Annotated in this window: 60 protein-coding genes, 1 tRNA gene and 2 pseudogenes (1 of these 63 running past the window's edge); 39 read left to right on the plus strand and 24 right to left on the minus strand. The window is 72.5% G+C overall.

The window, feature by feature from the left end:
* Positions 1-111: 111 nt before the first annotated feature.
* Positions 112-897, minus strand: coding sequence for an alpha/beta fold hydrolase (locus AB0F82_RS31340; protein ID WP_362633586.1), 786 nt, complete (start codon positions 895-897; stop codon positions 112-114).
* Positions 898-1,019: 122 nt separating this feature from the next.
* On the opposite strand from AB0F82_RS31340, the gene AB0F82_RS31345 reads away from it, so the two are divergent.
* Together AB0F82_RS31345 and AB0F82_RS31350 are read left to right on the plus strand one after the other, a co-directional pair.
* The gene (locus AB0F82_RS31345) at positions 1,020-1,589 is read left to right on the plus strand and encodes a TetR/AcrR family transcriptional regulator (protein ID WP_356813739.1); all 570 of its coding nucleotides are present in this window, start codon (positions 1,020-1,022) and stop codon (positions 1,587-1,589) included.
* Positions 1,590-1,664: 75 nt separating this feature from the next.
* Positions 1,665-2,561, plus strand: a complete 897-nt coding sequence (locus tag AB0F82_RS31350; RefSeq protein WP_362633588.1) for a phosphatidylinositol-specific phospholipase C — start codon at positions 1,665-1,667, stop codon at positions 2,559-2,561.
* On the opposite strand, the gene AB0F82_RS31355 is transcribed toward AB0F82_RS31350, so the two are convergent.
* From AB0F82_RS31355 to AB0F82_RS31365, 3 genes are all read right to left on the minus strand, one after another.
* Complete coding sequence (locus AB0F82_RS31355; protein WP_356813737.1) at positions 2,541-3,986, minus strand: sensor histidine kinase; 1,446 nt, start codon at positions 3,984-3,986, stop codon at positions 2,541-2,543. The genes AB0F82_RS31350 and AB0F82_RS31355 overlap by 21 nt on opposite strands.
* Positions 3,983-4,714, minus strand: coding sequence for a response regulator transcription factor (locus AB0F82_RS31360; protein WP_362633592.1), 732 nt, complete (start codon positions 4,712-4,714; stop codon positions 3,983-3,985). The genes AB0F82_RS31355 and AB0F82_RS31360 overlap by 4 nt, the downstream gene beginning before the upstream one ends.
* A 78-nt stretch (positions 4,715-4,792) precedes the next feature.
* The gene (locus AB0F82_RS31365) at positions 4,793-6,043 is read right to left on the minus strand and encodes a S1C family serine protease (protein ID WP_362633594.1); all 1,251 of its coding nucleotides are present in this window, start codon (positions 6,041-6,043) and stop codon (positions 4,793-4,795) included.
* Between the two features lie 196 nt (positions 6,044-6,239).
* Here AB0F82_RS31365 and AB0F82_RS31370 point away from each other — a divergent pair, with 196 nt between their 5' ends.
* A complete protein-coding gene (locus AB0F82_RS31370) occupies positions 6,240-6,611 on the plus strand; it encodes a hypothetical protein (RefSeq protein ID WP_362633596.1) in 372 nt (123 codons plus the stop codon).
* An 11-nt stretch (positions 6,612-6,622) separates the two neighbouring features.
* Here AB0F82_RS31370 and AB0F82_RS31375 read toward each other — a convergent pair whose 3' ends face one another.
* Positions 6,623-7,645 (minus strand): LacI family DNA-binding transcriptional regulator, encoded by a 1,023-nt coding sequence (locus tag AB0F82_RS31375; protein ID WP_030659049.1) that lies wholly within the window; start codon positions 7,643-7,645, stop codon positions 6,623-6,625.
* Between the two features lie 70 nt (positions 7,646-7,715).
* A complete protein-coding gene (locus AB0F82_RS31380; RefSeq protein WP_362633598.1) occupies positions 7,716-8,498 on the minus strand; it encodes a response regulator transcription factor in 783 nt (260 codons plus the stop codon).
* A 471-nt stretch (positions 8,499-8,969) separates the two neighbouring features.
* Between AB0F82_RS31380 and AB0F82_RS31385 the strand changes: the two genes are divergently transcribed.
* The 13 genes from AB0F82_RS31385 to ygfZ all read left to right on the plus strand — a co-directional run bounded on the left by AB0F82_RS31385 (position 8,970) and on the right by ygfZ (position 18,828).
* Positions 8,970-9,224 (plus strand): MoaD/ThiS family protein, encoded by a 255-nt coding sequence (locus AB0F82_RS31385; protein WP_356813731.1) that lies wholly within the window; start codon positions 8,970-8,972, stop codon positions 9,222-9,224.
* 10 nt (positions 9,225-9,234) lie between these two features.
* Positions 9,235-10,914, plus strand: a complete 1,680-nt coding sequence (locus AB0F82_RS31390) for a hypothetical protein (protein ID WP_362633602.1) — start codon at positions 9,235-9,237, stop codon at positions 10,912-10,914.
* 63 nt (positions 10,915-10,977) lie between these two features.
* Positions 10,978-11,694 (plus strand): LmeA family phospholipid-binding protein, encoded by a 717-nt coding sequence (locus tag AB0F82_RS31395; RefSeq protein ID WP_356813730.1) that lies wholly within the window; start codon positions 10,978-10,980, stop codon positions 11,692-11,694.
* Between the two features lie 161 nt (positions 11,695-11,855).
* The gene (locus tag AB0F82_RS31400) at positions 11,856-11,939 is read left to right on the plus strand and encodes a putative leader peptide (RefSeq protein WP_350206375.1); all 84 of its coding nucleotides are present in this window, start codon (positions 11,856-11,858) and stop codon (positions 11,937-11,939) included.
* Between the two features lie 178 nt (positions 11,940-12,117).
* Entirely contained in the window at positions 12,118-12,963 is an 846-nt protein-coding gene (locus AB0F82_RS31405) for a sulfurtransferase (protein ID WP_362633605.1), read from the plus strand.
* Between the two features lie 55 nt (positions 12,964-13,018).
* The gene (locus AB0F82_RS31410) at positions 13,019-13,309 is read left to right on the plus strand and encodes a DUF1416 domain-containing protein (RefSeq protein WP_030030422.1); all 291 of its coding nucleotides are present in this window, start codon (positions 13,019-13,021) and stop codon (positions 13,307-13,309) included.
* Between the two features lie 127 nt (positions 13,310-13,436).
* Positions 13,437-13,700: a DUF3099 domain-containing protein gene (locus tag AB0F82_RS31415; RefSeq protein ID WP_356813728.1), complete on the plus strand. Its 264-nt coding sequence runs from the start codon at positions 13,437-13,439 to the stop codon at positions 13,698-13,700.
* Positions 13,701-13,814: 114 nt separating this feature from the next.
* Complete coding sequence (locus AB0F82_RS31420; RefSeq protein WP_362633609.1) at positions 13,815-14,603, plus strand: hypothetical protein; 789 nt, start codon at positions 13,815-13,817, stop codon at positions 14,601-14,603.
* Positions 14,600-15,472, plus strand: coding sequence for a hypothetical protein (locus AB0F82_RS31425; protein WP_362633611.1), 873 nt, complete (start codon positions 14,600-14,602; stop codon positions 15,470-15,472). The genes AB0F82_RS31420 and AB0F82_RS31425 overlap by 4 nt, the downstream gene beginning before the upstream one ends.
* Entirely contained in the window at positions 15,469-16,452 is a 984-nt protein-coding gene (locus tag AB0F82_RS31430) for a hypothetical protein (RefSeq protein ID WP_362633613.1), read from the plus strand. Before AB0F82_RS31425 ends, AB0F82_RS31430 begins: the two co-directional genes overlap by 4 nt.
* A gap of 269 nt (positions 16,453-16,721) precedes the next feature.
* Entirely contained in the window at positions 16,722-17,294 is a 573-nt protein-coding gene (locus AB0F82_RS31435) for an FABP family protein (protein WP_356813724.1), read from the plus strand.
* Positions 17,295-17,373: 79 nt separating this feature from the next.
* Positions 17,374-17,838, plus strand: coding sequence for a Fur family transcriptional regulator (locus tag AB0F82_RS31440; RefSeq protein ID WP_356813723.1), 465 nt, complete (start codon positions 17,374-17,376; stop codon positions 17,836-17,838).
* Between the two features lie 21 nt (positions 17,839-17,859).
* Complete coding sequence (gene ygfZ / locus AB0F82_RS31445; RefSeq protein WP_356813722.1) at positions 17,860-18,828, plus strand: CAF17-like 4Fe-4S cluster assembly/insertion protein YgfZ; 969 nt, start codon at positions 17,860-17,862, stop codon at positions 18,826-18,828.
* A gap of 10 nt (positions 18,829-18,838) precedes the next feature.
* Here the strand turns inward: ygfZ and dtd are convergent, their stop codons facing one another.
* Positions 18,839-19,264, minus strand: a complete 426-nt coding sequence (gene dtd, locus AB0F82_RS31450) for a D-aminoacyl-tRNA deacylase (RefSeq protein ID WP_356813721.1) — start codon at positions 19,262-19,264, stop codon at positions 18,839-18,841.
* A gap of 136 nt (positions 19,265-19,400) precedes the next feature.
* Between dtd and AB0F82_RS31455 the strand changes: the two genes are divergently transcribed.
* Genes AB0F82_RS31455 through AB0F82_RS31465 form a run of 3 tightly spaced genes read left to right on the plus strand, consistent with a single transcriptional unit; the run spans position 19,401 to position 22,088 of the window.
* Positions 19,401-19,982 carry an RsiG family protein gene (locus tag AB0F82_RS31455; RefSeq protein WP_356813720.1) on the plus strand — a complete coding sequence of 194 codons (582 nt, stop codon included), beginning with the start codon at positions 19,401-19,403 and terminating at the stop codon, positions 19,980-19,982.
* A gap of 47 nt (positions 19,983-20,029) precedes the next feature.
* Positions 20,030-21,274 carry a GNAT family N-acetyltransferase gene (locus AB0F82_RS31460; RefSeq protein WP_362633618.1) on the plus strand — a complete coding sequence of 415 codons (1,245 nt, stop codon included), beginning with the start codon at positions 20,030-20,032 and terminating at the stop codon, positions 21,272-21,274.
* Between the two features lie 52 nt (positions 21,275-21,326).
* Positions 21,327-22,088: a putative protein N(5)-glutamine methyltransferase gene (locus tag AB0F82_RS31465; RefSeq protein ID WP_362633620.1), complete on the plus strand. Its 762-nt coding sequence runs from the start codon at positions 21,327-21,329 to the stop codon at positions 22,086-22,088.
* Positions 22,089-22,121: 33 nt separating this feature from the next.
* Here the strand turns inward: AB0F82_RS31465 and AB0F82_RS31470 are convergent, their stop codons facing one another.
* Entirely contained in the window at positions 22,122-22,436 is a 315-nt protein-coding gene (locus AB0F82_RS31470; RefSeq protein WP_362633623.1) for a deoxyxylulose-5-phosphate synthase, read from the minus strand.
* Between the two features lie 168 nt (positions 22,437-22,604).
* Here AB0F82_RS31470 and AB0F82_RS31475 point away from each other — a divergent pair, with 168 nt between their 5' ends.
* From AB0F82_RS31475 to AB0F82_RS31485, 3 genes are all read left to right on the plus strand, one after another.
* Positions 22,605-23,006, plus strand: a complete 402-nt coding sequence (locus AB0F82_RS31475; protein WP_356813716.1) for a helix-turn-helix domain-containing protein — start codon at positions 22,605-22,607, stop codon at positions 23,004-23,006.
* 23 nt (positions 23,007-23,029) lie between these two features.
* A complete protein-coding gene (locus AB0F82_RS31480) occupies positions 23,030-23,584 on the plus strand; it encodes a hypothetical protein (protein WP_362633627.1) in 555 nt (184 codons plus the stop codon).
* A 144-nt stretch (positions 23,585-23,728) separates the two neighbouring features.
* Positions 23,729-24,067, plus strand: coding sequence for a DUF2516 family protein (locus AB0F82_RS31485; RefSeq protein ID WP_356813714.1), 339 nt, complete (start codon positions 23,729-23,731; stop codon positions 24,065-24,067).
* Between the two features lie 79 nt (positions 24,068-24,146).
* Here AB0F82_RS31485 and AB0F82_RS31490 read toward each other — a convergent pair whose 3' ends face one another.
* The 3 genes from AB0F82_RS31490 to AB0F82_RS31500 form a co-directional block, all read right to left on the minus strand.
* On the minus strand, positions 24,147-25,637 hold the full coding sequence (locus tag AB0F82_RS31490; protein WP_436842206.1) for a PP2C family protein-serine/threonine phosphatase: 1,491 nt from the start codon (positions 25,635-25,637) through the stop codon (positions 24,147-24,149).
* Positions 25,638-26,001: 364 nt separating this feature from the next.
* Positions 26,002-27,087, minus strand: coding sequence for a C40 family peptidase (locus AB0F82_RS31495; RefSeq protein ID WP_362633634.1), 1,086 nt, complete (start codon positions 27,085-27,087; stop codon positions 26,002-26,004).
* A gap of 210 nt (positions 27,088-27,297) precedes the next feature.
* On the minus strand, positions 27,298-28,119 hold the full coding sequence (locus AB0F82_RS31500; RefSeq protein WP_362633637.1) for a class I SAM-dependent methyltransferase: 822 nt from the start codon (positions 28,117-28,119) through the stop codon (positions 27,298-27,300).
* Between the two features lie 239 nt (positions 28,120-28,358).
* Between AB0F82_RS31500 and mshA the strand changes: the two genes are divergently transcribed.
* Both mshA and AB0F82_RS31510 read left to right on the plus strand, forming a co-directional pair.
* Positions 28,359-29,744 carry a D-inositol-3-phosphate glycosyltransferase gene (mshA, locus tag AB0F82_RS31505; RefSeq protein WP_436842207.1) on the plus strand — a complete coding sequence of 462 codons (1,386 nt, stop codon included), beginning with the start codon at positions 28,359-28,361 and terminating at the stop codon, positions 29,742-29,744.
* A complete protein-coding gene (locus AB0F82_RS31510; RefSeq protein ID WP_356813710.1) occupies positions 29,737-30,258 on the plus strand; it encodes a YbjN domain-containing protein in 522 nt (173 codons plus the stop codon). The genes mshA and AB0F82_RS31510 overlap by 8 nt, the downstream gene beginning before the upstream one ends.
* Positions 30,259-30,310: 52 nt before the next feature.
* Here AB0F82_RS31510 and AB0F82_RS31515 read toward each other — a convergent pair whose 3' ends face one another.
* Positions 30,311-31,711, minus strand: coding sequence for an MDR family MFS transporter (locus tag AB0F82_RS31515; RefSeq protein ID WP_362633640.1), 1,401 nt, complete (start codon positions 31,709-31,711; stop codon positions 30,311-30,313).
* Between the two features lie 129 nt (positions 31,712-31,840).
* Between AB0F82_RS31515 and AB0F82_RS31520 the strand changes: the two genes are divergently transcribed.
* The gene (locus AB0F82_RS31520; RefSeq protein WP_030855401.1) at positions 31,841-32,599 is read left to right on the plus strand and encodes a phosphoglyceromutase; all 759 of its coding nucleotides are present in this window, start codon (positions 31,841-31,843) and stop codon (positions 32,597-32,599) included.
* A 79-nt stretch (positions 32,600-32,678) separates the two neighbouring features.
* Here AB0F82_RS31520 and AB0F82_RS31525 read toward each other — a convergent pair whose 3' ends face one another.
* Positions 32,679-33,272: a DUF2867 domain-containing protein gene (locus AB0F82_RS31525; RefSeq protein ID WP_356813708.1), complete on the minus strand. Its 594-nt coding sequence runs from the start codon at positions 33,270-33,272 to the stop codon at positions 32,679-32,681.
* Between the two features lie 96 nt (positions 33,273-33,368).
* Here AB0F82_RS31525 and AB0F82_RS31530 point away from each other — a divergent pair, with 96 nt between their 5' ends.
* The gene (locus tag AB0F82_RS31530) at positions 33,369-33,929 is read left to right on the plus strand and encodes a TetR/AcrR family transcriptional regulator (protein ID WP_362633644.1); all 561 of its coding nucleotides are present in this window, start codon (positions 33,369-33,371) and stop codon (positions 33,927-33,929) included.
* 98 nt (positions 33,930-34,027) lie between these two features.
* On the opposite strand, the gene AB0F82_RS31535 is transcribed toward AB0F82_RS31530, so the two are convergent.
* Together AB0F82_RS31535 and phoU are read right to left on the minus strand one after the other, a co-directional pair.
* Complete coding sequence (locus tag AB0F82_RS31535) at positions 34,028-34,177, minus strand: hypothetical protein (RefSeq protein ID WP_356813706.1); 150 nt, start codon at positions 34,175-34,177, stop codon at positions 34,028-34,030.
* Positions 34,178-34,425: 248 nt separating this feature from the next.
* Positions 34,426-35,103, minus strand: a complete 678-nt coding sequence (phoU, locus tag AB0F82_RS31540) for a phosphate signaling complex protein PhoU (protein ID WP_356813705.1) — start codon at positions 35,101-35,103, stop codon at positions 34,426-34,428.
* A gap of 216 nt (positions 35,104-35,319) precedes the next feature.
* On the opposite strand from phoU, the gene AB0F82_RS31545 reads away from it, so the two are divergent.
* Both AB0F82_RS31545 and AB0F82_RS31550 read left to right on the plus strand, forming a co-directional pair.
* Complete coding sequence (locus AB0F82_RS31545) at positions 35,320-36,519, plus strand: sensor histidine kinase (RefSeq protein WP_356813704.1); 1,200 nt, start codon at positions 35,320-35,322, stop codon at positions 36,517-36,519.
* A 41-nt stretch (positions 36,520-36,560) separates the two neighbouring features.
* On the plus strand, positions 36,561-37,241 hold the full coding sequence (locus tag AB0F82_RS31550) for a response regulator transcription factor (RefSeq protein ID WP_344026023.1): 681 nt from the start codon (positions 36,561-36,563) through the stop codon (positions 37,239-37,241).
* A gap of 228 nt (positions 37,242-37,469) precedes the next feature.
* Here AB0F82_RS31550 and AB0F82_RS31555 read toward each other — a convergent pair whose 3' ends face one another.
* On the minus strand, positions 37,470-38,144 hold the full coding sequence (locus AB0F82_RS31555; protein ID WP_362633649.1) for a DUF461 domain-containing protein: 675 nt from the start codon (positions 38,142-38,144) through the stop codon (positions 37,470-37,472).
* A 624-nt stretch (positions 38,145-38,768) separates the two neighbouring features.
* Here AB0F82_RS31555 and AB0F82_RS31560 point away from each other — a divergent pair.
* From AB0F82_RS31560 to AB0F82_RS31585, 6 genes are all read left to right on the plus strand, one after another.
* Positions 38,769-39,251 (plus strand): CarD family transcriptional regulator, encoded by a 483-nt coding sequence (locus tag AB0F82_RS31560; RefSeq protein WP_003953493.1) that lies wholly within the window; start codon positions 38,769-38,771, stop codon positions 39,249-39,251.
* A 295-nt stretch (positions 39,252-39,546) separates the two neighbouring features.
* Positions 39,547-40,293, plus strand: coding sequence for a 2-C-methyl-D-erythritol 4-phosphate cytidylyltransferase (gene ispD, locus AB0F82_RS31565; RefSeq protein WP_356813702.1), 747 nt, complete (start codon positions 39,547-39,549; stop codon positions 40,291-40,293).
* Positions 40,283-40,786: a 2-C-methyl-D-erythritol 2,4-cyclodiphosphate synthase gene (gene ispF, locus AB0F82_RS31570; protein WP_356813701.1), complete on the plus strand. Its 504-nt coding sequence runs from the start codon at positions 40,283-40,285 to the stop codon at positions 40,784-40,786. Before ispD ends, ispF begins: the two co-directional genes overlap by 11 nt.
* Before the next feature lie 93 nt (positions 40,787-40,879).
* A complete protein-coding gene (gene cysS / locus AB0F82_RS31575) occupies positions 40,880-42,280 on the plus strand; it encodes a cysteine--tRNA ligase (RefSeq protein ID WP_356813700.1) in 1,401 nt (466 codons plus the stop codon).
* A 101-nt stretch (positions 42,281-42,381) separates the two neighbouring features.
* Positions 42,382-43,353: a 23S rRNA (guanosine(2251)-2'-O)-methyltransferase RlmB gene (gene rlmB, locus AB0F82_RS31580; protein WP_356813699.1), complete on the plus strand. Its 972-nt coding sequence runs from the start codon at positions 42,382-42,384 to the stop codon at positions 43,351-43,353.
* A 142-nt stretch (positions 43,354-43,495) separates the two neighbouring features.
* On the plus strand, positions 43,496-45,010 hold the full coding sequence (locus AB0F82_RS31585) for a DoxX family protein (protein ID WP_362633654.1): 1,515 nt from the start codon (positions 43,496-43,498) through the stop codon (positions 45,008-45,010).
* 143 nt (positions 45,011-45,153) lie between these two features.
* Here AB0F82_RS31585 and AB0F82_RS31590 read toward each other — a convergent pair whose 3' ends face one another.
* The 3 genes from AB0F82_RS31590 to AB0F82_RS31600 form a co-directional block, all read right to left on the minus strand.
* Complete coding sequence (locus AB0F82_RS31590) at positions 45,154-45,912, minus strand: nucleotidyltransferase family protein (RefSeq protein ID WP_356815942.1); 759 nt, start codon at positions 45,910-45,912, stop codon at positions 45,154-45,156.
* Between the two features lie 27 nt (positions 45,913-45,939).
* Complete coding sequence (locus tag AB0F82_RS31595) at positions 45,940-46,353, minus strand: hypothetical protein (protein WP_356815943.1); 414 nt, start codon at positions 46,351-46,353, stop codon at positions 45,940-45,942.
* A gap of 206 nt (positions 46,354-46,559) precedes the next feature.
* Positions 46,560-47,648: an ABC transporter ATP-binding protein gene (locus AB0F82_RS31600; protein ID WP_356815944.1), complete on the minus strand. Its 1,089-nt coding sequence runs from the start codon at positions 47,646-47,648 to the stop codon at positions 46,560-46,562.
* Positions 47,649-47,804: 156 nt separating this feature from the next.
* On the opposite strand from AB0F82_RS31600, the gene AB0F82_RS31605 reads away from it, so the two are divergent.
* Both AB0F82_RS31605 and AB0F82_RS31610 read left to right on the plus strand, forming a co-directional pair.
* Positions 47,805-48,482, plus strand: coding sequence for a hypothetical protein (locus tag AB0F82_RS31605; RefSeq protein ID WP_362633660.1), 678 nt, complete (start codon positions 47,805-47,807; stop codon positions 48,480-48,482).
* Between the two features lie 77 nt (positions 48,483-48,559).
* A tRNA-Thr gene (locus tag AB0F82_RS31610) sits at positions 48,560-48,637 on the plus strand.
* Between the two features lie 56 nt (positions 48,638-48,693).
* Here the strand turns inward: AB0F82_RS31610 and AB0F82_RS31615 are convergent.
* Positions 48,694-49,149: pseudogene (locus AB0F82_RS31615) on the minus strand (FAD-dependent oxidoreductase); the annotation flags it as partial.
* A 96-nt stretch (positions 49,150-49,245) separates the two neighbouring features.
* Here AB0F82_RS31615 and AB0F82_RS31620 point away from each other — a divergent pair.
* Positions 49,246-49,719: a GNAT family N-acetyltransferase gene (locus AB0F82_RS31620; protein ID WP_362633663.1), complete on the plus strand. Its 474-nt coding sequence runs from the start codon at positions 49,246-49,248 to the stop codon at positions 49,717-49,719.
* Positions 49,720-49,823: 104 nt separating this feature from the next.
* Here AB0F82_RS31620 and AB0F82_RS31625 read toward each other — a convergent pair whose 3' ends face one another.
* Positions 49,824-50,816, minus strand: a complete 993-nt coding sequence (locus AB0F82_RS31625) for a zinc-binding dehydrogenase (RefSeq protein ID WP_356815307.1) — start codon at positions 50,814-50,816, stop codon at positions 49,824-49,826.
* Between the two features lie 90 nt (positions 50,817-50,906).
* Between AB0F82_RS31625 and AB0F82_RS31630 the strand changes: the two genes are divergently transcribed.
* Together AB0F82_RS31630 and AB0F82_RS31635 are read left to right on the plus strand one after the other, a co-directional pair.
* Positions 50,907-51,581 (plus strand): pentapeptide repeat-containing protein, encoded by a 675-nt coding sequence (locus AB0F82_RS31630; protein WP_362633666.1) that lies wholly within the window; start codon positions 50,907-50,909, stop codon positions 51,579-51,581.
* A 21-nt stretch (positions 51,582-51,602) separates the two neighbouring features.
* Positions 51,603-51,988: pseudogene (locus AB0F82_RS31635) on the plus strand (glycosyl hydrolase); the annotation flags it as partial.
* 58 nt (positions 51,989-52,046) lie between these two features.
* On the opposite strand, the gene AB0F82_RS31640 reads toward AB0F82_RS31635, so the two are convergent.
* The 3 genes from AB0F82_RS31640 to AB0F82_RS31650 all read right to left on the minus strand — a co-directional run.
* Positions 52,047-52,550, minus strand: a complete 504-nt coding sequence (locus AB0F82_RS31640) for a hypothetical protein (RefSeq protein WP_356815293.1) — start codon at positions 52,548-52,550, stop codon at positions 52,047-52,049.
* Between the two features lie 74 nt (positions 52,551-52,624).
* Complete coding sequence (locus tag AB0F82_RS31645; protein WP_030031022.1) at positions 52,625-53,248, minus strand: response regulator; 624 nt, start codon at positions 53,246-53,248, stop codon at positions 52,625-52,627.
* Positions 53,245-53,525: the 3' end of a sensor histidine kinase gene (locus AB0F82_RS31650; protein ID WP_362633669.1), read on the minus strand. It continues 910 nt past the right edge of the window; 281 of the gene's 1,191 nt are visible here — the last part of the coding sequence; its start codon lies beyond the right edge, outside the window; it ends in the stop codon at positions 53,245-53,247. Before AB0F82_RS31650 ends, AB0F82_RS31645 begins: the two co-directional genes overlap by 4 nt.

Below are 53,525 nucleotides of genomic sequence, written 5' to 3' on the forward strand. Positions count from 1 at the left end.
CGTCAACATGTACCACCCGCCCACCGCCCGCCGGGTGGGGGGGCGGGCCTGTCGGCCCGCCGCCCCTCCGGCGTTTCCCCGCGCACCCCCGTGGCGCGGGGGACCCGTGGGTCAGAGGGCCGCCAGGAAGGCCCCGACGGCCCGGTGGAAGCCGTCCGGGTCGGTGAACGGTACGAAGTGGTCGCCGTCGAGGGGCGCGTACGAGGTCTTCGGGCGCCGGGCGACCATCGCGTCGGCGACGGGCTGCGTGAGCGCCTGGCTCCGGGTGCCGTGGATCAGCAGGGCCGGGCAGGTGCTCGCGAGCCAGGCGTCCCAGTGGTCGCCGGCGCAGGCATGGATGGAGTCGAGCATGTCCTGCGGGTGGTAGGCCAGGCGCCAGCCGCTGCCGTCGGGCAGGGGGCGCAGCCCGTCGGCGACGAAGGGCGCTGCGGCCGGTCCGGCGGCGGCGAGGAGTTCCTCGCGGGTGGAGGCGGTGTAGGGGAGGCCGCCCAGGAAGTCGAACCAGTTCGGTCCGTCGGGGATGCGGATGTCGACGGTGGCGTCGACGCCGACGAGCGCGGAGATCCGCTCCGGGTGGGTGGCGGCCAGGTGGTAGGCGTTGGTTCCGCCCAGGGAGTAGCCGAGGAGCGGTACGGGGGCGTCCAGGGCGAGGTGGTCGAGGAGGGCGAGGGCGTCGCGGACGTAGCCCTCGCGGCGGTAGTCGGGCGCCCGGTCCGACGCGCCGTGGCCGCGCTGGTCGGGGGCGATGACCCGCCAGCTGTCGCCGAGGGCGGCGGCGAGGCCGGTGAAGGCGACGGCCTCGGACATGCCGCCGTGCAGGGCGAGGAGTGGTCGGCCGGTGCCGCCGAAGTCCAGGTAGGAGAGGGTCCTGTTCTCGATCTTCAGCTCGTGGCGCATGTTCTTGCCTCCCGAGGGCTTGTGGATCTTTCCGACGGTTCCACCGTGCCAGGAGTTGGGCAAGCGCGCAATACGCTTGTATGGCGCGCTTGCCCAAAGCGGCGGTGGATACGATCCCCGGCATGGGAAATCGTGAGGACCTGCTGGCCGGAGCCCGGCGCTGCCTGGAGGAGAAGGGCTACCTGCGCACCACCGTGCGCGACATCGCCACGGCCGCGGAGGTGAGCATGGCGGCGATCGGATACCACTTCGGGTCGCGCGAGGCGCTGCTCAACCAGGCGCTGTTCGCCGCGATGGAGGAGTGGGCCGCGGGATCCGGCAGGCTCGCCGGAGAGGGTGAGACCGCGGGGGAGCGCTACGCCGACACCTGGGACCGCAAGATCCGGGACTTCGGCGAGACTCGCTGGCTGTGGCTGGCCTCCGTGGAGGCCTTCGTGCACGCGCAGTCCTCGCCCGAGCTCCTCGCGATCCTGGCCGAGGGGCAGCGCCGGAACCGCCGGATGGTGGCCGCCGCGCTGCGCGGGGTGCCGGAGTCCGAGGTGTCGCAGGAGGACGTGCGTGCCCTCGGCTCGATGCACATCGCGCTGCTGAGCGGGGTCATGGTGCAGACCCTGACCGATCCGGAGCAGGCTCCGGACGGCCGGGAGCTGCTCCGGGGGCTGCGCGAGATGGTCGGGCTGCTCGAAGACTGACCGCTACCGACAGGTGGTAACTGTGACGTGTACACGCCATAATCCGGCCATCACCGGGTCGGCGAAGGGGCGGGCATGGGCACGGTCACGAGCACGGGCATGGGCATGGGCCGGCGGGCGTTCCTGGCCGGAGCGCTGGCCGCGGGAGCGGCCGCCGGACTGGGGGCCGCACCCGCCCCGGCCGCCGCGGCGGCCCTGGGCACGCAGGACTGGATGTCCGGCCTCGGCGACTCCACCCCCCTCCAGCGGATGACCATCCCCGGCACGCACGACTCCGGGGCGGCCAAGGGCGGCCTCTACGTCGCCTGCCAGAACACTTCGATCGCCCAGCAGCTCGACTCCGGCATCCGCTTCCTCGACGTCCGCTGCCGGGTCACCGGCGGATCCTTCGCGATTCACCACGGGTCCTTCTTCCAGGACCTGATGTTCGGGGACGTCCTCGTCGCCTGCTGGAACTTCCTCTCCGCGCACCCCGGCGAGACCGTCCTGATGCGGGTCAAGCAGGAATACTCCGGGGAGAGCGACGCCACCTTCCGCGCCGTCTTCGACGACTACCTCGACCACCGCGGCTGGCGTCCGCTGTTCCGGATCGCCGACGCCCTGCCCGCGCTGGGGCAGGCCCGCGGGAAGGTGGTCCTGCTCGCGGACAACGGCGGCCTGCCGGGCCTGCGCTACGGCGACGGCAACGTCTTCGACATCCAGGACGACTGGAACGCCGAACCCTTCGCCAAGCGCGGGAAGATCGAGAACCACTTCCGCAAGGCCGTCCAGCAGCCCGGCAAGCTCTTCGTGAACTACGTCAGCACCTCCGCCTACATGCCGCCGCGCTGGAACTCCGACCGGCTCAACCCGCAGGTGCACTCGTTCGTCGACGGCGGGGAGATGGCCGGCCGGACAGGGCTCGGCATCGTCCCCATGGACTTCCCCAACACCCGCTCCGGCCTGGTCGCCTCACTGATCCGGCACAACTGACGGCTCGGAGGGCGGCGGGGTCGGCGCGCCCGGGATGCGGAGCACCGCCTCCGTGCCCCCACCGCCGTCCGCCGCCGCCCGCAGCTCGGCGCTGCCGCCCGCGCGGGCCGCCGTACGGGCCACGATCGACAGGCCCAGCCCGCTGCCGGGCAGGGCGCGGGCGGACGGGGAGCGCCAGAACCGCTCGAAGACGTGCGGCAGGTCCTCGGCCGGGATGCCCGGCCCGTGGTCCCGTACGGTCAGCTCGCCCGCCCGCAGCGTCACCTCGACCGCGCCGCCCGGCGGGCTGAACTTCACCGCGTTGTCCAGGACGTTGACCACGGCACGCTCCAGCGCCGCCGCCTCGCCCCGTACGTACCAGGGTTCCAGGTCCGACGCGAAGGCCAGCTCCGGACCCCGCAGCCGGGCCCGCGACAGCGCGGCCGCGGCGATCTCGTGCAGGGCGACCACCCCGAGCCGGCCCGGGGCGGCCGCGTCCGGCCGGGACAGCTCCTGCAGGTCCCCGATCAGCGAGGCCAGTTCCGTCATCTGCGCCTTGACCGAGGCCAGCAGCTCCCGCCGGTCGTCGGGCGGGATGGCCCGGCCGGTCTCCTCACTGCGCGCGAGGAGCTCGATGTTGGTGCGCAGCGAGGTCAGCGGAGTGCGCAGCTCGTGACCCGCGTCCGCGATCAGCTGGGCCTGCCGCTCCTGGGAGGAGGACAGGGCCGCCGTCATCGCGTTGAAGGACCGCGACAGGCGGGCGATCTCGTCGTCGCCCTCGTCGGGGATCCGGACGGTCAGGTCCTCGGTACGGGCGATGTGCTCGACGGCGTCGGTCAGCTCGTCGACGGGCTGCAGCCCGGTACGGGCCACCCACAGGCCGGCCACGCCGGCGCCGACGACCCCGATGCCGGAGACGAGGAGCAGCACCCAGGCCAGGGTGGACAGGGGCTTGTCGATGTCGGCGAGCGGTTTGGCGATGGAGACGCCGCCGAAGACCTGGCCGGTGTCCGGGGCCACCACCGGGATCGTGAAGACGCGCATCTCGATGCCGGCGGAGGTCGTCACGGTCTGCAGGGTCTTGCCCCGCCGGCCCGCCGCGATCTCCTTGTCGGCCTCGGTCACCGGCAGGGCGGTCGGCCCGGCGACCCAGCAGTGGCGGCCGTCGGGGAGGACGATCTGGACGGTCGCGCCCAGGTTTCCGGCGGTCTGCTGCCGGGGCTGCTGCGGGGGCGGGAGACAGTCGTTCTGAATCACGATGCGGTTCACCTCGGCGCCGACGTTCGTCGCCACCAGGGAGCGGTCGAGCTGCTCGCGCAGCTGGGCGCGCACCATCACCCAGGACACCGCGGACACCGTGGCCACGGCGAGGGCCACCGCCACCGTGACCAGCAGGGCCAGCCGCGAGCGCAGCGGAAGGGCGCGGAAGCGGGCGACCGGGCTCACTCGGGCCCGCCGTCGCCGGCGCGCAGTACGTAACCCACCCCGCGCACGGTGTGGACCAGGCGCGGCTCGCCGCCCGCCTCGGTCTTGCGGCGCAGGTACATCACGTACACGTCCAGGGAGTTGGAACTGGGCTCGAAGTCGAAGCCCCACACGGTCTTGAGGATCTGTTCGCGGGTCAGGACCTGGCGCGGGTGCGCGAGGAACATCTCCAGCAGCGTGAACTCGGTGCGGGTCAGCTCCACCGGCCGCCCGGCCCGGGTGACCTCACGGGTCGCGAGGTCCATGCGCAGGTCGCCGAAGGTCAGGGCGTCCTCGTGCGCGTCGGCGCCGGCCTGCGGGGCGGCGTAGGCGCTGCGGCGCAGCAGGGCGCGGACGCGGGCGAAGAGCTCGTCGAGCTCGAAGGGCTTGACGAGGTAGTCGTCGGCGCCCGCGTCGAGGCCGGTGACGCGGTCGCCGACGGTGTCGCGGGCGGTGAGCATCAGGATGGGGGTGACGCTGCCGGAGGCGCGCAGCCGACGCGCCGCCGTGAGCCCGTCCATCCGCGGCATCTGGATGTCCAGCACGATCAGGCCGGGGGCGTACGAGGCCGCTTTGTCGAGGGCGTCGAGGCCGTCGACGGCGGTCTGTACGGCGTACCCCTCGAAGGCGAGGCTGCGGCGCAGGGCCTCGCGTACGGCCGGTTCGTCGTCGACGACGAGGATCCGCGCTTCGCCTTCGGCGGGGTTCATGGATGGGTCTCCCAGGTGTGGTGGTCGGCCGGTGGCTCCGATGATGAGGGCGCCTCCAGCCTCGCACGGGCCGGACGGCTAGAAAGAGGTGCCGAAGCCGTTGGCGAAGGAGTCGCCGCCGGAGTCCCCGGGGTTGGCGGAGGTTCCCTTGCCGCCGGGGCCGCCCTTGCGCAGGGAGTCCAGGTCGGCCTTGATCGTGTCGACCGGGATGGCGAAGCCGAGGCCGACGCTGCCGGCGGCGGAGCGGTCCGAGGAGGGGGAGTAGATCGCGGAGGGCATGCCCACGATCTCGCCGTTCATGTTGACCAGGGCGCCGCCGGAGTTGCCGGGATTGAGGGAGGCGTCCGTCTGGAGGGCCTTGTACGAGGTGGTGTCCGAGCCGGTGTTCCCGTTGAACTGGCGGCCGCCGAAGGAGAAGGGCCAGCCGTCCTCGCCCCGCTGCCGGCCCTGCGGGGAACCCTGCTCCGACTTGGGCACCTTCACCTCGCGGTTCAGGGCCGAGACGATGCCGCTGGTCACGGTGCCGGTGAGGCCGTCGGGGGAGCCGATGGCGACGACCTGGTCGCCGACCTTGACGCTGCCGGAGTCGCCGAGTGCGGCAGGCTTCAGACCGCCGGCGCCCTGGAGCTTGATCAGGGCCAGGTCCTTGTCGGGGTCGGTACCGACGGTCTTGGCGGGGTACTTCTTGCCGTCGCTCATCGTCACCCGGATCTCGGTGGCGCCGTCCACGACGTGGTTGTTGGTGGCGATCTCGCCGTCGGCGGTGAGCACGATGCCGGAGCCGGTGCCCTGGCCGGAGCCGGTGCGGGTGTCGATGCGGACGACCGAGGGGCTGAGCTGTTCGGCGATGCCGGAGACGGTGCCGGTGCTGGACTGCGAGACGTTCGTGCCGTTGACCCCGCCGGTCGTGCCGGCCTGCCGGTCCATCAGCTGCTGCACGGCGGCCGCGGTGCCGCCGCCGACCAGGGCGGCGGCGAGCGCGACGGCGGTCAGCAGGGCGGCGGGCTTCTTCGCGCGCCGGTCGGGTGCGGCGTGGGCCGGCCCCTGCCGGGTGCTGGCGCCGCCCTCGCCGCCGGCCGCCGCCGGGACGGTCTCGCCCGCGATGGCCAGCGGCCGGTGCGCCTCGTGCCGGCCGGGCGCGGCCGGCGGGTAGGAGGGCGGCGGCGGATACGCCCCGGTCCCGGTCCCGGTCCCGGTCCCGGTCCCGGTCCCGGCTCCCGGCCCGTGCGCCGGCCGGTCGCGTCCGCGCTGCCGGTCCTCGCCGAACGGCGCGTGGCGGGGGCGGTGTTCCTGCGGGTACTCGCCTTCGCGGCGGAAGCTCTCGGTCATGACACGACTCTCCCCGCCGTTGATGAGAGCTTCCTGAGCCCGGCCTGAGAAGCCCGACAGAACCGCGTATGCCCCATGTAAAGACACTTCCCCGACGGCTCCCCTTTCCGCTATCTTGAACATGTTCAAGTGAACGTGTTCAAATACGGGCCGGGGGTCGGGGATGGACGAGGTCGTGCGGCGGAAGGTGTCCGGCGTGCCGTGGAGGCTGGCGGTGGCAGCGGTCGCCGTGACGGCCGTCGCGGCGGTGTGCGCGGTGACCGTGGGGACGGGGCACGTGCCGGGCGCCGTCCACCTGGTGGTCCTGGCCGTCGTCGCCCTGCCGCTGCTCAGGCGCACCGCCCCGGCGTCCTTCTGCCGGGCCTGCCTGCTCGCCGGGATGGTGCTGCTGTGGGTGTCGCTGCTCGGGGCGAAGTTCGGCCTCGGGCCCGTCGTCCTGGCCTCGTTCCTGCTGCTGGCCGCCTCCGTCGCGGATCGCGACAACCCCCCGGACGGCACGTCGGTGGCGCTGGCCGCGGTGCTGCCGCCGGTGTTCTTCGTGGCGGCCTCCTGCATCTCCCCGCACTGAGGAGAGACGGCCTAACGGCAACCGCAGGAGCGGCGGATCACCAGGGCCGACGGGAACTGCTTGAGGCGTTCGCGGCGCGAGCCGGCCACGCGCAGCCCGTCGTCCAGGACGAGGTCCACCGCCGCGCGGGCCATCGCCGGGCGGTCGGAGGCGATCGTGGTCAGCGGCGGGTCCGTGAGGGCCGCCTCCTTGACGTCGTCGAAGCCCGCCACGGCCAGTTCCCCGGGCACGTCGATCCGCAGCTCGCGCGCGGCGCGCAGTACACCGATCGCCTGGTCGTCCGTGGCGCAGAAGATGGCGGTCGGCCGGTCCGGCCGCGCCAGGACCTCCAGGGCGACCGTGTAGGCGTCGTAGCGGTTGTACGGGGCCTCGATCAGCCGGCCCTCGATCGAGCGGCCCGCCTCCAGCATGGCCCGGCGCCAGCCCTCGACGTGGTCGGCGACCGGGTCGCCGACCGACGGGGTGTTCTCGATCCCGCCGATACAGGCGACGTACTCGTGCCCGTGCTCCAGCAGGTGCCGGGTGGCGAGCTGGGCGCCGCCGATGTCGTCCGTGACGACCGCGACGTCGTCGATCGCCTCCGGGCGCTCGTGCAGGAGCACCACGCGGGCGTCCCAGGCCTCGATCTCACTGGCGGCCTGCTCGCTCATGCCCTGGCTGACCAGGATCAGGCCCGAGACCCGCATCCCGAGGAAGGCCCGCAGGTAGTGGACCTCGCGCTCGGTGCGGTAGTCGGAGTTGCCGACCAGGACCATCTTTCCGCGCTCGGCGGCGGCCTGCTCGACCGCGTGGGCCATCTCCGCGAAGAACGGCTGGCGGGCATCGGGGACGATCATGCCTATGAGGTCGGTGCGCCGCGACGCCATCGCCTGGGCGACCCGGTCCGGGCGGTAGCCCAGGTCCTTGATCGCGGCGAGGACACGCTCGCGCGTGGCCGGGGCGACCGGCCGGGGTCCGTTGTTGATGACGTAGCTCACGACGGCGGTAGAAGTACCCGCAAGTCGCGCTACGTCATCCCGCGTCACCTTGGCCACGCGCGGCAGTCTACGCGGGGTGACCTACCTCTGGGCAGGGCATCCTGAAGACCGGACGATCACCGGCCCTTCAGGCCGACCGGGTGGCGGCCCCGGACGCCGGGACGGGGCCCTCCGCGGCCGCCTCCGCGGCGACCTTGGCCGCCGCCTGGGCCGCTGCCTCCGCGGCCGCCCGCTCGACCTTCTCCGGTGTGACGAAGCGGTAGCCGACGTTGCGGACCGTACCGATCAGCGACTCGTGCTCGGGGCCGAGTTTCGCCCGCAGCCGCCGTACGTGCACGTCGACCGTCCGGGTGCCGCCGAAGTAGTCGTAGCCCCAGACCTCCTGGAGCAGCTGGGCGCGGGTGAAGACCCGGCCCGGGTGCTGCGCGAGGTACTTGAGCAGCTCGAACTCCTTGAAGGTGAGGTCCAGCACCCGCCCCTTGAGCTTGGCGGAGTACGTGGCCTCGTCCACCGACAGGTCGCCGTTGCGGATCTCCATGGGGGAGTCGTCCGAGCCTAGCTGCTGACGGCCGGTGGCCAGCCGCAGGCGCGCCTCGACCTCGGCGGGGCCGGCGGTGTCCAGGAGCACGTCGTCGATGCCCCAGTCGGCGGTGACGGCCGCAAGGCCGCCCTCGGTGACGACCAGGATCAGCGGGCAGCCGGGGCCGGTGGAGCGCAGCAGCTGGCACAGTGACCGGACCTGTGGCAGGTCGCGGCGGCCGTCGACGAGGATGACGTCGGCACCGGGGGTGTCCACGAGGGCCGGGCCCTCGGCCGGCGCCACCCGGACGTTGTGCAGCAGCAGGCCGAGTGCGGGCAGCACTTCGGTGGACGGCTGCAGTGCGTTGGTGAGTAGCAGGAGCGAGCTCATGACCGACCACCTGCCCCGGCCGGACGGTGGTGCACGGATCGCTGGTCCATCACGTCGGTTCCTCCTCGGTCCCGTCGAGGACGTGCGCGGTACTGCTTCGTACGTGTCGCCTGGTGCCCTCGCGGCCCCGCGCCCCGGGGAGTCCGCTCGGACACCACTGTTCTCGGTTCGTTCAACGTGCTGAAAGCACAAAAGGACCCGGGGGCCACATTGCCCGGATCCTCTCGCCAGCAGAATAGCCCACGCGCCGTTTCGGGGCTGAGGCTCTTCCACTCCGTCTTCTGTGGTTCCTGCCACCCTCCTGCCACGTTTCCGCCCTGCGTATGCACCGGTTTCACCGGATCGGGGGCATGCGCGGCGGCGCCGGTCGCCCGCGCCGGCGCACACACGGCGCGTCGGGGCACGCCGGGGGCGGCGGCGCGAGGGGCCATCATGGAGGCCGACGGTAGAGAGCCGACGATAGGAGCTGCAGTGGCAACCGGAACCATCCGCTACTGGGCGGCGGCCAAGGCCGCGGCCGGGACTGCGGAGGAGCCGTACTCGGCGGGGACACTGGCCGAGGCGCTCGAGGGCGTGCGGGAACGCCACCCCGGGGAGCTGACCCGGGTCCTGCTGCGCTGCTCCTTCCTCGTGAACGAAGAACCTGTGGGCAAGCGCCCGCACGATTGCGTACCGCTGACCGAGGGGGGCACCGTCGAGGTGCTCCCGCCGTTCGCGGGCGGGTGAGCGGGAGCCGATGAGCACGCCTGAGGAACAGCAGCGCCGGCAGTACGCGCAGCAGCAGTCAGAGCAGCAGCCGCAGCAGCAGGCTCTGCAGCAGCAGCCTCCGCAGCAGCAGGATCCGTACGGGACCCAGACCTGGCAGGCCGACACCTGGGACACCGGGTACCAGCCGGTGCACCCGCCACTGGGCGCGGTGCCGGGGCAGACCGTCGCGCCCGAGGGCTGGTTCCGGGACGAGGCCGCGGCTCCGGCCGAGCCCGCTCCGGCGCAGGACTGGTCGCAGGACTGGTCGCAGGGCGGTCCGGGTGCGGGGGCCGTGCCCGGTCACGCCGAGCCCTACCCGTCGTACCAGGCCCCCTCCCACTCCCAGCCCCAGCTGCCGCCCCAGTCCCAGCTTCCGGCTCCGGAGGGATGGTTCCGGGACGAGGCCCCGGCGCCGGCCGCGCCCGCGTCCGCCGCCGAGACGGCGTACCTGCCGCCGTACCTGGGTCCCGGGCCGGAGCAGGGCGCCGCCGCGGAGCAGACCGCGTACCTGCCGCCCTACCCCGGTCCGGCGCAGCAGGCCGTCGCTCCGGAGGGCTGGTTCCGGGACGAGGCGCCGGCGGCGGCCGCGCCCGCACCCGCGCAGGACTGGTCGCAGGCCGCCGGGACGGCCGTCCCGGCGGCCGAGACGGCGTATCTGCCGCCGTACCCGGGTCCCGGGCCGGAGCAGGGCGCGGCCGCCGAGCAGACCGCGTACCTGCCGCCCTTCCCCGGCCCCGAGCCGCACCGGCAGGAGCCCGCCGTGGGCGCCGCCGAGCAGACCGCGTACCTGCCGCCCCAGACGGCCGCCGAGCCGGCTGGGGCCCGGGCCCAGGCCGCGGACGGCAACGCCGCCGAGGCGCCGGAGGCCGCCGCCGACTGGTCCCCGCCCACCCTCGGCGGGAACACCGTGCGCGCCGTGGACCCGGCCCAGGCCCGCGCCGAAGGCCGTTCGCCGATCATCGACCCCGGCCCGCAGTCGGCCATATTGACCGCCGCCCTCGGGCTGCTGCTCTCCGCGGCCGCCGTCCTCGGGCAGTTCGCCCTGCTCGTGCCGCTGATCGCACTCCAGGGCCTCACCGCGGCCGGCTGGTTCCGCCTCAACGGCATGTGGCCCGCCCGGCAGGGCATCGCCCTCGCCTTCGCCGGAGCCCTGGTCGCCGACGCGGCCGTGCTCGCGGTGGAGGACGCGTACGGGGCCGGCGCGATCGTCGGCACCCTCGGTGCCTGGGTGCTGCTCACCCTCGTCCTCCAGCTGCGCAGCCACGCGGACCCCGACGAGCGGATGTACGGGCTGATGGCCTCGGTGGCCTCGGCCGCCCTCGCCGTCATCTGCACCGGCTACCTGGCCGCCGACACCGCCGCCGTCACGGTCGGCGCCGCCGCCGTCGCGGTCGCCGTCTTCGTGCGCGCGCTGCCGCTGCCCACCGCCACCTCGGTCGGCGTCGCGCTGGCCACGGCCGCCGGCGCGGGCGTCGCGGTCGGCGGGCTCACCTCCGTCGGAGTGGGCGGGGCGCTGCTGGGCCTTGCCGCGGGGGTGTGCGCGCTGGTCGGACTGCGCGTGGCGGCGTACGACTACCCGTCGAAGTTCGTGCACATGACGGCCGGTGTCGCGCTGCCGCTCGCGGCCGCCGCTCCCGCCGTGTACCTGATGGGACGGGTGGTGGGCTGATACCCGTCCGACACGGAGCATGGTCCACTAGAACGCACGTACCGATTAGTAGGGGGAGGGCGCGTGCGGGTTCTGCGTGTCGTTGTGATCGTCGGAGTGGTGCTGGCGGCCCTGTTCGCCGGAGTGGACCGGTGGGCGGCCGGCTATGCCGAGAACCGGCTGGCCGAGCGGATACAGGCCCGCCAGGGACTGGCCGGTACCGCCGAGGTGGAGATCCACGGGTTCCCCTTCCTCACCCAGGCGCTCAGCCACGACCTGGACCGGGTCGACCTCGGCCTGCGGGGCGTCGAGGTCATGGCGGACGGCCGCAAGACGCGGCTCGCGGAGCTCGACGCGAGCTTCCACGGCGTGAAGCTGAACGGTGACTACAGCGGCGGCACGGCCGAGCGGGCCACCGGCACCGCGCTCATCACCTATGCCGACCTGACCGCCGCCTCGCAGACCGGCGCGACCCTCTCGTACGGCGGCGCGCCCGGCAAGGTGAAGGTCACCGCGTCGGTGGACATCGTCGGCAGGACGCTCTCGCGCAGCGTGATCTCGACGATCACGCTCGTGGACGCGCCGGACTCCAAGGGCGGCAAGATCGTCCGAGTGCACGCCGAAGAGGTGCCGGGTGAGGGCATCCCCGGGCTGGAGCGCCAGGTGCGCAAGCGGACCGACTTCGACCGCGACCTCGGCACCGGCCTTCCGGCCGGGCTGCAGCTCTCGGCGCTGACCTCGGACGAGGCCGGTGTGCACCTCACGCTGGGCGGCTCGAACGTGGTGATGGCCGGATCGTGAGACGGAGCGGTCCGATCCGCAGAAGGACGGGCCGCGCGGCGGGCCGGAGGGGCGCCGCGGCACCCGGAACGGGGCTTCGCATCCCACCATACGGACGATCCTGTCTCGAAATATGACACACCGGTGACAGGGCGGCTGATTCGTCCCTACGATCCATGGCTATGAAGCATCAGCAGGCGGACCTCACGAAGCGACGGGCAGTAGACCTGTGTCGCGTCGCCGCCATGCTCTGTCGATCCATGTGACGTGTGAGCGCATCCGCTCCATCAGCCGGACGACGGCCCCGACAGGCCCTTCCCGCGTGACCGCAACCGCCTCCTGAACCCTGACGCCTCCCCGCGCAGGAAACCGAGCGCACCCGCAGGCACGCAGCACAGCGCAACCCGCACCGCCCCGCCGCACACTGCCCCGGAGGAGAACACCATGAGCCGCAGCGACGTCCTCGTAGACGCCGACTGGGTCGAGGCCCACCTGAACGACGCCAACGTCGTCATCGTCGAGGTGGACGAGGACACGTCCGCCTACGACAAGAACCACATCACCAACGCCGTCCGGATCGACTGGAAGAGCGACCTCCAGGACCCGGTGCGCCGCGACTTCGTGGACCAGGAGGGCTTCGAGAAGCTCCTCTCCGCCAAGGGCATCTCCAACGACGACACCGTCGTCCTCTACGGCGGCAACAACAACTGGTTCGCGTCCTACGCCTACTGGTACTTCAAGCTCTACGGCCACCAGGACGTCAAGCTCCTCGACGGCGGCCGCAAGAAGTGGGAGCTCGACTCCCGCGACCTCGTCGACGGCAAGGACGTCCCGAACCGCCCGGCCACCGAGTACAAGGCCAAGGCCCAGGACACCTCGATCCGCGCCTTCCGTGACGACGTCGTGGCCGCGATCGGCTCCCTGAACCTGGTCGACGTCCGGTCCCCCGACGAGTTCTCGGGCAAGCTGCTCGCCCCGGCGCACCTCCCGCAGGAGCAGTCGCAGCGCCCCGGCCACGTGCCGAGCGCCCGCAACATCCCGTGGTCGAAGAACGCCAACGACGACGGCACCTTCAAGTCGGACGACGATCTCAAGGCCCTCTACGAGGCCGAGCAGGTCGACCTGGCGAAGGACACCATCGCCTACTGCCGCATCGGTGAGCGCTCCGCGCTCACGTGGTTCGTGCTGCACGAGCTCCTGGGCCAGGAGAACGTCAAGAACTACGACGGCTCGTGGACCGAGTACGGCTCGCTGGTCGGCGTGCCGATCGAGCTCGGCCCCAACAAGTAATCCCCGGGCACGCGACGCCCTCGTAGTACGACCCCTCCAGGACAGGACAGAGAACATGTGTGGAGCACAGATCGGCGGGCCCGACCTCGCGACCCTCAAGCCCGGTGAGACCGCCATCCAGGGCCAGGTGACCAAGGACGGCGAGCCCGTCAGCGGTTACGTGCGGCTGCTGGACTCGACCGGCGAGTTCACCGCCGAGGTCCCGACCTCGGCCACCGGCCAGTTCCGCTTCTACGCCGCCACCGGCTCCTGGACGCTGCGGGCGCTCGTCCCGGGTGCCCAGGCGGACCGTGCCGTCGTGGTCGCCGAGGCCGGCGGCGTGACGGACGTGGCGATCGCGGTCTGAGCACCGCGCATGTGATCGCCTGATCGAACGGCCGAAGGGCCGCACCCCCGGGGGTTGGACGCCACTGGAACGGGGTGCGGCCCTTCGTGCCGTTCCCGGTCCGGGCGTGCCGCCCTACCCTGGAAGCATGTACGCCCGGCGCCGGCGCGCCTACTTCCTGCTGATGGGCGGATGCCTGTTCCTCTTCGTCTCCGCCTGGGCCTTCGTGCGCCTGTGGTCGGTCGAGGCCGCGGTGGCCATGTGCGTGGTCGCGATGGTCATCCCGCCCGTCGCCGCGATGATCGCGAACCGGCGAGGCCCGGACGACCGCTGGTGGGACGACCCCTCGGGCGACCCGAAGTCCGATGAGTGGTGGGACGAACTGGACGGAAAGCGGCGCCACGAGGACTGAAGCGGTCGCGAGACGAGAACGTGATCCAGCTTCGTACAACTGCTCCCCTCCGCTGCGGGTCATGGGGTACGCGCGGGTAACCAGCCCGCGCCTCGCGGTTGTGTGGGGGACCTTTTGGAACACGAACAGACCATCCCTGAGCAGCGGAAAGAGGGGGAGAACGGACCGGAGTCGGGCACTTCGGTTCCGCGCCGACGCGCGGGGCGCACGACGCTCCTGATCGCGGGCGCGGCCGTGCTCGGCGTCCTCGCCGGCACGGTCACCGGCTACGCGGTCCAGTACCAGCGGCAGCCCACGGCGCTGCCGCCGCTGGCCCAGCAGCAGATGGCCGGGCCGAAGCCGGCGGCCATGAACGACGCGACGAGCCGCCGCTCGATCAACGCCAACCGCTGGCACAAGGCGGACGAGGACCTGGCCAAGAAGCTGGTGGACCTCCCCGGCGGCGTACAGGACAGCTTCTCGGGACCCGTGTCCACGGACACGTTCTCGGCGGAGTACTTCCTCGAGCCCTCCGAGGCGGTCGGCTCGCTCATCAGGCAGACCAAGCGCCTCGCCACCGCCCGGTGGTCCGAGAACGACCGGAACTTCGTCGAGATCAACCTGCTCCAGTTCCGCGACCGCGGGGGTGCCGACGACTTCTACACGGAGATCGTTCAGTACATGCCCGAGAAGGACCACGCGGGCAACACGGGCAAGGACCTCCCGGGCGCTCCGTCGGACTTCGGGCACATGTGGATCGACTCCAAGGCGCATCAGGAGCCCGGTTACCACCCGCTCCGGCAGGGCCGCGCCGTGGTCCGGCGCGGCGACATCGTCATGAGCATCGAGTACACGAACAACCGCGGCGAAGTCGACGAGAAGGCCCTGGTCGAGCTGGCCAAGCGACAGATGGAGCGGCTGTGAGCGAGCAGCAGAACGCAACCGGGCCCGAGTCGGCGCCCGCACCCGCGGCCGCGCCCGCGGCGACGTCCGCGGTGACGTCCGACCCCGTGCCCGCGGCGACGCCCGACGCCGCGCCCGTGCGCAAGAGGAACCGCAGGACGCTCGCGCTGGTCTCGGCGGCCGTGGGCGTCGTCGTCCTCGCGGGCGGCGGTGTCGCCGCTGCGGCCGCGCTCGCGGACGCCGACCGGACCTCGCCCACGCGGTACTGGGTGGCCGAGGACCACACGACCGGCGGCACTTCGGTCCCGGTTCCGTCCGTGCCGCCGAACGAGCTGACGGGCAAGCTGATGCCGCTGCCCGCCGACTACTGGCCGGGCCCCGACCTCGACCCCGAGGGCAACCACTACTTCCTCCCGAGCGACAAGGCGCTGCAGAGCTTCAAGGACGCCCGTACGGGCCTCTCCAGCAGCGAGCGCGCCGAGCGGGACAAGTCGCTGGCGGACCTGAAGCTCAAGGGCATGGCCGGGCGCAGCTACGCCCGCGGCGAGGGCTACGGCGGCGCGGTCGCCGAGATCCGGCTCATCCAGGCCGATGCGCAGCAGCTGGCCAAGTTCGGCGAGTTCACCAAGAAGCTCATCGAGCTCACCGCCGCCGGCGGCGAGGCCCCCCAGGTGGAGGGCTACCCGCAGGCCAAGTGCGGGCTGGACGACTCGCTCAAGGGCGGGAAGGACGGCAAGGAGAAGATCGACGCCCTCGACTGCGTGGCCGTCGAGGGGGACGTCCTCGTCATCTTCCGCATGTACGGGAGCAAGGGATTCGCGGTGAAGGACGCCGCGAGCCTGTTCAAGCAGCAACTCGACCACCTCAAGTCCCCCGGGGAGTCCGCGTGAGCGAGCAGAACACCACCGCCCCCGAGGCCGAGCACGAGGCGGTGACCGCGCCCGCGCCGCAGGCCGAGCCCGAAGCGGCGAAGCCGGCCGAAGCGGCGCCGGCTGCCGAAGCGGCGCCCGAGCCCGAAGCGGCGCCCGAGGGCGAAGCCGCCCCCGCGCCCGTCGGCGGGGCCGCGGCCCCGTCCAAGGACCGGCGGGCGCTGCGCGCCGCCCTGCGCTGGACCGCCGCCGTCGCCGTCTTCGCCGCGGTCGGCGCCGGAGTCGCGTACGGGATCACCGTGCCGGAGCGCACCGACGTCCCCGGCCTGTCCACCGAGGGCGACGGCCGCTGGACGTACCCGGAGCTCTCCCCGCCCGCGCTGCCCGCCGGCGCGCCCCTGCCCCAGGGCCCGGACAACAAGGACGGGACGCACTACGCGCAGCTCACCGGCCTGCTCCTGCCCGCTCCCCAGGGCGCCAAGGCTGACGACGCGGTCAAGGCCGACAAGGACGGGACGGTGCCGGTCGACTCCTTCATGGAGGAGTACGCGCCCGAAGCCCGCGAGAAGCTCAGGACATCCCTCGAATGGGACGGGCTGCGGCAGGTCGTCGGCCGGGGCTGGACGACGCCGGACGGCACGCGTACGCACGTCTACCTGCTTCGCTTCCACTCGTCGGGCTTCGTCGACGCCTTCAAGGGCTGCGACACCAACGCACAGCTGACCGGCGTCTCGGCCCTGGACCTGGACGACGTCTGGAGCAAGGCCAAGAACACCCAGATGAACAGCACCGCGCTGGACTTCCCCGGCGCCGCCAACTTCGACGGCACCGACCTCAGCGTGTACCAGGAGGTGAAGCCCATCACCGGCGAGGAGCAGACCAAGGTCGGCTGCCTCCGGACGGGTGACGTCCTGGGCATGGTCATCCAGACCCGCAAGGGCGAGGTGGCGCCCGTCCCCTTCCACCAGACGGTGATCCTGCAGAGCCAGCTGCTGAGCTGACCACCGGGCGGGCGCCGTACGGCCCACCTCACACCGTGCGCCGGTTCCCGGGCCAGTAGGCTTGGGGACCGGCCCCGTACAGCCCCGAAACGATTCCGAGGAGCACCCCGTGCTTGAGGCAGTCTTCACCTCCCTGCTGGTCCTGGTCTGCGTCGGCGTCATGGCCTTCACCGGCCTGGCCGTCAAGAAGCTGTACCAGGGTCAGCGCTGAGCACCGGCTCAGCTGACCGCCCCGGAACCCCTCCCACAGATCGCCTGAGCAGCCATTCATGATCCAGATCCCGTCCGACCTGAACCCGGGCCTCGTCCCCCTCGCCTTCCTCCTCGGCACCTGGGAGGGTGCGGGAGTCTTCGACTTCCCCGGTGAGGAGAAGTGCAACTTCGGCCAGGAGGTCGTCTTCAGCCACGACGGCCGGGACTTCCTGCAGTACGCCTCCCACACCTGGGTCCTCGACGCCGAGGGCAACAAGGTGCGGCCGCTGGAGTCCGAAGCGGGTTACTGGCGCATCGACAAGGACCGCAAGGTCGAGATCGTCATGGTCCGCGACCAGGGCGTCGTGGAGGTCTGGTACGGCGAGCTGGCCGACCAGAAGCCCCAGATCGACCTGGTCACCGACGCGGTCGCCCGGACCGCGGCCTCCGGCCCGTACAGCGGCGGCAAGCGGCTCTACGGCTACGTGAAGAGCGACCTCATGTGGGTCGGCGAGAAGGCCACCCCGGACGTCGAGCTGCGCCCGTACATGTCGGCCCAGCTCAAGAAGGTCGTCACGCCCGAGGAGGTCGCCGAGATGGCGCGCAACCTCCCGGACATGCCGGACGACGGCATCGCCTTCTTCCGCTGAGCGGCAACCTCCACAGGCTGTGCGCGAAAGGGGACCTCGGGCTCGACCGCGGTCCCCTTCGCACACATACACTGGCGGGGTGGTGAGCACCGAGAGCGCCGAAGGAACCCCGGGCACCGACTGGAAGGCCGACCTGCGCCGGCGCGGGTACCGGCTGACGCCGCAGCGCCAGCTCGTGCTGGAAGCCGTCGACGCTCTGGAGCACGCCACGCCGGACGAGATCCTCGCGGAAGTGCGCAAGACGGCCTCGGGGGTCAACATCTCCACCGTCTACCGGACGCTGGAGCTGCTGGAGGAGCTCGGACTGGTCTCGCACGCCCACCTCGGGCACGGGGCCCCCACCTACCACCTGGCCGACCGGCACCACCACATCCACCTGGTGTGCCGTGACTGCGCCGACGTCATCGAGGCGGACGTCGACATCGCCGCCGAGTTCACCGCGAAGCTCCGTACGACCTTCGGCTTCGAGACCGACATGAAGCACTTCGCGATCTTCGGACTGTGCAAGAAGTGCGCCGCCGAACAGCGTGCCGCGTCCGCGTAGCAGGGTCGTAGGCTTGGTCGCATGACCAGCAGCCCCTTGCTCCATCTTCCCGGCGCCGTCCCGGCCGAAGGCCGCGACGAGGGCGTCGCCGCCCACTACGGCGAGCTGTACGGCGAACAGCGCGCCCTCGCCGACGGCCGCGGCTTCGTCGACCTCTCCCACCGCGGGGTCGTCTCCGTCACCGGACCGGAGCGGCTGAGCTGGCTGCACCTGCTGATCACCCAGCACGTCACCGATCTCCCCGCCGGACAGGCCACCGAGGCGCTGATCCTCTCCGCCAACGGCCACATCGAGCACGCGCTCTACCTCGTCGACGACGGCGAGACCACCTGGGCGCACGTGGAGCCCGGCACCCAGGGCGAGCTGATCGCCTACCTGGAGTCGATGAAGTTCTTCTACCGCGTCGAAGTCGCCGACCGCACCGAGGAGTTCGCGGTCGTGCACCTTCCGGCGGGCTCCATCGCCGAGATCGCCAAGGACTTGGTCGTGCGCGAGACCGCGTACGGCCGTGACGTCTTCCTGCCCCGCGCCGAGCTGGAGGCCTTCGCCGCCGCGCACGGCCCGGCCGCCGGCCTCCTCGCCCACGAGGCCCTGCGCGTCGAGGGACACCGCCCGCGGGTCGGCATGGAGACCGACCACCGCACCATCCCGCACGAACTGGGCTGGATCGGCACTGCCGTGCACCTGCAGAAGGGCTGCTACCGCGGCCAGGAGACGGTCGCCCGCGTCCACAACCTCGGCAAGCCCCCGCGCCGCCTGGTCTTCCTGCACCTGGACGGCTCCGAGGTGGTCCTCCCGGCGCACGGCGCCCCGGTACGGCTCGCCGCGGACGGGGAGGAGGGCCGGCAGCTGGGCTTCGTGACCACCGCCGTCCGCCACCACGAGCTGGGCCCGATCGCCCTCGCCCTGGTCAAGCGGAACGTTCCGGTCGACGCGCCGCTGCTGGTGGGCGGCACGGCCGCCGCCCAGGAGGTCGTCGTAGCGCCCTGACGCGCCGCTCTCACACGTCGACGACGATGGTGAACGGGCCGTGGTTGGTCAGCGACACCCGCATGTCCGCCCCGAAACGGCCCGTCGCCACGGTCGCGCCCAGCGCACGCAGCTGCGCGACGACCTCGTCGACCAGCGGCTCGGCGACCGGACCGGGCGCCGCCGCGTTCCACGTGGGGCGCCGCCCCTTGCGGGCGTCGCCGTAGAGCGTGAACTGGGAGATCACCAGCAGCGGTGCGCCGTTGTCGCTGCAGGACTTCTCGCCCTCCAGGATCCGCACAGACCACAGCTTGCGCGCCAGCGCCGCCGCCTTCTCCGGCGTGTCGTCGTGGGTCACCCCCACCAGCACGCACAGCCCCTCGCCGACGATCTCGCCCACGGTCTCGCCGCCGACGACGACGCTCGCGCCGTCCACCCTCTGCACCACAGCTCGCATACCCCCTGTGTACCAGCCTTGCACCCGTCCGGGGCCGATCGGGTGGAGTGGGACTGCACCGGGGCCACGGAGAGTGGCACGATGCACGCAGGCGGTGCGGGTGCGCCGCACCGGTCGAGGGGACGGACTCGTTCGTATGAATACTTCTGGTACAGCCGTACCTGCGTCACCCGCTTCCGTCGCAGCTGCCGCGGTACGACCGCCCGCGCAGCGCACGGCCGAGACGCAGGAGCCGGGCCCGGCGGCCCCGGCCACCGCGCTCGGGCTGCCCGAACTGCGCGCGCTGCGCCGCGACGCGCAGCGCGACGAGGCCGACCTGAGCTACGTGCGCAGACTGCTCCAGGGCCGCATCGACATCCTGCGCGCCGAGCTCGCCCGGCGCACCGACCCCGAGGCGCCGGTGGTGGACCGGCTCTCGGTGATCCTCGCCGACGCCCCCTCCAGCCGCAGCGCCTCCGCCCGGCACGTCACGCTCGGCACCCCGCACAGCGAGGAGTACCGGGTGCTGGCGGCGGAGATGCTCGCCGATGTCGAGCTGTCGGACCTGGAGGCCCGCACGGACGGTGAACTTCACGACGGGATGGGGCGGCTGGTGCGCTACGAGCAGCAGGTCTCTCGGCGCCGACAGCAGCTCCAGCGCACGGTCGACGAGTGCAGTGTGGAGATCACCCGGCGGTACCGGGAGGGAGAAGCGCAGGTGGACGACCTGCTGGTGTAAGGAAATTCGGGCGACCCGCGCCGGTCCGGCGATTAGCGTGGGCCGCTATGAGTGCTGACGTCCGGCCGATCGCCGAATCCGAGCTCCACGACTGGCTGCGCGCCGTCCACACCGGTTTCCTGACCGCGACCCGGGTGACGGACTCCGATGTCGCCCAGCGCGCCAAGTACAACGACCTCGCCCGGACCCAGGGCGCGTTCGACACCGACACCGGCCGCTGCGTGGCCGCCTTCCGTTCCTTCGCGCAGGAGTTGACCGTGCCCGGCGGCGCGGCCGTCCCCTCCAGCGCGGTCTCCAACGTGGGCGTGCTGCCCACCCACCGCCGGCAGGGTCTGCTGACCCGCATGATGCGCGCCGAGTTCGCCGCGGCCGCGGCGCGCGGCGAGGCGCTGGCGACGCTGATCGCCGCCGAGTACCCGATCTACGGGCGGTACGGCTTCGGGCCCGCCACATCCCTCGTGGAGTGGGAGATCGACGTACCGCGCACCGGGCTGGACCGGCGGCTGGCGGCGCCCGTGGACGGCGGGCGGATCGAGCTGGTGGACGCGGCCGACTTCCGGCGGTTCGGCCCGGGGCTCCACGACCGGCTGCGGGCGGCCACTCCTGGGGCGGTGAACCGCGACGAGCGCTGGTGGAACCTGGCCACCGGGCTGGAGGAGTTCTCGCACCGGCCGTACAAGGAGAAGTTCCACGCCGTGTACCGGACGGCGGAGGGCGAGGTGGCCGGCGTGGCCGTCTACACCGCCGACGACCACTGGACGGACGCGAAGCTCCCGCAGAACACCGTGCAGGTGCGGGACCTGCTGGCGCTCACCCCGCAGGCGGAGCGGGCGCTGTGGCAGTTCCTGTGCTCGATCGACTGGGTGCAGAAGGTCCGCACGGGCTACCGGGCCCCCGACGACCTGCTCCCCGAGCTGCTGCCCGACCCGCGGTCGGCGCGGGTCGTGACGTCCGCGGACTTCCTGTGGGTGCGGGTGCTGGACGTCGTTCGCGCCCTGGGCGCGCGGACGTACGAGGTGCCGGGGGTGCTCGTACTGGAGGTCACGGACGAGGCGGGCCCGGCGGCCGGGCGCTACCGGCTGGACGCGGCGGCGGGCGTGTGCGAGCGCACGCGGGAGCCGGCGGACCTACGGCTGGACGTGTCCGCGCTGGGATCCTTGTACCTGGGTGACGCTTCCGCGGTACGGCTGGCCGCGCTCGGGCGGGTGGCCGGGGAGCGGCCGGGCGCGGTCGCGCTGGCGGACGCGGTGTTCCGCACCGCGCGCCGTCCGTGGTGCCCGGACATCTTCTGAGGTCGCGGACCGAGGACGAAGGACCGAGGACGAAGGACAGAGGACTGAGGTTTTGACGTCACTTGTGGAATCCCTGCGCGCGGCCGGCTGTGTCTTCGCGGAGGAGGAGGCGGAGCTGCTGAGCGGCGCCGCCCGGGACGACGCGCACCTGGCGCGGCTGCTGGCCCGCCGGGTCGGCGGCGAACCGCTCGAACACGTCGTGGGCTGGGCGGAGTTCTGCGGACTGCGCGTACAGGTCGGCGCGGGTGCCTTCGTGCCGCGCAGGCGCACGGAGTTCCTGGTGCAGGAGGCGCTGGCGCTGACCCGGCCGGGCGCGGTGGTGCTGGACCTGTGCTGCGGCGTCGGCGCGCTGGGCGCGGCGGTGGCGGCGCACTCCCCGGGCGGGGTGGAGCTGCACGTGGCCGACATCGACCCGGCGGCTCTGGCGTACGCGCGGCGCAACGTGGCCCCGTACGGCGGCCGGGTGTGGGAGGGCGATCTGTACGCCGCGCTCCCGGCCGAGCTGCGCGGGCGGGTGGACGTGCTGGTGGTCAACGCCCCGTACGTGCCCACGGAGGAGATCGGCCTGATGCCGTCGGAGGCGCGCGACCACGAGCCGCGGGTCTCGCTGGACGGCGGGGCCGACGGCCTGGACGTCCACCGCCGGGTCGCCGCGGGCGCCCTGCCCTGGCTGGCCCCGGGCGGCCGCCTGCTGATCGAGACGAGCGCGCGCCAGGCCCCGTCGACGGCCTCGGCGCTGACCTCCGCGGGCCTCGCGGTCCGTGCGGTCACCTCGGAGGAGCTGTACGCGACAGTGGTGATCGGCACGTCCTGAACCGGCTGTCGCCCGCGCGCGCCCGCTCCGCTGTCACCGGGTGGCGAGCGCGCGGGCGACCGGCACCCCGGTACGCCGGGCGTACGCGAGCCGCTCGCGCACCTCGCGCAGGCTCCGCGGCCGGTAGCCGGGTCCGCATCCGCAGCAGGCCTGCCGGAAGTCGAGCCCGGCGTGCAGGAGTACGGACAGGACCCGCCAGGCGTCCCGGTCCCGCCGCGGCGGCGCCTCGAAGGCGTCCCCGGCGAGGACGAGGGCCCGGCGGCAGCGGGGGCAGTGGTACTCGCGGTACTCGGAGTGCTTGAAGGACACACGGCAGTCGAGGCAGACGTAGGCAGAGCGATGCGGCATGCGGCCAGTCTCCGTCGGCGCACCGCCGCCCCGCGAAGGGATTTCCGATGGCTTCAGCGGCTGACCGCGGCTCGGCGGACGGCGTGGTCGGCGTGGTCGGCGGCGCGAGCGGGAGATGTTGCAAGCATCTGCTTGCAAAAGTTAGCGGCGTCGGGCAGGATCGGCACCATGGCATCGCTCAACGTCGGAAACCTCGGCGAATACCTCCGTGAGCAACGGCGGCAGGCGCAGCTCTCGCTGCGGCAGCTGGCCGACGCCGCGGGGGTGTCGAATCCGTACCTGAGCCAGATCGAGCGCGGGCTGCGCAAGCCGAGCGCGGACATCCTCCAGCAGCTGGCCAAGGCGCTGCGGATCTCCGCGGAGACGCTGTACGTGCAGGCCGGGATCCTTGACGAGCGGGACCGCGACGAGGTGGAGACGCGAGCCGTCATACTCGCCGACCCCTCCATCAGCGAGCGGCAGAAGCAGGTGCTGCTCCAGGTCTACGAGTCGTTCCGCAAGGAGAACGCACTCGACGAGCCCGCCGTTCCCGGCGTTCCCGCTGACGAGATGCCGTCGAAGACCGACTGAAGTTGATCCGGGAGGACCAGCACATGGCCATCGCCGATGACCTGAAGAAGACCCTCACCGACCCCACTCCCCTCTACTTCGCCGCCGGCACCGCCGATCTCGCCGTGCAGCAGGCGAAGAAGGTGCCGGAGCTCATCGAGCAGCTGCGCGCCGAGGCCCCCGCGCGCATCGAGGCCGTGAAGAACACGGACCCGAAGGCCGTGCAGGACGCGGTCACCGCCAAGGTCGCCGAGGTGCTCGGCGCGATCGACCCGAAGAAGATCGGTGAGACCGCCCAGGACCTGGCGCTGCGCGGTGTCGGCGTGGCCGCCGAGTACGCGGTGCGCGCCAAGGAGACCTACGACAAGGTCGCCGAGCACGGTGAGCAGGCCGTACGGGCCTGGCGCGGCGAGGTCTCCGAGGAGATCGTCGACATCGCCGTCGTCGTCGAGCCGCGTCCGGAGCGGAAGGCGGAGGCCGAGGAGGCCGCGGAGCCGGCGGCCGAGGCCGCCGCCGACGAGCAGCCCGCCGCCAGGAAGCCCGCCACGCGCAAGGGCACGGCCAAGAAGGCCGCCGTCACGGCGGACGACGCGAGCTGAGCCGCACGCCCGCATGGGCGATCACGGGCCGGGCACCCTTCAAGGGCCCGGCCCGTTGTGGTTGATGGAGGGTCGTGTGCCGGTAGCGTGGAGTGAGGCGGCACCGCAAGTGCCAAGCGCGAGCAGGAGAAGGCGGTCGAAGCGATGTTGATGGACGGGTTCGATCGAGGGGTGATCCCGCTTCTCGGGCTCGCCATGCTGGTGCTCGCCGTCGTGGCCTTCGGGTTCGCGCTGGTGGCGCGGGACGACGCGTACCGGGCGGCGGACAAGCAGAGCAAGACCTTCTGGCTGGTCATCCTGGGCATCACCGTGCTCGTGGACGCCTTCCTGGGGATGCTCTTCCTGCAGATCGCGGGCCTGGTGGCGACCATTGTGTTCTTCGTGGACGTACGGCCGGCCCTCAAGCAGGTCTCGGGTGGCGGCCGTCGCAGCGGTGGCAGCAGCAGCGACGGCCCGTACGGCCCGTACAACGGGGGTCGGTAGCCGGGGACGGCGGCGGTGGCCCGGGACGGCGGACGGTAGCCGGGGACGGCTGGGGTCCGGCGGGGTCGGCTGAGGGAGGTCAGCCCTCGGAGCGGGAAAGCAGGACCACGGCCACGTCGTCGGTGAGCTCGCCGCCGTTGAGGCGGCGCGCTTCGGTGACGGAGGCCTCCAGCAGCCCCTCACCGCTCAGACCGCGGTCCAGGTGGCGGTTGATCATCTCGACCATGCCGTCCTGGCCCAGGCGTTCCTTGCCCTCGCCGATCCGTCCCTCGATGAGCCCGTCGGTGTAGAGCATCAGGCTCCAGGTGCCGCCGAGCTCGACCTGCCGGCGCGGCCAGCGGGCCCGGGGCAGCAGTCCGAGGGCCGGACCGCTGTTCTCGTAGGGCAGGAGCCGCGCGCGGCGGCCCGGCCGGGAGATCAGCGGGGCGGGATGTCCGGCCAGGCACAGGCCCGCGCGGCGGCCGTCCGGGGCGATGTCGACGGTGCACAGCGTCGCGAAGATCTCCTCGCAGGGACGCTCCACCTCCAGCACCTCCTGGAGGGTGGCCAGCAGGTCGTCGCCGCACAGGCCCGCCAGGGTCAGGGCGCGCCAGGCGATGCGGAGCTCGACGCCGAGGGCGGCTTCGTCGGGGCCGTGGCCGCAGACGTCGCCGATCATGGCGTGGACGGTGCCGTCGGGGGTGCGGACGGTGTCGTAGAAGTCGCCGCCGAGGAGGGCCCGGCTGCGGCCGGGGCGGTAGCGGGCGGCGAAGCGCAGATCGGAGCCCTCAAGGAGCGGGGTGGGGAGCAGGCCGCGCTCCAGGCGGGCGTTCTCCTGGGCGCGCAGTTTCGATTCTGCAAGCTTGTACTGGGCAATGTCGGCCCGTTTTCTCTCCACGGCGTAGCGGATGGCGCGGCTCAGCAGCCGGCCGTCCAGCTCGTCCCGGAAGAGGAAGTCCTGGGCGCCGACGCGGACGGCCTCGGCGGCGCGCTCGGCGTCGTCCTCGTCGGTGAGGACGAGGACGGCGTGGCGCGGGGCGAGGCGCAGCACCTGGTGGAGGACGGCGAGCTGCGGGTCGGCGGTGGCGGTGGCCGTGGCGGTGACCGTCCCGGACCCCCCGGACGCGCCGGATGCCCCCGGAGCCCCGGCCGACGTGAGCGGGATGCGGGCGCCGGTGCCGGGCAGCGACAGGTCGAGCAGGATGCAGTGCACGTCGGGGGTGAGCAGCCGCTCGGCCTCGGTGAGGTTGCGGGCGGTGCGGAGCCGGATGCGGTGGCCGTCGGCGTCGAGGATCTCGGGGACGGTGAGCCCGCCGGCGGGGTCGTCCTCGATGACCAGGAGGGTCAGGGCGGTGGTCTGAGGGGTCGCCTGCGCCAGGCCGGCACCTATGGAGGCAGGCGGGGCGGCGGTGTGCAGAACGGCCTGACCGCTCTCCGTGGCGGGGGTGTCCCTCTGCCTCGGTACGGGTACGGGCATCGTTTCCGGTTCCTTCCCTCCCCCCGAGGGTGCGCTCGTCCGGCAGACCCTAGCGGTCGTTGCCCCGCGAACGGAATGCCGTTCTTGGCGCGGGCCTCCGTCATATGCCGTCATCACGGGGGAAACTCGGCCTCACTGGATGACAAAGGTCACGGCGGGGCCGTGTTCCGTCCCGCCAGACGAGACGTGTGCCACAGCCCCGGGGTTGCCTCTCCACCCGCGCCGGCCCCGGCCGGTCGCCCGCCGCCCGCCCCGAGCCGGGCGCCGGCCCCCGTCCCCGAGCCGGGCGCCGGGCGGGACGAGCCCGCCACTCAGCCCCCGCCCCGTTCCCACGCAGCCCGGGGCGACACCGTCGGCGGGGCCGGCCCGTGGCGTGCGAAGTCCCTTCGGCGCAGCGGGGCTGCTGGGCTGCTGGGCTGCCGGGCCGGGGGGCGTCGGGCGCGGCCCGGGGGAGGCCGGCCCCCGGGCCCGGGAGGGGTCAGGCGTCCGGCCGGACCACTGCTTTGATCGGCATGGAGCCCGCGCCCGCCAGCGTCACGTTGCGGCCGGGGCGCGGGGCGTGGACCATCGCGCCGTCGCCCACGTACATGCCGACGTGGCTCGCGTCGTCGAAGTAGATGATCAGGTCGCCCGGCCGCATGTCCTTGAGCGCGATCTTCGGCAGCAGCCGCAGCTGCTCCTGCGAGGTGCGCGGGATGCCGCGCCCCGCCGCGCGCCAGGCCTGCGACGTCAGTCCGGAGCAGTCGAAGGAGTCCGGGCCCACCGCGCCCCATTTGTACGGCTTCCCCATCTGGGCGGTGGCGAACTGCACGGCATGCTTGCCGGCGTCCGTCGCCTTGCCGTTGACGTCCTTCATCGCGCCCGTGGACAGCCACGCCGTCTGCGCGCGGTACTGGGCCTCCTGCTCAAGCTGGATCAGCCGGGCCTTCTGCTCGGCCTCCAGCTTGCTCTCCAGCTCCTCCGCCGCCTTGATCTTCTCCTCGATCTGTTTCTTGGACTCCTCCTGCTTGACCCGGTTCGCCTCCAGCTTCTGCCAGCGCTCGCTCGCTTCCTCCGCGTAGCGCTGCAAGTCCGTCTGGGTGCGGTCCAGTTCGGACAGGAGGTCCGAGGCGGCCTTCTCGCCCTGCCGCAACCGGTCCGCCCCGTCGAGGAACTGGTTCGGGTCCTCGCTCAACGCCAGCCGGGCGCCCGGCGGCAGGCCGCCCGAGCGGTACTGCGCGCGGGCCGCGGCGCCGGCGCGGCTCTTGAGCGTGGCGATGCGCTCCTTGCCCGCGACGATCAGGTTGGCGATCTCGACGATCTTGTCCGACTGGGCCTTGGTCTCGGCCTCGGCGAGGTTGTAGGCGTCCGTCGCGGTGCCCGCCTGCCGGTAGAGCTCGTCGATGTCCTTGCGGACCTGCTCCAGGGACTTGCCGTCAGGCCCGGGCAGCGGAGCCGCCGGTGGCCCCGGCGCGACGGGCGCCGCATACGCCGTGCCCGTCGCGAGGCCCGCTGTCGTCAGCACCGCCATCGCGCACAGCAGCACGAGAGAGCTTGCGCCTCGTCGTCGCCCTACCGACCCCATGGTCCCCCCAAGGCACCCGAGCCAGACCTGGTATCAGATCTGACTATTCATCAGTAACTTCGCACTGCCATCGGGATGGTGCCACGAGTCGATGAATTCCAACACCCTTGTGGATGCCGTTTCGATCTTGTCTGCCCCAACGGACCCCCGGTCCTGCCCCTCACGGATCAACGGGGCACCCCCGCCCCCCGTTCCCCGCCCGCACTGCATTCACCCCACCGGGCGCAACGCCTCCCAGCGCAGCGTCAGTTCCCCCTGCCGCCACCGCCCGGGCCCGTCCGCGAGCGGCCAGTCCGCGGACAGCGCCCGCGCCGTGCGGATCCAGCGCTGCCGCGCCCCGTACGAGGCGTACGGAGCCGCCGCCGCCCAGGCACGGTCGAAGTCGCGCAGGAACGCGTGCACCGGCTCCCCCGGCACGTTCCGGTGGATCAACGCCTTCGGCAGCCGCTCCGCGAGGTCCGAAGGGCGCTCCAGCGAGCCCAGCCGGGTCGCGAACGTCACCGTGCGCGGGCCCTCCGGTCCCAGCGCCACCCACACGTGCCGCCGCCCGATCTCGTCGCAGGTGCCCTCCACCAGCAGCCCGTCCGGCGCCAGCCGCGCGCACAGCCGCGCCCACACCTCGGCGACCTGCTCCTCGTCGTACTGGCGCAGTACGTTCGCCGCGCGGATCAGCATCGCCTGCTCCCCGCCCTCCAGCGGGACCTCGAAGCCGCCGTGCCGGAAGCTCAGCCCCTCCCGCTCGTACGGCTTCGCCCCGGCCACCCGCGCCGGCTCGATCTCGATGCCGACCACCCGCACCCGCGGCGCCGCGTCCCGCAGCCGCGCCAACAGCTCGACCGCCGTCCAGGGCGCGGCCCCGTACCCGAGGTCCACCGCCACCGGGTCCCCCGCACGCCGCAGCGCCGCCCCGTGGGCGGCCGCGATCCAGCGGTCCATGCGGCGCAACCGGTTCGGGTTCGTCGTCCCGCGCGTCACCGAACCCACAGGACGGCCGGAGGCGCGGCTGGGTGACGGGGTACTGCGGGAGGCCATGAGCCGAGGGTAAGCGGAGCGCCCCTACGCAGTGAAAACCGCCCGCACCGCCCCGAAAATCGCGCGGCGCCCCAAGAAAGCACCAAGAAACAGGGGGACCGCGCAGGAAAACCGGGCACCCCGGAATGCGGGGGACGGCCATCCGGGTTGCACTCCTTGCAGGGCGCCCTACGCGCCCCCGCAGTCATGCCGTCCGAGCGTCCGAGCGCGCACCGTCCGAGCCGAGAGGAAGCGCTTCCTTGAGCCAGTACGTGTCCCGCCTCGGCGGCAGCCTCAGCGGGCGCCTCGCCGCCGCCCGCGCCGCCACCCGTCACGAACCGCCCCGGCTGCGCCTGCCGGCCGTCGGCCACCACCGCAAACCGCGCCGCGTGGCCATGCTCAGCGTGCACACCTCACCGCTGCACCAGCCGGGCACCGGCGACGCCGGCGGGATGAACGTCTACATCGTGGAGCTGGCCCGCCGCCTCGCCGCGATCAACATCGACGTCGAGATCTTCACCCGCGCCACCACCGGCGGGCTCCCGCCCGTGGTCGAGCTGGCCCCCGGCGTCCTCGTACGGCACGTGGACGCGGGCCCCTACGAGGGCCTCGCCAAGGAGGAGCTCCCGGCCCAGCTGTGCGCCTTCACCCACGGCGTGATGCAGGCCTGGGCCGGCCACCGCCCCGGCTACTACGACCTCGTCCACTCCCACTACTGGCTCTCCGGGCACGTGGGCTGGCTCGCCGCCGAACGCTGGGGCGTGCCCCTCGTCCACGCCATGCACACCATGGCCAAGGTCAAGAACGCGGCGCTGGCCGAGGGCGACACCCCCGAGCCCGCCGCCCGCGTCATAGGCGAGACCCAGATAGTCGCCGCCGCCGACCGCCTCATCGCCAACACCGCCGAAGAGGCCGACGAGCTCGTCCGCCACTACGAGGCCGACCCCGCCAAGGTGGCCGTCGTCCACCCCGGCGTGAACCTCGACCGCTTCACCGTCGGCGACGGCCGGGCCGCCGCCCGCGCCCGCCTGGGCCTCCCGCAGGACGCCGTCATCCCGCTCTTCGCCGGGCGCATCCAGCCGCTGAAGGCCCCCGACATCCTGCTGCGCGCCGTCGCCGTCCTCGTCGACCGCGACCCCTCGCTGCGCCGCCGCCTCTTCGTCCCCGTCGTCGGCGGCCCCAGCGGCAGCGGACTCGCCAAGCCCGAGGGCCTGCAGAAGCTCTCCGCCAGACTGGGCATCGCCGACCTCGTGCACTTCCACCCGCCGGTCGCCCAGGACGGCCTCGCCGACTGGTTCCGGGCGGCGTCCGTTCTGGTCATGCCGTCCTACAGCGAGTCCTTCGGGCTCGTCGCGATAGAGGCCCAGGCCGCCGGCACCCCGGTGCTGGCCGCCGAGGTCGGCGGGCTGCCCGTCGCCGTCAACGACGGCGTCACGGGGATCCTCGTACCCGGACACGACCCGGCGGACTACGCGCGGCAGCTGCGCCGCTTCGTCGACGAGCCCGGGCTCGCGGACCGGATGGGGGCCGAGGCGGCGCGGCACGCGCAGTTCTTCGGCTGGGACACGGCGGCCGCCGGCACGGCCGACGTCTACACGGCGGCGATGCACGATCACCGCCGTCGCGTACGCTCCCACCATGGCTGACACTGCCGAGATCATCGAGAGCGCGCTCGCCGGCGCGGAGCTGAGCTGGGAGAGCCCCCGACCGGGCACCTACGTCGTCCAGCTCCCCGGCACGCGCAAGCTCAGCACCACCTGCTCCATCCGGGTCGGCCGGCACTCGCTGTCGGTCAACGCCTTCGTGATCCGCCACCCCGACGAGAACGAGGCGGGCGTCCACCGCTGGCTGCTGGAGCGCAATCTCAAGCTGTACGGGATGGCGTACGCGGTGGACCGCCTCGGCGACATCTATCTGACGGCCCGCCTGCCGCTGTCGGTGGTCACACCGGAGGAGCTGGACCGGCTGCTCGGCACGGTGCTGGAGGCCGCGGACGGTTCGTTCAACACGCTGCTGGAGCTGGGCTTCGCGAGCGCGATCCGGCGCGAGTACGAGTGGCGGGTCTCGCGCGGCGAGCCGACCTTCAACCTCGACGCCTTCAAGCACCTGACGCGCCCGCAGGACGAGCCGTCGCCCGCGCCCGGCGGCCCGGCCGACTGACGCCGGCGCCCGAGCCGCCGGCCGGGTCCGGTCGGAGCCGGGCCGGCTCCGGTCAGCCCGCCCGGACCGGGGCAGGGACCGGGTTCGGGCCCGGGTCCGGAACCGGGTTCGGGCCCGGGGCGGGGAGCGGCTCGGCGGGAGCCGGTGCGCAGGGCAGGGCTTCCGCCGCCTTCGGGCCGGCGGCGACACCGGCCGCCGCCGGGTCCGTACCCCTGTCCCCGTCGGGCAGGTTCCGCATCAGCAGCCAGTAGCCGGCCGCCGCCACCGTGCCCAGTACGCCCGTGGCCGCCCAAAGCCGGCCCGCCCCCCACCGGTCGATCATGAAGCCCGCCATCAGCGGCGCCACCAGCGCGGCCACCGCCCAGGACATCGTGTAGACGCCCTGGTAGCGCCCGCGACCGTGCACCGGCGAGAGGCGTACGACCAGGCTCATCTGGGTCGGCGAGTTGACGATCTCGGCGAGCGTCCACACGCACACCGTCAGCGCGTACGCCCACAGCGGTCCGGCGAAGGCCGTCAGCGCGAAGCCGTAGCCGGCCAGCAGCGCCGAGACGACCAGCAGCTTCTGCGGGTCCCGGTGCTCGATGAAGCCGGTGACCGGGATCTGCAGCACCACGATCAGCAGGCCGTTCACGGCGATGACGAGCCCGTAGTCCCCGGGGGAGAATCCGGCGGACCCCATGGCGACCGGCAGGCCGACCGAGCCCTGCGTGAAGATCAGCGAGATCAGGAACGACAGGCCGACCACACCCATGAACCGGCCGTCCCGCAGCACGGTCCCGAGCCCGATCTCCGAGCCGCCACCGGTCCTTCCCGAGGCGGCGCCGGACGCGCCGGACGCACCGGCTCCGCCGCCTTCCGGGCGGGACTCGGGCAGCTTGACGAACACCAGCACCGCGCAGGCCAGCGTGAGGGCCGCCTCGCCCAGGAAGCCGGCCAGGTAGCTGTACTCGGCGATCAGGCCCGCCGCGGTCGCGCTGACGGCGAAGCCGAGGTTGATGGCCCAGTAGTTGAGCGCGAAGGCCCGTACGCGGTCCTCGGGGCGGACGATGTCCGCCATCATCGCCGCGACCGCCGGACGGGAGGCGTTCGAGGTCATGCCGACCAGCAGGGCCACCGCCGCGATCGCCGCCGGGTGTTCCATGAAGCCCAGCAGCGCCACCGAGAAGGCGGTCGAGGCCTGGGCCGCCAGCAGCGTGGGGCGCCGCCCCAGACGGTCGGTCATCACGCCCGCGACGAGCGAGGACACCACACCGCCCAGCCCGTGGAGGGCGACGACGAGGCCCGCGAAGGAGGCCGAGTAGCCCCGGTCCAGCGTCAGGTACAAGGTCATGAAGGTGGCGACGAAGGCACCGAGCCGGTTCACGAGCGTGCTCGTCCAGAGCCACCAGAACGCCCGGGGCAGCCCCGCGACGCTCTCCCGGGCGGCCCGTCTCAGACTGGCTGCGGACATACGGAATCCCCCCAAGGGTGTAAGCGTCGCTCTGCCGATGGGCACATTACGAGGGGGTGGGCTCGGGGCGCCACCCAATTGACCCGAGCCGTCAATCGACACCCTCGCGCGTCCATTAGGCTCGTACGCATGGCCGACGCACCGTACAAGCTGATCCTCCTCCGCCACGGCGAGAGCGAATGGAACGCGAAGAACCTGTTCACCGGCTGGGTGGACGTCAACCTCACCGAGAAGGGCGAGAAGGAGGCGGTCCGTGGCGGTGAGCTGCTGAAGGACGCCGGCCTGCTGCCCGACGTTCTGCACACCTCCCTCCAGAAGCGCGCCATCCGCACCGCTCAGCTCGCGCTCGAGTCCGCGGACCGCCACTGGATCCCGGTGCACCGCTCCTGGCGCCTGAACGAGCGCCACTACGGCGCGCTGCAGGGCAAGGACAAGGCGCAGACCCTCGCGGAGTTCGGCGAGGAGCAGTTCATGCTGTGGCGCCGCTCCTACGACACCCCGCCGCCGGTGCTGGAGGACGGTACGGAGTTCTCGCAGTCCGAGGACCCGCGCTACGCGTCGATCCCGAACGAGCTGCGTCCGCGCACCGAGTGCCTCAAGGACGTCGTCGAGCGCATGCTGCCGTACTGGTACGACGGCATCGTCCCGGACCTGCTGGCGGGCCGCACGGTCCTGGTGGCCGCGCACGGCAACTCCCTGCGCGGTCTGGTCAAGCACCTCGACAGCATCTCGGACGAGGACATCACGGGTCTGAACATCCCGACCGGCATCCCGCTCGTCTACGAGCTCGACGCCGACTTCAAGCCCCTCAACCCGGGCGGCACCTACCTCGACCCGGCCGCGGCCGCGGCCGCCATCGAGGCCGTCAAGAACCAGGGCAAGAAGTAACGCCCCTGCACCACGCAGAAGCCCCCGTCCGCTGTTGCGCAGCGGACGGGGGCTTCCGTCGTTCTCGTCGTTCTCCGGGTCAGTCCGTCGCGGCCGGCGAGTTCGTCCGCCACTCGTTGCCTATCGAGCGGATCAGGGCCGGGTAGACGCCCAGGTAGCGGAAGGGCTTGATGGCCAGCATGTAGGCGGCGCCCAGCAGGCCGTTGGGCTTCACCAGGACGGCCATCTGGCCGTGGTGGCCGCCGTTGCCGTCCGGTACCCAGCCGATGTGCATCACGCCGTGCATGGTCCTGTTGGCCGTCTCCGCCGCCCACTCGTCGTGCGTCTGGTAGACGGAGGTGAACGGTGCGGAGGTGAGGTCCGGCCCGCGATCGCCCTCGCGGAGGTCGGCCGGCAGCCGGTCCCGGAGCGTCGGCACCCGCGACCGGAGGCCCCCCGACGGATCGTCCCAGCCGAGCAGTGCCCCGAGCTTCCAGCGGATCGCGAAGAGCGCCCGTCCCGCTCGGGAGGGGACCGGGTCCCCCGAGCCCGTCGCGAACTGGCGTACCAGGCGCGCGAGGTCGTCGGGACCGCCGGGGGTGGGCAGGGCCCACACGTCCTCGAGCCGGAAGTCGCCGGCGATCTCGTGGATGCGCCAAGGGCGCGAAGTGTGGGCGGTGCTGGGGAGTCTCATGCGCAAGCCCCTATCTATACGATGCCGTATAGAACGAGACTAGCACTCGTCTATACGGCACCGTATAGACGGGGGTCCGTGCGAGGAGGACACACCATGGGCGCGACCCGCACGCCACGCGGCAAGTGGATCGAGGAGGGCTTGCGGGCGCTGGCCGCCGGCGGCCCGGATGCGGTCCGCGTCGAGTCGCTGGCGCAGGCGCTCGGCGTCAGCAAGGGCGGCTTCTACGGCTACTTCGGCAGCCGGGGCGCGCTGCTCACCGAGATGCTCGACACCTGGGAGCGGGAGGTCACCGAGGCGGTGATCGAGCTGGTCGAGAGCGGCGGGGGAGACGCCCGCGCCAGGCTGGACCGGCTGTTCACGATCGTCGCCTCGTACGACGAGGGGCCGGTGGTGGGCGTCGACGCCGACCTGGCGATCCGCGACTGGGCGCGCCGTGACGAGGCCGTCGCCGAGCGGCTGCGCCGTGCGGACAGCCGGCGCATGGAGTACCTGCGCTCGCTGTTCCGCGCCTTCTGCACCGACGAGGACGACGTCGAGGTCCGCTCCCTGATCACCTTCTCCCTGCGGATCGGCTCCCACTTCATCGCGGCCGACCACGGTGGCCGCAGCCGCGCGGAGGTCATGGCGCTGACCCGCACATGGCTCCTGCGGTAGGGGTGCCTGTGTACCGAGAAAGGCCCCCCGCCTGCGGATGTCCGCGGGCAGGGGGCCTCTCGGCGTAACCGGTGCGGTGCCGAGCCGGGTGGGCCAGGTCAGCCGCCGCACTGGCAGGGGGCACCGGACTGGCAGCCGCAGCCGCAGCCGGAGCCGCAACCGCAGGCCGCGAGCAGCGGCAGCCGCAGCGGCTCGGACTTCGGCGGCTGCTCCTGCTCCGGGGTGATGGGGACGGGGGAATCGGGCATGGTTCCTCCTCGGAGAGGCGGTGCCCCGCGGCATACGGGACTTCGTACGACTGGCCGCCTCGCCCTCATTCATGCCCAGCTCCACCGGCGCGTCAACGGCGCACGGAAGCTCTGCCGGGCCCGCCGCCCGCCCGGCTCCGTCAGACGACGGAGGTCACCGCGGTCAGGGGCCCGCGGTCAGAGGCCCCACGGTCAGGCGCCCGCGGTCAGAGGCCCGCGGTCGGACAACGGCCGTCAGATGCCCGCGGTCAGGCGCCCTCGATCTGGGTCGGCTGCTGGAGGTCGTCCGCGTGCTCGCCCGTCACGAGGTAGACCACGCGCTTGGCCACCGACACCGCGTGGTCCGCGAAGCGCTCGTAGTAGCGGCCGAGCAGCGTCACGTCCACCGCCGTCTCGATGCCGTGCTTCCAGCGGTCGTCCATCAGGTGCTGGAACAGCGTCCGGTGCAGCTGGTCCATCTCGTCGTCGTCCTGCTCCAGCTGGAGCGCCAGGTCGACGTCCTTCGTGATGATGACCTCGGCCGCCTTCGCCATCAGGCGCTGCGCCAGCTGCCCCATCTCCAGGATCGTCGCGTGCAGGTCACGCGGGACGGCGCGGTCCGGGAAGCGCAGCCGGGCGAGCTTCGCCACGTGCTGGGCCAGGTCGCCGCTGCGCTCCAGGTCGGCGCTCATGCGCAGCGAGGTCACCACGATCCGCAGGTCGGTGGCGACCGGCTGCTGGCGGGCCAGCAGGGCGATGGCGCGGGCCTCCAGGTCGTGCTGGAGGTCGTCGACCTTCTGGTCGGCGGCGATGACGCTCTCGGCGAGCTTGAGGTCGGCATCGAGCATGGACGTCGTCGCCCGCCCGATCGCGGAACCGACGAGCCGGGCCATCTCGACCAGGCTTTCTCCGATCGAGTCCAGTTCCTCGTGGTACGCGTCGCGCATGTCTCGTGTCCCTCTCTCGACCTACTACTGCGGTGATGCCCGGGGCGGGCCGGGGCGGCCTTCTGCCCCACGTTGACACGGTGAGCCGCAAACGCGTCCGACTCCGGCACCACAAGTGAATCAACCCCGTCGCCAGGGTGAACTCTGGGCGACGACTGTTCGAGGTGCCACCCGAACGGCTGTGGAAGTGTCGTCGTGCCTGCTTAACCTGGATCCATGGACGTGAACGCGGCGGTCGCCGCAGCTGCAGCGATCGCCGGTATGTGCACCGGCGTCATCGCGATGCTGGCGTTCCGCTGGAGCGAGCGCGACCAGGCCCGCCCCACCCGGAGCTCCATGCGCCCCGACATCAACGCGGTGCTGCCGCCCGGCGTGGACACCGTGCTGTCCGTGCTCCGCTCCTCCGCCGTGGTCCTCGACGAGGGCGACGCCGTCGTCAAGGCCTCCTCCGCCGCCTACGCCCTCGGGCTCGTACGCGGCGGCAAGCTGGCCGTCGAGCCCATGCTCCACATGGCCCGCGACACCCGCCGCGACGGGGAGATACGACAGGTCGAGCTGGACCTGCCCCGCCGCGGCACGGGCCGTGGCGAGGCCCTCGCCGTCTCGGCGCGCGTCGCCCCGCTCGGTTCCCGCCTGGTGCTCCTCCTGGTCGAGGACCTCACCGAGGCCCGCCGCATCGAGGCCGTACGCCGCGACTTCGTCGCCAACGTGTCCCACGAGCTGAAGACCCCGGTCGGGGCGATCTCCCTGCTGTCCGAGGCCGTCATGGACGCCGCGGACGACCCCGAGGCGGTCAGCCGCTTCGCGGGCCGCATGCAGATCGAGTCCACCCGGCTGATCAACCTCGTGCAGGAGCTCATCGACCTCTCCCGGGTACAGAACGACGACCCGCTGGAGGACGCCGAGCCCGTCCGCGTGGACACCCTGGTCGCCGAAGCCATCGACCGCTGCCGCCACACGGCGTCCTCCAAGCAGATCACCATGGCCGCCGGCGGTACCGCCGACCTGCGCGTATGGGGCAACCGCGGACAGCTCGCGGCCGCCCTCGGAAACCTCGTCGAGAACGCCGTCAACTACAGCCCCGCCCGCACCCGCGTCGGAATAGCCGGACGCAGGGTGACGTCCCCCGGGGGAGACTTGATCGAGATCGCCGTGACCGACCAGGGCATCGGCATCCCGGAGAAGGACCGCGAGCGCATCTTCGAGCGCTTCTACCGCGTGGACCCGGCCCGCTCCCGCGCCACGGGAGGAACCGGCCTCGGCCTTGCGATCGTGAAGCACGTGGCCGCCTCGCACGGCGGGGAGGTGTCGGTGTGGAGTTCGGAGGGCCAGGGCTCCACCTTCACCCTGCGACTCCCCGAAGCGGCCGCCTCGTCCCCGGCGGCTGCCCCCCGCACCCACCCGACCCCAGCCTGAACCAGAACCGCTCCAGCCATCCCTGCCCCGGAGGTCCTTCCGTGACCCGAGTGCTCGTCGTCGAGGATGAGGAATCCTTCAGCGACGCCCTGTCCTACATGCTCCGCAAGGAGGGCTTCGAGGTCGCCATCGCGGCGACCGGCCCCGACGGGCTCGACGAGTTCGAGCGCAACGGCGCCGACCTCGTCCTCCTCGACCTGATGCTGCCCGGCCTGCCCGGCACCGAGGTCTGCCGGCAGCTGCGCGGCCGCTCCAACGTTCCCGTGATCATGGTGACCGCCAAGGACAGCGAGATCGACAAGGTCGTCGGGCTGGAGATAGGAGCAGACGACTACGTCACCAAGCCCTTCTCCTCGCGGGAGCTGGTCGCCCGCATCCGCGCGGTCCTGCGCCGCCGCGGAGAGCCGGAGGAGGTCGCACCGGCGGCCCTGGAGGCCGGCCCCGTACGGATGGACGTCGACCGTCACGTGGTCACCGTCGCCGGCGGCAAGGTGGACCTCCCGCTGAAGGAGTTCGACCTGCTGGAGATGCTGCTGCGCAACGCGGGCCGCGTGCTGACCCGCATGCAGCTGATCGACCGGGTCTGGGGCGCCGACTACGTCGGCGACACCAAGACGCTCGACGTCCACGTCAAGCGCCTGCGCGCCAAGATCGAGCCGGACCCGGGCGCGCCGCGCTATCTGGTCACGGTCCGTGGGCTCGGCTACAAGTTCGAGCCGTAAGCCGGGACCCCGGTGTTCCCGGGGGCCGGTCGGAGGCCGGCGCAGCGTGCCGAAGCCGGTGAGGCCCCCCAGGGCCTCGCCGCGCGAGGGGCGCGCGCGGGAGGAGTTCGAGCCGGACCCGGGCGCGCCGTGGCGGGACTCCCGTCGATGGCATGGAAAAGGGCCCCCCTCCGCTGGTGCGGACGGGGGCCCTTCCCGTATGCGTACGGAGCTACGCCGTGCCCCCGGTCAGTGGCCCGCGGCGTGCGAGGCGGAGCCCGACGGCGAAGCGGCCGCGCCCGAGGGGGTCCCGGCCGGGGCGCCGGAGGCGGCGCCCGAGGGGCTGCCGGACGGGGAGGCGCCGGCCGCCGGGGTGGCCGCCGGGGTGCCGCCCGGAGTCGCGGACGGGGCGGCGGACGGGCCGAAGCCCGCGTACATGCCGGTGGCCGGAACCACGAAGGCCTGGAGCTCGACGCCGCCCGTGCTGCTCAGCTGGAAGACGACCTTCTGCACGTCGCCGTTCTTGGCGGCCTCGGAGCCGTTCTCGATCACGGCGGAGGCGTTGCCCTGGCCGCCGAGCACCACGGAGCCGCCGGCGGGCACGGTGATCCTGCCGCTGCCCCCGGCCGGCTTCAGCGCGACCTTCCCCTTGCCATCCGCAAGGGTGATGCCGTCAAGCGTCTGCGGCTTGGTGCCGTTGTTGAAGACGGTCGCCGAGACGACGGCCGGCCCCTTCTTGTCCTTCTCGCCCTGGGTGATCACCAGAGCGTTCTGGATCTCGATGTCGCCCTTGGTGGCGGCGGCGTTGTCCGGCTTGATCTGGAGAGTCTGCGCGTCGTTGCCCGCACCGCATGCGGCCAGCGAGGCGATCGAGAACACGACGGCGGTGGCGGCGAGGGCGCCGCGTCGAAGGCTGCGGCTCACGGCGGCGGCAACTCCTAGGACGAACGGAAACGGAGGGTGGGCTCTCCCGGCAACCGCTGGGAGGTACCCCCGGAACGGCCGAGGCGAAGCCGCTCTAAGGGTGTGTCAGCGCGCTTAGGTTACCGAGCCGCCGCCCCGCCCCCGCACCCGACCCTCCGCAGGGCGGCCGCCGCCCTGGGGGTGGTCCACGATCTTGCATTCGCCGGGGTCCACCTCGCCGCCCACCTCGCCGATCACGTGGCGCTCCCATATCGTGCGTCCGCCGCCCGTTGATCAATTCCGGGATTCCCCGAACGCCACTCGGTGATCAATTCCGGATTGGGCCGGATCCCGCTCCCGCACGCGTGCTCGCCAGCCGAACGGAGCAGTTCGTTTTCGCGACTCTCAGCCCGGCAAAACGGGACGTACGTCACACTGATGGGGGTGTGCGGCGGGTGTAGCGTGGCCCTTTCGCCCGGTCCGCGCAGCGCCCCCGACCTGCGAATACCCCCTTCCGGAACCCTTCCGCAGCACGTTCCTGTCGCTGTTGTCAAGCCCCGAGATGTGCCCTGACCTGCGAAAACGCCATTCATAACAGTCAGTTCTCGTGTTACCCTGGATAGCCACGGAAGGGGTACCTGTCACATGACGTTCAAGGTTGGCGACACCGTGGTCTATCCCCATCACGGGGCCGCGCTGATCGAGGCCATTGAGACTCGCCAGATCAAAGGCGTGGACAAGACCTACTTGGTGCTCAAGGTCGCCCAGGGCGACCTGACGGTTCGTGTGCCTGCGGACAATGCGGAGTTCGTCGGCGTTCGCGACGTAGTCGGCCAGGACGGGCTGGACCGGGTCTTCGAGGTGCTTCGTGCACCGTATGCAGAAGAGCCGACGAACTGGTCCCGGCGCTACAAGGCAAATCTGGAGAAGCTCGCTTCTGGCGATGTCATCAAGGTCGCCGAAGTGGTGCGTGACCTGTGGCGTCGTGAGCGCGAGCGCGGGCTCTCCGCGGGCGAGAAGCGCATGCTCGCGAAGGCGCGCCAGATCCTGGTCAGCGAGCTCGCGCTCGCTGAGAACACGAACGAGGACAAGGCCGAGGCCCTCCTCGACGAGGTGCTCGCGTCCTGACGCGAGGCCCCGTGCACGGTGTGCACAGCTTGCCGCGGTGCCCGATGACAAGGTTTCTCCTCCTGGAGAGACCTGTTGCCGGGCGCTGCGGCATGTCTGTATCCGTATCTCGTGCCGTACTCGTACTTCCACCTGCCCAGCCGTACTCGTACCTCTCACTGGCGTGCCGGGTCCGGGTAGCGCTCGACCGGTCGTCACGGAAGGGGCGAGGGGCGTCGCACCCGGCACCCTTCAGGCCATACCCATGTCAGCCGAAGTCACAAACCTGGCTCGGAAACCTGGCTCGGAGCTACTGATGTCTGACGTAACGCGCCCCCGCCGCACGGCCGCGGTGATCCCGGCCGCCGGCCGCGGCGTACGCCTCGGCCCCGGCGCCCCCAAGGCCCTGCGGGCCCTCGGCGGCACCCCGATGCTCGTCCACGCCGTCCGCGCGATGGCCCGATCCCGCGCGGTGTCCGTCGTGGTGGTCGTCGCCCCCGCCGCCGAAGCGGCCGAGGTGCGCCTGCTGCTGGGCGAGCACGCGCTGCCCGAGCGGACCGAGCTCTTGGTCGTACCCGGCGGCGAGACCCGCCAGGAGTCCGTACGGGCCGGCCTCGACGCGCTGCCGCAGGACGTCACCTCCGTACTGATCCACGACGCGGCCCGCCCGCTCGTCCCGGTGGACACCGTGGACGCCGTCGTCGAGGCCGTGCGCGACGGCGCCCGCGCCGTGGTTCCCGCGCTCCCGCTGGCGGACACCGTCAAGGAGGTCGAGCCCGGCAGGCCGGGCGAGCCCGAGCCGGTCGTCGCCACGCCCGAGCGGGCCCGGCTGCGCGCCGTGCAGACCCCGCAGGGCTTCGACCTCGCCACGCTCCTGGAGGCGCACGCCGCTATCGCGGTGGACGGCGAGGGCGCCACCGACGACGCCGGCATGGTGGAACGCCTCGGCGTCCCCGTCGTGGTGATCCCGGGACACGAAGAGGCCTTCAAGGTCACCCGACCGCTCGACCTGGTCCTCGCAGAGGCCGTACTCGCCCGCAGGAGGGCCACCGATGGGTTCTAGCTCCGACGCGCCGCTGATCCCGCTCGTCGGGATCGGCACCGACGTGCACGCCTTCGAGACCGGCCGCGAGCTGTGGTGCGCCGGCCTGCTGTGGGAGGGGGAGGACGGCCTCGCCGGGCACTCCGACGGCGACGTCGCCGCCCACGCCGCCTGCGACGCCCTCTTCTCCGCCGCCGGAGTCGGCGACCTCGGCGCGCACTTCGGCACCTCCCGCCCCGAGTGGTCCGGCGCCGCCGGGGCCACCCTCCTGGCGGAGGCCGCCAGGATCGTGCGCGCGGAGGGCTTCGAGATCGGCAACATCGCCATCCAGGTGATCGGCGTCCGTCCGAAGATCGGCAAGCGGCGCGAAGAGGCACAGAAGGCGCTCGCGGCCGCCGCGGGCGCCCCCGTCTCCGTATCGGGCACCACCACCGACGGACTGGGCCTCACCGGCCGGGCCGAAGGGCTCGCCGCCATCGCCACCGCCCTCGTGTACCGGACGAACCGGGCCTGAACGCCCGTGGGGTCGGCGCATCTTCGGCAACAAAGCGGCCCCGCGGCCCCAAAGGTCGCGGGGCACTGCTACGGGCGCACTACCCTGGATGCCGTGACTATTCGCCTGTACGACACCAACGCCCGGCAGATCCGCGACTTCACCCCGCTCGTTCCGGGCTGCGTCTCGATCTACCTCTGTGGTGCCACCGTGCAGGCGGCCCCGCACATCGGGCACATCCGGTCGGGCCTCAACTTCGACATGATGCGCCGCTGGTTCGAGTACCGCGGCTACGACGTCACCTTCATCCGCAACGTCACCGACATCGACGACAAGATCATCGCGAAGTCGGCCGAGCAGGGCCGCCCCTGGTGGTCCATCGGCTACGACAACGAGCAGGCCTTCAACAACGGGTACGACGCCCTCGGCTGCCTGCGGCCCACCTACGAGCCGCGCGCCACGGGCCACGTCCCCGAGATGATCGAGATGATGCGCGGCCTGATCGAGCGCGGCCACGCCTACGAGTCCGACGGCAACGTCTACTTCGACGTGCGCTCCTTCCCCGGCTACCTGAGCCTGTCCAACCAGGAGCTCGACAACCTGCTCCAGCCCTCCGGCGAGGGCGAGACGGGCAAGCGCGACCCCCGCGACTTCGCCATGTGGAAGTCGGTCAAGCCGGGCGAGCCCTCCTGGGAGACCCCGTGGGGCCGCGGCCGGCCGGGCTGGCACCTCGAATGCTCCGCCATGGCGCACAAGTACCTCGGCGAGGCCTTCGACATCCACGGCGGCGGCCTCGACCTGATCTTCCCGCACCACGAGAACGAGATCGCCCAGGCCAAGGCCTTCGGCGACGAGTTCGCGAACTACTGGGTCCACAACGCCTGGGTCACCATGTCCGGCGAGAAGATGTCCAAGTCCCTCGGGAACTCCGTCCTCGTCTCCGAGATGGTCAAGCAGTGGCGCCCGATCGTCCTGCGCTACTACCTCGGCACCCCGCACTACCGGTCGATGATCGAGTACAGCGAGGAGGCGCTGCGCGAGGCCGAGTCGGCCTTCGCCCGCATCGAGGGCTTCATCCAGCGCGTCGTGGAGAAGGCCGGCGGCCCGGTCGAGGCCGCGAAGGAGGTTCCGCCCGCCTTCGCCGAGGCCATGGACGACGACCTCGGCGTCCCGCAGGCGCTCGCCATCGTCCACACCACGGTCCGCCAGGGCAACAGCGCGCTCGCCGCCGACGACAAGGACGGGGCCATCGCCCGCCTGTCCGAGGTACGGGCCATGCTGGGCGTCCTCGGCCTGGACCCGCTCGACCCGCACTGGGCCGGCGAGACCGACCGCGGCGAGGACCTCCACGGCGCGGTGGACACCCTCGTACGCCTGGTCCTGGATCAGCGGGAGTCCGCCCGGGCCCGCAAGGACTGGGCGACCGCCGACGCCATCCGCGACCAGCTCCAGCAGTCCGGTCTGGTCATCGAGGACAGCCCGACGGGGCCGCGCTGGACGCTCGGCCCCCGCTGAGCCCCCGGCACCCGGAGCAGTCCGACTGTGCCGCCCGGCCGTCCGGGCGGCACACTCTTCATACGTACATATCGCAGCACCAACGAAAACAGGTAGAGGTCATGGCCGGGAACAGCCAGCGCAGGAACCGCCGCACGTCCAACAAGAAGGGCGCTACGGTCGGCAGCGGTGGCCAGCGGCGCAAGGGCCTGGAGGGCAAGGGCCCCACGCCCAAGGCCGAGGACCGCAAGAAGCACAAGGCGAACCGCATCGCCAACGCCATGGCCCGCCAGGCGGCCAAGCGCCGTCCGGCGCCGCGCCGCGGCGGCCCCAAGGGCACCAGCGAGATGGTCGTCGGCCGCAACCCGGTCTTCGAGGCGCTGCGCGACGGCGTCCCGGCCACCACCCTCTACGTCCAGCAGTTCATCGACAACGACGAGCGCGTCCGCGAGGCGCTCCAGCTCGCGGCCGAGCGCGGCAACATCAACCTGATGGAGGCCCCGCGCCCCGAGCTCGACCGCATGACCAACGGGCTCAACCACCAGGGCCTGGTCCTCCAGGTCCCGCCGTACGAGTACGCGCACCCCGAGGACCTCACCGACGCCGCCCACGACAACGGCGAGGACCCCCTCATCGTCGCCCTCGACGGCGTCACCGACCCGCGCAACCTCGGCGCGATCGTCCGCTCCGTCTCCGCCTTCGGCGGCCACGGCGTGGTCATCCCCGAGCGCCGCGCCGCCGGTATGACCGCCGGTGCCTGGAAGACCTCGGCCGGCACCGCCGCCCGCACCCCGGTCTCCCGCGTCACCAACCTCACCCGCGCCCTGCAGGAGTACAAGAAGGCCGGCATGGCCGTCGTCGGCCTCGCCGCCGAGGGCACGCACGAGGTGCAGGACCTGGAGGCGCTCGGCGGCCCGGTCGTCATCGTCGTCGGCTCCGAGGGCAAGGGCCTGGGCCGACTCGTCGGCGAGAACTGCGACTACCTCGTGCGCATCCCGATGCCGGGCGGTGCCGAGTCCCTCAACGCCGGTGTCGCCGCGGGCGTCGTGCTCTACGAGGCGGCCCGCCGCCGCGCCACGCAGCCCCGCACCTGACCGCCTTGATCCACTTGGCTCACGGAAAGTGACCCGTGAGCGTGCCGCCCCGCCCGTTTCGGGCGGGGTGGCTTGATCTTGACGGGTCTCGGACAGATCCCTGATGTCAAGGCAGTGTCCTAAACACTGATCACTCGGTTAGATGAGTGTGGACACCAGAACGTCAGGGTTCGACGACCAGCCCGCGCTGAGCATGGTCAAGGTGCCGTGCGACCCCGCACAGGTCATCGTCAACCACGCCAGCTTCCGCGTGCGGCTCGCACCGAGCCCGAGCGCGCGTTCCAAGCCCGCGAAGGCCCCCGGCCGCGCGCCCGTCCTGGGCGGCGCCGTGGTGGCCGCCGCCGGGGCCACCCGCCGCCGGGCCCCCGTGGTCTGGAGCGGCAAGTCCGACACCGGCGACGCCGCCGCGGCCATGGGCGGACTGCTCCAGGCCGTACGCGGCCACGACGAGAACGACGGCGGCGCCACCCAGGTCATCCCGCGCATCGACCTGGACCACGACCTCGCCGAGGACACCCTCGCCACGCCGACCGTCATCGGCCAGCGCAGCTACGGGGACCCCACCGCGACGCGCCCCCTGGCCGCCGTACGGGACCTCCCGTACGAGCGGCCGGCCGGCTCCGGGGCCCCCAGCGGACCGGAATCCCGCCGCCCGGCGGCCGACAACCGCGGGCAGGCCTCCTACTACCCCGGCCGCCGGATGAACCTCGGCGTCGTGCTGCTCCCGCTGCGCGTCTTCCTCGGCTTCATCTCCATCTACGCCGGCATGGGCAAGCTGTGCGACCCCGTCTACTTCGACGGCGGCGAGCGCGGCTCCATGGTCACCTGGCTGCACACGCTGACCCCGTGGGCGCTGGCCGAGCCGCTGCGTGACTTCGCGCTCGCGCACCCGGTGGGCGCGGGCCTCAGCGTGGCCTTCCTCCAGGTCATCGTCGGCGTGCTGACGGTCTTCGGCCTGTGGCAGCGGTTCGCCGCCTGCTTCGGGGCGCTGCTGTCCGCCGCGCTGCTGATGACGGTCAGCTGGAAGACCGTCCCGGCCTACGACGCGCCCGACATCATCTACCTCGCCGCCTGGAGCCCGCTGATCATCGCGGGCGCGCCGGTCTACTCCCTCGACGGGCGCCTCGCCGGCGAGGCCTGGCGCACCCTCGGACCCCGTTCCGAGATCTGGCGGCTGCGCCGCCGCGTGCTGCGGCGCGGCGCCGTCATGGCGACCGTCGTCTGCGGACTCACCCTGATCGTCGGCTCGCTCCTCGGCGGCGCCGTCCGCTCCACCACCGTGGTCACCGTCCCCGGGCCCGGCCAGGCCCCCAGCAACTACCTGCCGGGCCGCCCGCTGCCGCAGGCGCCGGCCAAGCAGCAGCCCGCACAGCAGCAGCCGAACCGGCAGTCGTCCTCGCCGACGCCCTCCCCGTCCGAACCGTCCGCCAAGGCCGGCAGGACCGCGTCGGGCGCACCCTCCCGGGAGAGCGCGGGCACGGGCTCCGAGTCGCCCACCGCGACCCGGGGCACGACCGGCAGGCAGCAGACCCCGCGCAGCACGCCCCGGCAGTCCACGGCGCCGAAGCCGCCGTCCTCCTCGTCGGGGAGCAGCACGCGCGGGGGAGGCACCACTGCGACCAAGCAGCCCGGCCTGATCGGCGGGCTCATCGGCTGAGCCCTCCGCCAGGGGCCGGCACACAGGGGCCCGGCACGCGAGAGCGTGCCGGGCCCCTGTGGTGTGTGCGGGGATGCGGAACGGCGGAGGAGGGGAGGCGGGGGAGGGGAGGGCGGGCCGCGGAGGCGGGGCCGTGGAGGGCCTCAGAGGCCCGTCTGGGCCGCCAACTCCCGTGCGGCCTCGGTGAGGTCCTTGGCCGTGTCGATCGCCCGCCAGTAGGCGCCCTGGGGCAGCGGGAAGCCGGCCAGCCGCCGCTCCCGCGCCAGCCGCGGGAAGGTGGTGCGCTCGTGGTCCCCCAAGTCGGGCAGCAGCGCGGCGAATTCGGGCCCGAAGACGTACACCCCGGCGTTCACCGGATACGGCGACGGCGGGGCCTCGATGAAGTCCAGCACGTGCCCGAACTCGTTGGTCTCCACCACCCCCCACGGGATCCGCGGCCGGGCCAGCGCGAGCGTCGCGACCGCCCCGCGCTCGGCGTGGAAGGCCGCCATCTCGCGGAGCGAGAAGCGCGTCCAGACATCGCCGTTCGTCGCGTACCAGGCCCCGTCCGGGTCGGGGAGGTGCCGCGCGGCGTACTTCAGGCCGCCGCCGCGCCCCAGCGGCTCCTCCTCGACCACCGTGGTCACGCGGAGCGGCAACGGGGCCTCGGCCAGCCACTCCTGGAGCACCCCGGCGAGGTGCCCGCACGAGACCACGGCGTCGGTGACCCCCTCGGCGGCCAGCCAGGCCAGCTGGTGCCCGATGATCGGCAGCCCGGTCCCCGGGATCTCGACCATCGGCTTGGGGCGGTCGTCGGTGTACGGACGCAGCCGCGAACCCTGGCCGCCCGCCAGGACGACTGCCTGGGCGGGGGCGGCGGGGAACGCGGCTGCGGAGGGGGCGGATCGGGGGGCGTCGGTCATGCGGCCAGCGTAGGGACGGGCCGCGCGTCAGCCCATGGAGGCGACGCCGGAGGCGTACGAGGTGTCGCAGACGGGGCGGGCGAACGACTGGGCCTTCGTCGGGCCGTACGCCTCGACGGCGGCGCGTCCGAGCGCCCGGGCGATCCCCACGCAGTGCTCGGCGAGCGACGGCCGGCGGTTCACCTCCTGCTGGAGGTGGGTCAGGACGTCGTCGGGCGCCAGGCCCTGCTGCAGTTCGCCGACCAGCCGGGTGCGCAGCACCTCGTGGGCGGCGCGCGGCTTCGCGGGCGTGGAGACGCCCTCGGCGGAGGCGGTGACGAGCTGGGAGGAGGAAGTGTCCGCCCAGGGGACCATGGTGACCGCGAGCGTCCCGGACAGGACCAGGACGACGGGCAGGACCAGGGCGAGGGAACGGCCGATACGGCGGGCAGTGTGGGTCACGAGGGCGAGAGTAGCGCTCGGTGAAGATTTGGCGACATTTAGTCACCCTGTCGGGGGATGGTTCGACGTGGCTTTTCGAATTACGGGTTGACGCCCGCGCCCGAATGGCCCGGTCTGCCGGGGTTCCTGTGGGGTGCTCTCCGGCAACGGACCGCGCAGGGGCGCCCCTTGACGGGACGCCCCTCCGAAATCCGTATCCGGTGCGACTAGTCGGACAGTCGCTGCCCGGAAGACGTCGAGAAGACGTGGATCTCGTCCGCCCGCGGCACGATGTGCAGGCTGGAGCCCTTCTCCGGGACCTGGCGGCCGCCCACGCGGACGACGAGGTCCTGCGAGCCCTCGGCGGCCGAGGTGGAGCCGTAGACGTAGCCGTCGGCGCCGAGCTCCTCGACGACGTTCACGGTGACGGTCAGACCGCCGGTCTCGGCGACGTCGAAGTGCTCCGGGCGGACGCCTACCGTGACGGTGCGGTCGCCGGCGTCGGCCGCGGCGGACAGTGCCGCGCGCGACACCGGGACGACGCTGTCGCCGAACTTCACGCCGCCGTCGGTGATCGGGACCTCGACCAGGTTCATGGCCGGGGAGCCGATGAAGCCGGCGACGAACAGGTTCGCGGGACGGTCGTACATGTTGCGCGGGGTGTCGACCTGCTGGAGCAGACCGTCCTTGAGCACGGCCACCCGGTCGCCCATCGTCATGGCCTCGACCTGGTCGTGGGTGACGTAGACGGTGGTGATGCCGAGGTCGCGCTGGAGGGCCGCGATCTGCGTACGCGTCGACACGCGCAGCTTGGCGTCCAGGTTCGACAGCGGCTCGTCCATCAGGAACACCTGCGGCTTGCGGACGATCGCGCGGCCCATGGCGACGCGCTGGCGCTGGCCGCCGGAGAGCGCCTTCGGCTTGCGGTCCAGGTACTGGGTGAGGTCCAGCATCTTCGCCGCGTCCTCCACCTTCCTGCGGATGGTGGCCTTGTCCTCGCCGGCGATCTTGAGCGCGAAGCCCATGTTGTCGGCGACGCTCATGTGCGGGTAGAGCGCGTAGTTCTGGAACACCATCGCGATGTCCCGGTCCTTGGGCGGCAGGTGGGTGACGTCGCGGTCACCGATGCGGATGGCGCCGCCGTTGACGTCCTCCAGGCCGGCGAGCATGCGCAGCGAGGTGGACTTGCCGCAGCCGGAGGGGCCGACGAGGACGAGGAACTCGCCGTCCTCGATCTCCAGCTCCAGCTGGTCGACGGCGGGCTTGTCGCCGCCGGGGTACAGACGGGTCGCCTTGTCGAAAGTGACAGAAGCCATGGTGAGGAATCCCTTCTACCGGCAGGAACGTGCCGGACGATCCGAGTGGAAGGTCTAGTCCAGAATCCGGACTCCGCCCGACGCTACCCGGCCGGACGCCGTCTGTCAGCACCGCGGAGGTGTGGGATTGTCAGCGCGACCTGCTTCCATGCGCCCATGAGCGTGTACGAGATCCTCCCGGTCCTCCCCGACATCGAGACCCTGCGGGACCGGTGCCTGGCCCTGGCCGTGCTGGAGACGGTGATGGACACCCGGGACCAGTTCTTCGCCTACGCCGCCGACTGGTCCGAGACGGAAGGCGCCGCCCTCATGGACAACGGCTCGGGCGACGACTACGCCATCGTCTTCTCGGCGGCGGGCGCGTACGCGCGCGGCTTCGCCCACGAATCCGGGATGAGCCCGTGGGGCGGCGAGGACGTGGAGGTCTGGCCGGGACTGGTGGAGGCCGTGCCCGAGGCCTTCCACCCGTACGTGACGGAGCCGGCGTTCTGCGACGACGACGGCGAAGGCCCCGTCCCGCGCGTCACGGTCGTGTTCTGGCGACAGGCGACGGACGAGGTGTGGCACACGGGGCCGGTGGAGATCCCCGACGGCCCCGGTGGCTACGGCGACGGGGCCCAGGACCTCTTCGAGGTGCTCGCGGCGGGCACGCCGGAGGCCTACCGCGACTTCGCCGAGGACTACCACGAGCGGTCCATGGACCTGGACGCGGTCCGCCACGTCTACGCCATGCGCCCCCTCACGGCCGAGGTGATCAAGGCCCTGAACCCGGAGGCGGACCCGGTCGCCGTGGCGGCGGCGGTGGCGTCGACGGGGTACCCCGTGGAGGGCTGACGAATGTGATGGCAGGGGGATTCTCGCGCTGTGTAGAGTGATGGCGGCTTCGCTCGCAGTACACGCGGGTGTGCAGTGCCTCCTTAGCTCAGTCCGGCCAGAGCAACGCACTTGTAATGCGTAGGTCGTCGGTTCGAATCCGACAGGGGGCTCCAGAAGCGGAAGGCCCCGGGTTGACGCCCGGGGCCTTCCGGCGTTGTGGAGCGGGGCTTCAGTGGCGGCCCGAGATGCGGTCGGCCAGACGGGCCAGGGGCGCGGTCGTCGGGGTGTGGGTGGCGGTTTCGCGGCGGTCCGCCTCGCGGTAGGCGGCGTACAGGGCCTGTACGCCGAGCCAGCGGAAGGGCTCCGGCTCCCAGCGACGGACGCGGTGGTTCACCCACGGCAGGGCGGTCAGCCCCGTGGACTCACCGAGGACCAGGTCGCGCAGGGTGCGGGCGGCCAGGTTGGAGGTCGCGACGCCCGAGCCGACGTAGCCGCCCGCCCAGCCCACGCCCGTGCTGCGGTCCAGGGTGACGGTGGCGCACCAGTCGCGGGGGACGCCGAGGACGCCCGACCAGGCGTGGGTGATCTCCGTGCCGGTGAGTGCCGGGAAGAAGGAGAAGAGGAGGTCGCGGAGGGAGTCGACGGTGGCCGGCTGGGTACGGCCGTCGTTGTCGGTGCGCGAGCCGCCGCTGGACACCGCCGAGACCGCAGGGCACCCGGACACCGCCGAGCAAGCCCGCAGGGCCTACGTTCGTCGCGGACTGGTGCTTAGGCTGCGGGCATGATCCGAAGTGCTGAAGTGGCCGATGTCCCCGTCATCCACGCGATGATCCGTGAGCTGGCCGAGTACGAGAAGGCGCCGCACGAGGCGCGGGCCACCGAGGAGCAGTTGCGGGAGGCCCTCTTCGGGCAGCGTCCGGCGGTGTTCGCGCATGTGGCGGAGACCGCGGACGGGGAGGTCGTCGGGTTCGCGGTGTGGTTCCTCTCGTTTTCGACGTGGCGCGGGGAGCACGGCATCTATCTGGAGGACCTGTACGTACGGCCGGGCGTGCGCGGGGGCGGGCACGGCAAGGCGCTGCTGGCGGAGCTGGCGCGTACGTGCGTCGAGCGCGGCTACGAGCGGCTGGAGTGGTCGGTGCTGAAGTGGAACGCGCCGACGATCGCCTTCTACGAGGCCCTGGGCGCGCGGCCGCAGGAGGAGTGGTCGGTGTACCGCCTGACCGGCGGGGCGCTGGCCGCCCTCGGCGCGACGTAGCGGCGAGAGAGACGGAGCCACAACTGGCTTGGTGTGCAGTGTGGTTGAGGCGGCTGCCCGTGCCGGAGCGTGCCGTGTTCGAGCCGCCCCTCGCACCGTCGGGGTCACGGTTCCAGGACGACCTTGCCGGTGGTGGCGCGGTTCTCGAGGTCGCGGTGGGCAGCGGCGGCTTCGGCGAGTGGGTAGCGGCTCAGGGCGGGCCGGAGCCGGCCGGCGGCGGCTTCGGCGAGGGCGCGGGTTTCCAGGAGGCGCAGGGGGTCGTCGCCACCGGCCCGCTGGAGCATGGCGGAGCCGAGTACGCCCTGGGTGGTGATGCCACGGGCGGTGAGATCGGCGCGTTCGGTGTCGGTGAGGTCGAGGGGGCCGCCGGACCAGCCGAAGACCAGGTGCAGGGCGCCGGGGGCGAGCAGGCCGAGGGCGGTGCGGGCGGTGTTGCCGCCGACGGAGTCGAAGAGGACGCTCGCTCCGCCGGGGTGGTGGGCGCGGACGGCGTCGGCCCAGCCGGGGTCGGTGTGGTCGAGGGCGAGGTCGGCGCCGTTCGCGGCAGCCCGGGCGGTCTTGGCGGGTCCGCCGGCGAGGGCGATCACGGTGGCGCCGGCGTTCTTCGCGTACTGGACGAGCAGGGTGCCGATGCCGCCCGCGGCGGCGGGGACGAGGGCGACGGAGCCGGGTCCGAGGTCGGCGAACTGGAGGATCCCGAGGGTGGTGCGGCCGGTGCCGATCATGGCGACGGCCTGGGCGGGGTCGAGGCCGTCCGGTACGGGGTGCAGCCGGCGGGCGTCAGCGACGGCGTACTCGGCGTAGCCGCCGGGGGCGAAGCCGAGGTGGACGACGACGTCGCGGCCGAGCCAGGCGGGGTCGGTGCCGGCGCCGAGGGCGTCGACGGTGCCGGCGACTTCCCGGCCGGGGACGGTGGGCAGTGCGGGGAGCGGGGCGGGCGGGCCCTGGACGCCGCGGCGGAGGCTGGTGTCGAGGAGGTGCACCCCGGCGGCGGCGACGGCGATGCGGACCTGGCCGGCGGCGGGGGCGGGGCGGGCGGTGCGCTCGTAGGTGAGGTTCTCGGCGGGGCCGAAGGCGTGCAGGCGGACGGCGTTCATGGTCGTGGGCATGGGTTCAGGCTGCGACCTCGACTTCGGTTGAGGTCAAGAGCGCGGGCCGCTGTCAGTGCGGTCGGTCACGATGGAGGCATGGTGCGAAACGTGCGGCAGCAGTCGGTGAAGGCGGCGCGGAGGCCGGAGCTGCGGCTGCCGGACCTGGCGCGCTGGGAGGGGCCGGAGCTGGAGCCGGACGGGGACTACGACGGGCTGGAGTTCGCGGACCTGGACCTGGCGGGGCAGGAGGGGATCGGGGCCCGGTTCATGGACTGCGCGCTGCGGCGGTGCACGCTGGACGAGGCGGGGCTGGCGAAGGCGCGGATCCTGGATTCGGTGCTGGAGGGGGTCCGGGGGGTGGGGACCGACCTGTCGGGGGCGTCGCTGCGGGACGTGGAGCTGGTGGACGCCCGCCTGGGCGGGGTGCAGCTGCACGGGGCCGGGCTGGAGCGGGTGGTGGTCCGGGGCGGCAAGATCGACTATCTGAACCTGCGGAAGGCCCGGTTGAAGGACGTGGTCTTCGAGGGGTGCGTGCTCGTGGAGCCGGACTTCGGGGGCGCGGTGCTGGAGCGGGTGGAGTTCCGGGACTGCGCGCTGCGCGGCGTGGACTTCAGCGGGGTCCGGATGGCGGACGTGGATCTGCGGGAGGCCGCCGTCCTGGAGATCGCGCGGGGGGTGGACGCGCTGGCCGGGGCGGTGATCAGCCCGGCGCAGCTGTTCGATCTGGCCCCGGCGCTCGCTTCCCAGCTGGGGGTGCGGGTGGTGCCGTAGCCGGGGCGGGGCGGGACTCGGCAGCGGTTCCGTTTCGACTTCGCGCCCAACCGCGGGGGTGACGCGATCGCGTGGACGAGCTGCTATCCCGGTGACGACGTGGTGGACATCGTCGGCACGGATTCCTATGACCAGGAGCCCGGCCGTACCTTCGGCGAGCAGGTCACGCAGCCCTACGGACTGCAGCAGCAGGTCGTTTCGCGAAGGCGCACGGCAAGCGGATCTCGTACCCCGAGTGGGGGTTGTTCCGGCACGGCGACAATCCGGGATACGTGCGGGGCATGCTGGCCTGGTTCGCCGAGCACGAGCCGCTCTACCACAGCATCACCGACTACTGCCCGCACGGCGTGTGGCAGTGCGGGCAGAACCCGCGCTCGGCACAGGTGTTCCGGGAGTCCCTGTCCGGCGGACGGCTCTAGGCCCTACAAACCCTCCTGGCCCCCAGACCCTCCAGGGCCCCAGGCCCTACGCCGGGACGCGGGGGAAGCGGGCCTGGAGGGTCCAGACGGCCGGGTTGTCGGCGAGGCCGTCGTGCATGTCGATCAGGTCCGCGAGCAGGTCGTGCAGGAAGTCGCGGGCTTCACGGCGCAGCAGCCGGTGGCTGAAGGTCAGCGGGGCCTCTTCGGCCGGCATCCAGTCGGCCTCGACGTCGACCCAGCCGAAGCGGCGCTCGAAGAGCATGCGGTCCGTGGACTCGGTGAAGTCGATCTCGGCGTACTGGCGTTTGGCGGAGCGGCTGCCGCGCGGGTCCTGGTCGAGCTGCTCGACGATGTCGCACAGGGCCCAGGCGAAGTCCAGTACGGGCACCCATCCCCAGGCTGTGGACACTTCGCGGTCCGCGTTGGTGTCGGCGAGGTACACGTCCCCGCAGAACAGGTCGTGGCGCAGCGTGTGGACGTCCGCCGAGCGGTAGTCGGTCTGCGGGGGGTCGGGGAAGCGCCGGGAGAGGGAGTAGCCGATGTCGAGCACGTACCCGATGGTGTCACGGGTCCCCGGGGCCCCCCACCCCGGACCGGTGGGAGGGGCGGGCCGGGAGGGGCGCGTCAGGAGGGCAGGAGGCGTTGTTCCTTCGCGACGGAGACGGCGCCCGCGCGGGTGTCGACGCCGAGCTTGTCGTAGATGCGCCCCAGGTGGGTCTTGACCGTGGCCTCGCTGATGAACAGGGCGCGGGCGATGTCGCGGTTGCCCAGCCCGCGTGCGAGCTGTCCGAGGATGTCGAGCTCGCGGTCGGTGAGGGTGGGGCGGCTGCCGCGCATGTGGGCCATCACGCGGCTCGCGACCGGCGCGGAGAGGGTGGTGCGGCCCTGGGCGGCCGAGTGGATCGCGGCGAAGAGCTCCTCGGGGCGTTCCGCCTTGAGGAGGTAGCCGGTGGCGCCCGCGCCGATGGCCCGGGTGATGTCCGCGTCCGTGTCGTAGGTGGTGAGGACGAGGACGTGCGGGGGCTGCGGGAGCGCGGTGATGCGGCGGGTGGCCTCGACGCCGTCGATGCCCTCGCCGAGCTGGAGGTCCATGAGGACCACGTCGGGGTGCAGCTTGGCGGCCAGGGCGACCGCCTCCTCGCCGCTGCCCGCCTCGCCCAGGACCTCGATGTCGGGTTCGCTGCCGAGGAGGGCCAGGAGGCCGGCGCGGACCACCACGTGGTCGTCGCAGAGCAGGATCGTCGTCATGGAGCGGGCTCCAGGGGGATGGCCGCGGAGAGGACGGTGCCCTCGCCCGGCGTGGATTCGATGGTCAGGGTGCCGCCCAGCTGGCGGACGCGGGCCCGCATCGCCGGTAGGCCGTGTCCGCGCCCGTCGGCGTCCGTGCGGGGTTCGGTGAAGCCGTGGCCGTCGTCGGCGATGTCGAGCACCACCTGGTCGCCGAGGAAGCTGAGGGTGAGTGCGGCCGTACGGGCGCCGGAGTGCTCCCGGACGTTGGCGAGGGCGCCCTGGGCTATCCGCAGCA

It is taken from the genome of Streptomyces virginiae (assembly GCF_040638905.1).
Classification (GTDB): Bacteria; Actinomycetota; Actinomycetes; order Streptomycetales; family Streptomycetaceae; genus Streptomyces; species Streptomyces virginiae_B.

Excerpts from the sequence above, each read along its gene's own strand:
- AB0F82_RS31340 (WP_362633586.1), bottom strand. The coding sequence starts at position 897 with ATGCGCCACGAGCTGAAGATCGAGAACAGGACCCTCTCCTACCTGGAC.
- AB0F82_RS31345 (WP_356813739.1), top strand. The coding sequence starts at position 1,020 with ATGGGAAATCGTGAGGACCTGCTGGCCGGAGCCCGGCGCTGCCTGGAG.
- AB0F82_RS31350 (WP_362633588.1), top strand. The coding sequence starts at position 1,665 with ATGGGCACGGTCACGAGCACGGGCATGGGCATGGGCCGGCGGGCGTTC.
- AB0F82_RS31360 (WP_362633592.1), bottom strand. The coding sequence starts at position 4,714 with ATGAACCCCGCCGAAGGCGAAGCGCGGATCCTCGTCGTCGACGACGAA.
- AB0F82_RS31365 (WP_362633594.1), bottom strand. The coding sequence starts at position 6,043 with ATGACCGAGAGCTTCCGCCGCGAAGGCGAGTACCCGCAGGAACACCGC.
- AB0F82_RS31380 (WP_362633598.1), bottom strand. The coding sequence starts at position 8,498 with ATGAGCTCGCTCCTGCTACTCACCAACGCACTGCAGCCGTCCACCGAA.
- AB0F82_RS31390 (WP_362633602.1), top strand. The coding sequence starts at position 9,235 with ATGAGCACGCCTGAGGAACAGCAGCGCCGGCAGTACGCGCAGCAGCAG.
- AB0F82_RS31400 (WP_350206375.1), top strand. The coding sequence starts at position 11,856 with ATGAAGCATCAGCAGGCGGACCTCACGAAGCGACGGGCAGTAGACCTG.
- AB0F82_RS31405 (WP_362633605.1), top strand. The coding sequence starts at position 12,118 with ATGAGCCGCAGCGACGTCCTCGTAGACGCCGACTGGGTCGAGGCCCAC.
- AB0F82_RS31410 (WP_030030422.1), top strand. The coding sequence starts at position 13,019 with ATGTGTGGAGCACAGATCGGCGGGCCCGACCTCGCGACCCTCAAGCCC.
- AB0F82_RS31415 (WP_356813728.1), top strand. The coding sequence starts at position 13,437 with ATGTACGCCCGGCGCCGGCGCGCCTACTTCCTGCTGATGGGCGGATGC.
- AB0F82_RS31435 (WP_356813724.1), top strand. The coding sequence starts at position 16,722 with ATGATCCAGATCCCGTCCGACCTGAACCCGGGCCTCGTCCCCCTCGCC.
- ygfZ (WP_356813722.1), top strand. The coding sequence starts at position 17,860 with ATGACCAGCAGCCCCTTGCTCCATCTTCCCGGCGCCGTCCCGGCCGAA.
- dtd (WP_356813721.1), bottom strand. The coding sequence starts at position 19,264 with ATGCGAGCTGTGGTGCAGAGGGTGGACGGCGCGAGCGTCGTCGTCGGC.
- AB0F82_RS31455 (WP_356813720.1), top strand. The coding sequence starts at position 19,401 with ATGAATACTTCTGGTACAGCCGTACCTGCGTCACCCGCTTCCGTCGCA.
- AB0F82_RS31460 (WP_362633618.1), top strand. The coding sequence starts at position 20,030 with ATGAGTGCTGACGTCCGGCCGATCGCCGAATCCGAGCTCCACGACTGG.
- AB0F82_RS31470 (WP_362633623.1), bottom strand. The coding sequence starts at position 22,436 with ATGCCGCATCGCTCTGCCTACGTCTGCCTCGACTGCCGTGTGTCCTTC.
- AB0F82_RS31475 (WP_356813716.1), top strand. The coding sequence starts at position 22,605 with ATGGCATCGCTCAACGTCGGAAACCTCGGCGAATACCTCCGTGAGCAA.
- AB0F82_RS31480 (WP_362633627.1), top strand. The coding sequence starts at position 23,030 with ATGGCCATCGCCGATGACCTGAAGAAGACCCTCACCGACCCCACTCCC.
- AB0F82_RS31485 (WP_356813714.1), top strand. The coding sequence starts at position 23,729 with ATGTTGATGGACGGGTTCGATCGAGGGGTGATCCCGCTTCTCGGGCTC.
- AB0F82_RS31490 (WP_436842206.1), bottom strand. The coding sequence starts at position 25,637 with ATGACGGCATATGACGGAGGCCCGCGCCAAGAACGGCATTCCGTTCGC.
- AB0F82_RS31495 (WP_362633634.1), bottom strand. The coding sequence starts at position 27,087 with ATGGGGTCGGTAGGGCGACGACGAGGCGCAAGCTCTCTCGTGCTGCTG.
- AB0F82_RS31500 (WP_362633637.1), bottom strand. The coding sequence starts at position 28,119 with ATGGCCTCCCGCAGTACCCCGTCACCCAGCCGCGCCTCCGGCCGTCCT.
- AB0F82_RS31510 (WP_356813710.1), top strand. The coding sequence starts at position 29,737 with ATGGCTGACACTGCCGAGATCATCGAGAGCGCGCTCGCCGGCGCGGAG.
- AB0F82_RS31515 (WP_362633640.1), bottom strand. The coding sequence starts at position 31,711 with ATGTCCGCAGCCAGTCTGAGACGGGCCGCCCGGGAGAGCGTCGCGGGG.
- AB0F82_RS31520 (WP_030855401.1), top strand. The coding sequence starts at position 31,841 with ATGGCCGACGCACCGTACAAGCTGATCCTCCTCCGCCACGGCGAGAGC.
- AB0F82_RS31525 (WP_356813708.1), bottom strand. The coding sequence starts at position 33,272 with ATGAGACTCCCCAGCACCGCCCACACTTCGCGCCCTTGGCGCATCCAC.
- AB0F82_RS31530 (WP_362633644.1), top strand. The coding sequence starts at position 33,369 with ATGGGCGCGACCCGCACGCCACGCGGCAAGTGGATCGAGGAGGGCTTG.
- AB0F82_RS31535 (WP_356813706.1), bottom strand. The coding sequence starts at position 34,177 with ATGCCCGATTCCCCCGTCCCCATCACCCCGGAGCAGGAGCAGCCGCCG.
- phoU (WP_356813705.1), bottom strand. The coding sequence starts at position 35,103 with ATGCGCGACGCGTACCACGAGGAACTGGACTCGATCGGAGAAAGCCTG.
- AB0F82_RS31545 (WP_356813704.1), top strand. The coding sequence starts at position 35,320 with ATGGACGTGAACGCGGCGGTCGCCGCAGCTGCAGCGATCGCCGGTATG.
- AB0F82_RS31560 (WP_003953493.1), top strand. The coding sequence starts at position 38,769 with ATGACGTTCAAGGTTGGCGACACCGTGGTCTATCCCCATCACGGGGCC.
- ispD (WP_356813702.1), top strand. The coding sequence starts at position 39,547 with ATGTCTGACGTAACGCGCCCCCGCCGCACGGCCGCGGTGATCCCGGCC.
- ispF (WP_356813701.1), top strand. The coding sequence starts at position 40,283 with ATGGGTTCTAGCTCCGACGCGCCGCTGATCCCGCTCGTCGGGATCGGC.
- rlmB (WP_356813699.1), top strand. The coding sequence starts at position 42,382 with ATGGCCGGGAACAGCCAGCGCAGGAACCGCCGCACGTCCAACAAGAAG.
- AB0F82_RS31585 (WP_362633654.1), top strand. The coding sequence starts at position 43,496 with ATGAGTGTGGACACCAGAACGTCAGGGTTCGACGACCAGCCCGCGCTG.
- AB0F82_RS31590 (WP_356815942.1), bottom strand. The coding sequence starts at position 45,912 with ATGACCGACGCCCCCCGATCCGCCCCCTCCGCAGCCGCGTTCCCCGCC.
- AB0F82_RS31600 (WP_356815944.1), bottom strand. The coding sequence starts at position 47,648 with ATGGCTTCTGTCACTTTCGACAAGGCGACCCGTCTGTACCCCGGCGGC.
- AB0F82_RS31605 (WP_362633660.1), top strand. The coding sequence starts at position 47,805 with ATGAGCGTGTACGAGATCCTCCCGGTCCTCCCCGACATCGAGACCCTG.
- AB0F82_RS31620 (WP_362633663.1), top strand. The coding sequence starts at position 49,246 with ATGATCCGAAGTGCTGAAGTGGCCGATGTCCCCGTCATCCACGCGATG.
- AB0F82_RS31625 (WP_356815307.1), bottom strand. The coding sequence starts at position 50,816 with ATGAACGCCGTCCGCCTGCACGCCTTCGGCCCCGCCGAGAACCTCACC.
- AB0F82_RS31630 (WP_362633666.1), top strand. The coding sequence starts at position 50,907 with ATGGTGCGAAACGTGCGGCAGCAGTCGGTGAAGGCGGCGCGGAGGCCG.
- AB0F82_RS31645 (WP_030031022.1), bottom strand. The coding sequence starts at position 53,248 with ATGACGACGATCCTGCTCTGCGACGACCACGTGGTGGTCCGCGCCGGC.